Here is a 42,168-nt window from a genome sequence, read left to right as displayed (position 1 = left end):
AATACGAAACGGATTAAGGCAAAATTAAAAATGAGCCCGGTACAATACCGGACTCACTTTTATCAAGCTGCCTAATGAAATAACCGTGTCTAACTTTTAGGGGTCACTTCATTTATACCTTTAAAACGCTCTTTTTTATTATTTCCCTTCCGTTACATAAGCCCACTTAAAGCTATATTCTGGACTGATGTTATGTTTCACAATTCCTTTAACATTCGGTTTCATTACATACGCTCTACCTGTTTGATATAAAGGAATTAATCCTGCATCTTCTTCAAGGAACAATTTCTCTGCTTTTCCTAACGTTTCCCAACGCTTCTTCGGATCAGACAATAATTCATTACCTGCTTTCGCTACCATTTCATCGTATTTTGGATTCGAATAACTCATTTGGTTATACGGGCTCTTCGATTCAAACATATCAATAAACGTCATTGGATCCGAATAATCCGGGCTCCAACCTGCAAATGAAACTTCATAATCTTGCGCTGACTCTAATTTCAGTTTTTGTTTGAACGGCTGAATTTTCGTGTTAACCGTTACACCTTTTAAGTTTTTCTCAATTTGATCTTTAAAATAGTCAGCAATTTTTTTCGCAGTTCCATCATCATAGCTTAGTAGTTCAATTGTCACTTGATCTTTTCCAAGTTCTTTTTTCGCCGCTTCCCAAGCTGCTGCACCTTTTTTCGGATCATATTTTAGACCATTTTTAAATGTATCTTGGTAATCTTTACCGTCAGGCCCTGTCGCAAGCCCTTTTGGTACTAATTGATCTGTTGCTTTTGAACCGTTATTTAAAATAACGTTCGCTAAGCCTTTTTTATCAATTGATAACGCAATTGCTTCACGTAGTTTTTTGCTCTTTAACGGTGTATCTTGTCCGTTACGCTTTTGATTTAAACGTAAGAAGAATGTACTTGCTTCTGAATACTCACCGTACTCCTCTTTGTTCGATTTATATTTATCAACGAATTCTCCTGATAATAGTGTAAAATCAATTGATCCTGTATCATATAAGTTTACTTTCGTCGCAACTTCTTTTACTACACTATAGTTAATTTCTTCTAATTTCACAGTCTTTTTATCCCAATACTGATCATTTTTCTTTAACTGCCATCCTTGTTCATGTTTCCATGACGCCATAACGAACGGTCCATTATACAACGTTGTATCTGCTTCTAAACCGAACTTATCTCCTTTTTCTTTTACGAACTTTTCATTTAAAGGATAGTACGATGGGAATGCCATTAAATTCAAGAAATACGGTACTGGCTTTTCTAATTCTACTTCTAGTGTATAATCATCTACCGCTTTTGCTCCTAAATCTGTTAGAGGTTTTTCACCTTTATTAATTGCTTCTGCATTTTTAATATAGAAAGCGATAAACGCATATTCTGCCGCTGTATTTTTATCAAGTAAGCGCTGCCATCCGTATACGAAATCTTTCGCTGTTACAGGATCACCGTTAGACCATTTTGCATCTTTACGTAGTTTAAATGTATATTTTTTGCCATCCTCGCTTTTCGTACTAGATTCTGCCACAGCCGGGATTGGCTTATTATCTTTATCAAGACGATATAATCCTTCCATTGTGTTCCCTAAAATTTGAGAACCTAATGTATCAGTAGATTTTGAAACATCCATCGTCGGAATTTCTTGATTTTCTGTACGATTTAATACTTGTTTCGCTGCGTATTTAATTTCAGCTTTTTTCTCTTCCCCACCACCACTAGACGTCGTAGTTGATTTCTTCTCCCCACCAGATCCAGAACACGCTGTCAACGCCATACTCATTGCTAAAACTGGCGCTACAACCGCCGTGAACTTTTTCATCTTTTTCTTCATTTTTGTACCCTCCCCAATTATATGTACGAAACCATCTTTGATAGACTTTCTAATAACTAGTTATCAGAAAATTCTTATTAATTAATATTCTACTATTTTTTCAAGTTTTGTAAAGTTATTTTTAAAATATTCTAAAAATTTTTTTGTGATAGTAACAAGTATTCTTTTTACAATTATCACTATACAAATTCTTCATTATATCTATCGTTTTATTTGCATGTAATCTCATAATAAAAAGAGCATTCCAAAAGTAAATAGTCTACTTTTGGAATGCTCTATCATTTATCTTTCTATTGTGGCCAACGAGATTCTCACTACAAAATAAGCTAAGAAATTTGTATGCATCCACTTAAAGATAACATTACTGTTTAAAAATTATTTTCCATCTTTTTCAGTCATATATGCCCACTTGAAGCTATACTCTGGACTGATGTTATGGTGAACAATGCCTTTTGCATTTGGTTTTTGAACGTATGCATCACCACGTTGGTATAAAGGTACAAGCGCTACATCTTGCTCAAGAAGTAATTTCTCAGCTTTTCCTAGCTCTTCCCAACGTTTCTTCGCGTCACCCATTAATTCTCCGCCAGCTTTTTTGATCATATCATCATATTTTGAATCAGCGAAGCTCATTTGGTTATGAGAATGATTAGACTGGAACATATCTAAGAATGTCATTGGGTCAGCGTAGTCAGGTCCCCAACCAGCAAATGATATATCATAGTCTTGCTCTGTTTCTAATTTCAGCTTTTGTTTGAATGGCTGAAGTTTAATATTAACAGTTACACCTTTTAAGTTTTTCTCAATTTGATCTTTTACATATTCCCCAACTTTTTTCGCATTACCAGTGTCATAGTTTAATAGCTCAATTGTAACTTGGTCTTTCCCAAGCTCTTTTTTCGCTTCATTCCATGCAGCTGCTGCTTTTTTCGCATCTGGTTTAATACCATTTTTAAATGTTTCTTGGAAGTCTTTACCGTCTGGTCCAGTTGCTAATCCTTTCGGTACTAAGAAGTCCGCAGGCTTAGATCCATCATTTAAAATAACGTTTGATAAATTCTTTTTATCGATTGATAATGCGATTGCTTCACGTAATTTTTGGCTCTTTAACGGTGTATCTTGTCCGCCACGTTTTTGGTTCATACGTAAGAAGTAAGTACTTACTTGTGAGTATGAGCCAAACTCTTCTTTATTGTTTCTATACTTATCAACGAATTCACCTGTTAATAACGCGAAATCAATTGCATTTGTATCATATAAGTTTACTCTTGTAGCTACTTCTTTTACTACGCTATAGTTAATTTCATCTAGTTTTACAGTCTTTTTATCCCAATATTGATCGTTTTTCTTCAGTTTCCAGCCTTGCTCGTGCTTCCAATCAGTAAGAACGAACGGTCCGTTATATACTGTAGTATCAGACTCTAAACCGTATTTATCCCCTTTTTCTTTTACGAACTTCTCATTTAATGGATAGTACGATGGGAATGCTACTAAGTTTAAGAAGTATGGTACTGCTTGTTCTAATTCAACTTCAAAAGTAAGGTCGTCTACTGCCTTTACTCCTAGTTCTGTTACAGGTTTTTCCCCTTTATTAACGGCTTCTGCATTTTTAATTGGGAATGCAATGAATGCATACTCAGCAGCTGTTTTTGGGTCTAATAGACGTTGCCAAGCATATACGAAATCTTTCGCTGTTACAGGATCACCATTTGACCATTTTGCATCTTTACGTAATTTGAATGTATATTTTTTACCATCCTCACTCTTCGTGCTTGACTCTGCCGCAGCTGGGATTGGTTTGTTATCTTTATCTAATCGGTATAAACCTTCCATTGTGTTCCCTAAAATTTGAGAACCTAATGTATCAGTATTTTTAGAAGTATCCATTGTCGGAATCTCATTTGTTTCCGTACGATTTAGTACTTGTTTCGCTGCTAATTTTTCTTCTGATTTTCTATCTCCGCCAGAGCTAGAATTTGTGCTTGTCTTCTTATCTCCACCTGATGTAGAACATGCTGTTAATGCCATACTCATTGCTAAAACTGGTGCTACAACTGCTGTTAGTTTTTTTATTTTTTTCTTTTTCACTTTCTGTACCCTCCCTAATTCTTAACGCTCTCATTTAAGAATTTTCTGATAATTCTGTTTTTCTTTATATATTTATCAGAAGATTCTTATTAACTATTATTCTACTAATTTTTTGAGTTTTGTAAAGTGTTATTATTGAAAATTTTTAAAAAATTATTTTTTTACAGTAATATTCATAAAAATTCCATAGTCTTTCGAAACACTATATCTCATTGAATTCTATGTATTGATTTAATAGTCTTTATATCCTTTCACTATAAAACACTTGTAAATTATTGTTAATAAATAATGTATATCGTAACAAACCTCTTTTCTACAAAAATAAAAAAGCAGACATTTCGCCTGCTTCAATTCTCCTCAATTTGCTTTTCGCTTAATCCTAGATGTGTTCTAAGAGTATTACTCAAACTCTGTAGATCTTTTTTATTAGGATTATAATAATATACACGTTGTCCGTTTGGGCCATTAGGTAAATATAAATCATCACCAGCTAATTGTATTTTTTCAACTGAACCGTTTAAACCGTATTTATAAAAAGATAAAATATCATCCATTACTAAGTTTGTTTTAAAATCGCCGTTAACCGCCTCAACTATTTTTTCTAGCTTCGTAATCGATCCTACACTTTTTAATTTACTTAAAATCGATTCAATAACAAGTTGTTGCCGCTGACCTCTCATTGCATCACTATCAATATGACGCGTTCTTGCTAGTGCAAGTGCTTCTTCCCCATTTAATTTTTGTAATCCTTTTCTCAAATGGATCGCATCAGGTTCATCTTTACTATTTTGCTCCGTAAATTCAACTGGGACATCTACCTCAATACCATCTAACCCATCAACAATTTTAGTAAAGGAACCAAAATTAAATTTCACAAAATAATCAACAGGCACCTGTAACAATTTTTCTACCGCTTCCACTGAAGCTTGCGGTCCTCCATCTTTACCATTTTGAACGAAACCACTTCCATATGCATGGGTTATTTTATCCTTTTTCTTTTGAACTGGAACATATGTATATGTATCACGCGGTATGCTCGTTAATTTCACTGTTTTATCATCTTTATTAAAGGTGGCTAACAATAACGCATCTGTATGAAATGCACCATTATACTCCTTTTGTCGTTCTTGATTTTCATCAATTCCCATAATTAAAAGTGAAACATGATTTGCAATTGGCTTTACAGATTTCTCACGTAAATTGGATTTTTCACCTCGTGCTAAATTCAAATTAGATTTTTGTACGAGACTAGAAGTTTTCATATATACATAGGTTCCATAGCCAATTCCACCAAATAGTAATACCGCTAGTAGTAAACTTATTATCGTTTTCTTTTTATATTTTTGCTTATTTTTCTCTTCTCTTAAAGATGAATGATTCCTCATTTACTCTCCTCCTGTTTCTATTCATCCAATATGTTTTTCATTTTTTCATATTTAGCGCTATCCTTTTGAAACACACTTTCTTTCAATCCTTTATCTATTTGTATCCATTCAGTCGTAAGTGAATATTGAATCAAGCCTTCTTGAAAACTAAGAAATTTCAATATAATCCCTGTATTTTTCTCCACAACCATTTCGAATTTCCCTCTTAAATTTTCAGAGGTGCTAACAGGCATCTCTATGTTGATGACTCCTTCAATTTTGTAACAATCTAATCCAAGATATTTCGTTTCTTTATAATTCCAATCTTTATATCGAATTAACAAATCTGCGAATTCTGATTGAATACTATACTTAGCTAGTCCTACATATTCATCATCATATCGCCTTTTTTCACCTGATTTTTTCAATAACCTTTCCGTAGGATTTAATTTTAATAGTTCATTGTTTCTTTCTTTCGGGTTCCATTTTGTCTCTTTATAGGTATGCTTCTCATCATCAAACTCTTTTTTCTTGCCCTCGTTATATATAATTGTTCGTTTTTTCGCTAGTTTATCTTCTTTCGAAGAGATACCTCTTTGTTTTTCCGTATCAATCGCATACTTATATGTTGTAGCAACTCTTGATGAGCTAGAATATTCCTCAAATTGTCCTGAAATATTTTTAAAATAATCAATAGAATCTAGCATCTTTTGATGAATCTTTTCTTTATCTGGATAATGTACATTCGATTTTATTTCTTCTTCATTTTCATAATCAGAAAACGCTTTTTTCTTTACATATTCAAATACTCCACCGTTTTGCGCAAAACTTTGGATAGAAAACTCAGACATAGATACCACTGAAAGTATACAAACCGCTGCACTAATTATCATCATATGAATTTTGCAACTCTTCTTTTTTACCTGAAGATTATGTAGTGTGCCATTAATCTTTTCATTTAACTCTGGAGGTACTATAACATTTTCATCTTTTATTCTCTTTTTTAATTTCTCATCAAATAATTTTTCATTATCCACCCTTTACACCCCCTATTCCATCTTTAATCGTTTTTGTAGTTGTTCCCTTGCGCGTGACAATCTGGATTTCACTGTTCCTTTTGGTACTTCTAAAAGCTTTGCTATACTCTCTTGATTCATATCTTCATAATAATAAAGCACCGTAACAGCTCTTAATTCTTCATGTAACGATTGAATCGCATTACACAAATCTATATCTTCATACTGATCACACGCACTCATATTGTAATCATTCTCTTCTGTCACAATTACATTTTTATACGCTCTAATAATATTGTTACACTCATTTATTAGTATTCGAATTAACCAAGTTTGAAAAAATTCTTCTTTTTTTAATTTTTTTATATTTTCATAGGCCTTTAAAATTGTTGTCTGTATCGCATCCTCTATATTTGTCTCATCACGTAACATCGCCTTTGCTATTCGATACATCTTCACTTTTTCTGTATGTATAAGCGCTATAAAGGCTTCATGATCACCTTTTTTCGCTAAAGAAACATCCGTTTCTTCTTTTATAATCATTTTATATAAAGGGATTACTTTCACAATTGCTCCTCCTGTTTCATCCTCACTTCATCACTTCCAATTTAACTTTACATGTATTAGACGTATGAACCTAGAAAAAGGTTCATTTTTTTGAATATTTTTTTAATTAAAAAGATAAATATCCTTTATAAGTGTTATGTGATAAACATACTAGTTTAAATTTACAAATAAAAAAAGCCCACTTTCTAGTGGACTTTCTACTTTATAACGGTAAATCCCTCTTCCTAAATACTACAATCGCTACTAAGAAAATACAAAGCGCTCCAGCAGTTAACCCTATACTTACCGGCCATATATTATACGTTCCTTCAGCGATTTCTTTCGGGCGAAACAGCGTGAATAATGATAGACTTCTCATCCACTCTAACTTATCACTTAATTTACCTACCATATCCAATACGAAAAATAAGATAGTTAAACTCGCTGAATAACTTAGTGCTTTTCTTTCGTCATTACATATACAAGAAAAGAAAAATGAATACGCACTAACGACTAAAAATATGAGCCCTCCGACTACATTTATCTTCAAAAATAATTCTTTATTTAAGTTATTATCTTGTAAAAACCATTCTGCACCTACTAACCCAGCTACATACGTAACAGATACAATAATCAGAAGTCCTAATATGAGAACAGTAGCTTGTGTAATAGCAATTTGCACTCTAGATACAGGTGTTGCTAGCAAGTATGCCATTGCTCCTTTATCTACATGACGAGCAATTAAATGTGTCGCAACTGTTACGCAAAAAATTGTTAAAATGATAATAAACAATAGACTATAGTATTCACCAGCTAAAAAATCCATTACGTTTTGAATCGGACTTTCCATACCAACGATTTTTTTCACACTATCAGGCATGGCAGCTATTAATTCATTTAGCCCTTTCGCTGATACCATTGACGGGAATATCCAAATTAATAACCACAAATATAAAGCCGCACCAGACGCATAACTCAAAATACTTTTTTGTGTTTCTTTCAAACTAGCTAAAAACAATTGCTTATTCATGCGTTATCCCTTCTTTCTTATCGTAATAATGCATAAATAAATGTTCTAAATCCATCGCTCTCGTTTGAAGTGCCGTTACATTATAGTTTGAAAGTGTTTGTAAAACAGTTTGATAGTTTCCTTGTACAATGATAGATGCCTCTCTGCCTTTTACCGCTTCAAATTGCAAATTACACTTTGTAAGGGACTCAATCTCTTCTTGTGATGATACTGTTACATCTATCACCTGTCTTCTCATACTTTGTAAATCGTGAATATTTTCAACCGTTACGAGTCGACCATCTTTAATAATAGCTACTCTGTCACAAGTTCTCTCAATTTCAGTAAAAATATGTGATGACATCAGGATTGTTTTTCCTCTTTGCTTTTCCTCTAATATTAAATCTATAAACACTTGCTGCATAAGTGGATCAAGTCCAGATGTTGGTTCATCTAAAATTAACACCTCTGGATCGTGCATAAATGCAGCGACTATCCCTACTTTTTGCTTCATTCCTTTAGACATTTTGCGAATCGGTGTTTTCACATCAAATTGCAGACGCTCTATCAGTTCATCTCGTCTTTTCGTATCCTTTAATCCACGCATTCCTTGCATTAATTTTAAAAACTCTAATCCGTTCATTCCTTCAATAAAAGAAATTTCACCCGGTAAATAACCAACTTCTCTTTGAATTTTCGCTGCTTCATTCCAACAATCTAATCCAAAAATTGTCGCTTTACCAGCTGTCGGTTTTATAAATCCCATTAAATTACGAATCGTCGTTGATTTCCCGGCACCATTCGGTCCTAAATAACCAAATACTTCTCCCTTTTTTACATCAAATGTAATATGAAACAAACCTTTTCCATTCGAAAACTGTTTTGTGACATCTTGAACTGAAATCATAATTCCACCTCATTTTTTGAAATATTTAATATGTGATATTTCAAAATTATTGTACTCCTCATCTTTCATATTCGCAACAACTTTTTGAAATATTTATTAGTCCATATTTCAAAATTATTGTTTTCCATTATTTTTTCTTGTATATTTTAAGTGAGGTGATTGCATTGAACGGCTTTGAAAGAGTAAAAGAAAAGAAAAAGCGTGCCATTAAAGAAGCAGCATTCGTATTATTTTCAGAACGTGGATTTAATGAAGTGAAAATAGAACATATCGCAAAAGAAGCAAACGTTTCTCAAGTTACAATTTATAATCATTTCGGAAGTAAAGATGCTTTATTTAGGGAGCTTATACAAGAATTTATCATATCTGAATTTCAATATTATAAAGAGCTTGCAGAAGAAAAATTACCTTTTCATGATATGATGCAAAAAATGATTGTAAGAAAAATGAATACTGGCGGGTTATTTCAACCTGATATGTTATTACAAATGATGCAAAGGGACGAAGAACTCCGTAAGTTTATTTATAGTTATCAAAATGAAAAAATCCTGCCCTGGTATTTAGAAATATTAGAACGAGCTCAGCGCAAAAATGAAATTAATCCACACCTTACTAAAGAAATGATGTTACTTTACATTCAAATGTTTACAAAATTAGGTGATGAATTTGGAGCACAACTTCTTGAAGGAGATCGTGAAAAACATATACAAGATATCGTTACGATGTTCTTCTATGGTCTTTCTGTTCCACAAAAATAAAAAAGACACGAATTTCGTGTCTTTTTTATTTTATAGAAATGACTCTACCCTTTTCACTACTTTCAATCGCTAATTGAATCAGTTTAATAACATCTAAACCTTCTTGTGCTGTTACAGGCAGTTTCTCACCATTTAATATACTATCTCGTACACCTTTATAATAATTGTCATAACAACCGACTTCTGTTGGAATACGCTCTAAGCTTTCTTCTGTTTCTAAAGTAGCAAAATTCTCTTCATCGTCTACTCCATAACCGTTATCACCTGGCTTCATTCCATTTTTTAATTGCTCTTCCTGCGAATCCATACCGCACTTCACGATAGAACCTTTCTCTCCATGCACTATAAAATGCGGTCCAGCTTTTTTCACATAACTACTACTACGTAAAATGACACGTTTAACTCCGTAATGAAGTACTATGTGGAAATAATCATCCACCTCTGCACCTGGTCGTTGTTTTATTACATCTGCACTTATCGCATCTGGTTTCCCGAATATTGATAACGCTTGGTCAATTAAATGCGATCCTAAATCGTATAATATACCGGAACCTGGTAGATTTTTTTCTCTCCATCGATCACGCACATGTGGACGGAAACGATCAAAATTCGATTCATATGCGTATACATTCCCTACTCTGTTTTCTTCTAACAATTTCTTAATTGTTAAGAAATCATTATCAAAACGACGATTATGATATACGCTTAACATTACATTATGCTGCTCTGCTAATGAAATAAGCTCTTCTCCTTCTTCAATTGAAACAACAAATGGTTTTTCTACAACAACATGCTTACCGTTTAAAATTGCTTCTTTTACATATGGAAAATGAGTTGTATTAGGTGATGTAATAACAACTAAGTCAACATCAGCTCGCTTCACCAATTCATCAATTGTACTCACAACATTAGCGTTTGGTAATGTTTCTTTTACTACCTCTTCTTTTGAGGATAATACAGCACGAATATCATATTCTTCTATCGTTTGTAATAGTGGGATATGAAATGTCGTACTAGAAAAACCAAATCCTACAATCCCTACACCTATTTTTTTCATGTTGTCCCTCCATTTGTCCCGCTTTAACGGGCAGTAAAATTCCTAACTCAAAATTCAGCAAAAGCTAAGAAATTAGGTGAGGAATCAACTGCTTGTTAAAACCCGATTGGTTCAACTAATAATCAATGTGGATAAAGAAACTCCCCATTGATTAAAGTTCCACTTTATGAGAACGATTTCATTCAGTTATTATAACAAGATTATTATCATTTACATAATAAATTGCCTAGAAAAAAGCATCTTGCTACTATTCATAGCAAGATGCTTTTTTACTCCGGTCGTTTTTTCGTCCACGTTTCTACTACTTCACCAGTATCATTAACATCTAGCACTAGGCTACCATTACTATACCGGTCTTTATTTCGATACGCTTTCGGATCAATTTCTTCTACAATGTTTTTCTCTGTCTTCATGTAAACTAATTCATCGTCCCGAACAATTTCAATACCGACAATGCGGTACGGATTACGTTTTAACTCTTTGAAAATAACAAGACCTCGCTTTGCCCTCGTCGATTTCTCAATTTCTGATGCTTTTAGACGCTTTACAGCACCGCGCTGCGTTACGAGAATAAGTTGATCTTTGTCACCATTTAATGGTTTACCAGAAGCGACATAGTCATCTTCTTTTAAATTAATTGCTTTCACACCAGCAGCTCTTACACCGACTGGACTTACTTCATCTTCATGGAAAATAAGTGCATATGCACCATGTGTAGCAAGAACGATATCACTCGTTCCATCTGTCGCAAATATATCGACAACTTCATCACCTTTTTTCAAGTTTACAGCAACGAATGCCCTTGAATAACGCTGAACTTTATATTGATTTAATTCTGTTTTCTTTATCATACCATTTCGCGTTACAAATACGATAAATCGTTTTTCTTCCTCAAAGTTCGGTACAACCGTTGCCCAAATGATTGTTTCATCTCGGTCGAGTGAAACGATATTTGCAACGTGCTGACCTAAATCTTTCCAACGAATATCTGGCATTTCGTATACTGGAAGATATATATAGTTTCCTTTACTTGTGAATAAAAGAACTGTTTCAGTCGTATTCGTATCGAATCGTTCAAGTAAGATGTCACCCTCTTTCATACCGAAGTCTTTGCCGTTTGAGGCATTATGCGAGCGCCATCCAGTACGTTTCACATATCCTTCTTTCGTTACAGTAACGATGACATCTTCTTGTGGAATCATCACTTCTACGTCTATTTTAATTTCTTCAATTTGCTCTTCAATAATAGCACGGCGATCATCACTATATGTTTTCTTAACTCTCTTCAAATCAGTTTTAATGACTTGAAGTAATCTTTTTTCACTTTGTAAAATTGACTGTAGCTCTAGAATTTTCTTATTAAGCTCATCTGCTTCTTCTTGTAACGCCGTAATGTCTGTATTCGTTAAGCGATATAATTGCAAGGATACAATTGCTTCCGCTTGTGCTTCTGTAAAGCCAAATTTTGCACTTAAATTATCTTTCGCATTACGTTTATCTTTTGAAGCTCGAATTGTCTCGATTACTTGGTCTAAAATCGATAATGCTTTCTTTAAACCTTCTACAATATGTTGACGATTTTCTGCTTTTCTTAATTCATACTGTGAACGTCTCGTAATAACCTCTTTTTGATGTCCAATATAAGCATCCAAAATTTTCGGTAATGTCATAAGTGTAGGACGACGATTATTGATCGCTACCATATTAAAGTTATATGGAATTTGCAAATCTGTATTTTTATATAAATAATTTAAAATACCTTCGGCGTTTGCTTCTTTCTTTAATTCAACAACAATTCGTAAACCAGTACGATCTGTCTCATCACGTACTTCAGCAATACCATCTAACTTTTTATCTAGACGTAATTCATCCATTTTCTTTACAAGGTTCGCCTTATTCACTTCGTAAGGAATTTCAGTGATTACAATTTGTTGTTTCCCACCGCGTACTGTTTCAACTTCTGCTTTTCCGCGAATAATAATTTTACCTTTACCTGTTTCATACGCCTTTTTAATACCATCAATCCCTTGAATAATACCACCTGTTGGGAAATCTGGTCCTTTCATAACTGTTAATAAATCATCAACAGTACTATTTGGCTTATCAATACGCATCATTGTAGCGTCAATAACTTCTCCAAGATGATGCGGAGGAATTTCTGTTGCATAACCAGCGGAAATCCCTGTAGATCCGTTCACTAATAAATTCGGGAACGCTGCTGGTAATACAACTGGTTCTTCACTCGTATCATCAAAGTTTGACACGAATTCAACTGTTTCTTTATCAAGATCACGTAATAATTCAGATGCGATTGGTGATAAACGAGCTTCCGTATAACGCATTGCTGCCGCTGGATCCCCATCAACACTACCGTTATTACCATGCATTTCAACTAAAACATTACGTACTTTCCAAGTTTGGCTTAAGCGTACCATTGCTTCATATACAGAGGAATCTCCATGTGGATGATAATTACCAATAACATTACCTACTGTTTTAGCTGATTTACGAAACGCTTTATCATGTACATTACCTTCTACATACATAGAATATAAAATACGTCTTTGTACTGGCTTTAAGCCATCACGTGCATCTGGAAGTGCACGATCTTGAATAATATATTTACTATAACGTGCAAAGCGGTCACCTAACACGTCTTCAAGCGGGAGGTCATGAAACTTCTCTGCTTGCATGTTATTCCACCTCCGTCTCCATAATCATTTCATTTTCTAAAATATTTCCTTCTTCTTGCATACCAAACTGTACATTACGTTCAATCCATTTACGGCGTGGTTCTACTTTATCGCCCATTAATGTTGTAACGCGACGCTCTGCTCTTGCTGCATCATCAATTTTCACGCGAATTAATGTACGCGTTTCAGGATTCATTGTTGTTTCCCATAATTGATCTGCATTCATTTCACCAAGTCCTTTATAACGTTGTAACATATAGCCTTTGCCCACTTTTTTCGTTACACCGTCTAATTCCTCATCTGACCAAGCGTATTCAATTACCTCACTCTTACCTTTTCCTTTACTTACTTTGTATAAAGGAGGAAGTGCGATAAACACTTTACCGGCTTCGATAAGTGGCTTCATATATCTGTAGAAGAACGTTAATAACAATACTTGAATATGAGCTCCATCCGTATCGGCATCGGTCATAATTACAACTTTATCGTAGTTGATATCTTCAACAGCGAATTCATTTCCTACACCGCCGCCAATTGCATAAATAATTGTATTAATCTCTTCATTTTTAAAGATATCAGCAAGCTTTGCTTTCTCTGTATTAATTACTTTACCACGTAACGGTAATACGGCCTGGAAACGACGGTCTCGTCCTTGTTTCGCTGAACCACCGGCAGAGTCACCCTCTACTAAATACAATTCGTTTTTCTGAGGATTACGTGATTGTGCAGGTGTTAACTTCCCGCTTAACGTACCTTCTGATTTTTTCTTCTTCTTACCACTACGTGCTTCTTCTCTCGCTTTACGAGCAGCCTCACGTGCTTGCGCTGCTTTAACTGCCTTTCTCACAAGAAGTGTAGCTACATCCGGGTTTTCCTCTAAAAAGTAAGCTAAATGCTCTGATACAATGGCATCAATAGAAGAACGAGCTTCACTTGTACCAAGTTTCCCTTTCGTTTGTCCTTCAAACTGAAGTACTTCTTCTGGTACACGTACAGAAACGATAGCCGCTACACCTTCACGAATATCTGTACCTTCTAAATTTTTATCTTTTTCTTTTAATAATGAAACTTTACGAGCATACTCATTGAACACACGCGTCATTGCTGTTTTAAATCCAGCTTCGTGTGTTCCACCATCTTTTGTACGTACGTTATTTACAAACGAAAGAATATTTTCTGAGTAACCATCATTAAACTGGAATGCTAGTTCTGCTTCAATCCCGTTTTGTTCACCAGTGAAGTATACAACCGGGTGAATTGAATCTTTTTCTTCGTTTAAATATGAAACGAAAGCTTCAATTCCTGTTTCATAATGAAATACATCCTCTAAATCATTACGTTCGTCTTTTATCGAGATTTTCATTCCTTTTAATAAGAATGCAGATTCACGTAATCTCTCACATAATGTTTCATAATTATAATTTGTCGTGCTGAAAATCGTTGTATCTGGTTTGAAGTGCATTGTCGTACCAGACTCTTTTGTTTTCCCAATTTTCTCTAACGTCGTTGCAGGAACGCCACCATTTTCAAAGCGTTGTTCATAAATGTTACCATCACGTTTAATTGTTACTACTAACCATTCTGACAAGGCGTTTACAACTGATGCCCCAACACCGTGTAAACCACCACTCGTTTTATAGCCACCTTGACCAAACTTACCACCTGCATGAAGTACAGTTAAAATAACTTCAGGTGTAGGTTTCCCAAGTTTATGCATTCCCGTAGGCATTCCTCGCCCTTTATCTATAACGCTAATACTATTATCTTTATGTATTACGACTGAAATTTCGTCGCCAAATCCCGCTAACGCTTCGTCAACGGAGTTATCTACTATTTCATATACTAAATGATGCAATCCACGGCTATCCGTACTCCCGATATACATACCCGGGCGTTTTCGAACGGCTTCAAGTCCTTCTAACACTTGAATCGCATCTTCATTATATTGGAACTGATGCTTCGCCAAACTCCTTGCCCCTTTCCTAATCCAAAATCAGAACATATGTTTCTATTATAGAATAACGCCTCGACTATAGTTTTGGCAAGTTATCTTATCTCTTTTATATACCATCTTCAATAGAAAAATCCTTGTTTTCTCACAAGGATTCCTCTAGGCTACTATTTCAGAAAAATAATCGTTTGTCAACGAGAAATGGATATGTATTCCAAGATTACACATTCCAAACCTTTATTATGATCCAAATGATCAAGATCCAAAATGGGATTACAAATAACAATCCCCAAAAACAGCCTTTAAAAAATCTCATGATGAACACCTCGTTCATCGGCCCTCATTATAGATAAGTAGGGCTGAATCAATCTTTCTACCTTTAAATCTATACTATTTTGTCATCGCATGTTCTACTTTAATACAACGATCCATTATTACAGTATAGTCTTTTTCTTTTAAAAGTTTATATGTATCTTCATCTTGTACTCCTAATTGTGCCCAAAAAACATCTGCATCAATCTCTACAAATTCTTTTGCAACATCCATTAAAAACTCTGAGCGACGAAATACATTTACAATGTCAACGTGTTCCTTAATATCCTTTAGTGAAGAAACTGCCTTTTCTCCAAGCACCTCATCTACTGTTGGATTAACTGGAATAATGCGGTATCCAGCATCTTGCATTGCTTTTGAAACCATATACGATGTACGTTCTGGCTTATCTGATAATCCAACAACCGCAATTGTTTTGCTTTTCTTTAATACTTCACCAATTTCCGTACGAGTTGGGTTTTCAATTGTCATAATTAATCCCTCCTATTCCTTTAGTATAGCCGATAAAGAAAGTCTCTTTCAATATGAAAGAGACTTTCTTTTATTTCGATTATTGATTCTTTGTAGCTGAATTATCTGCTAAAGTAGCTGTTTTCGTCATTTTTTGACCGTTACGATAGAAAGTAACTTCTACTTTCTCGCCTACTTTTTTCTTCTCATATAAATATTTACGGAATTGAAGTGAGTTTTCTACTTTTTGATCATCTAATGCTACTACAATATCATATTGCTCTAAACCAGCTTTTTCTGCCGGTGATATTGGATAAATTTTACCTAATACAACACCATTAGTTACTTCTTTCGGTACTTTCAATTGATTGACTGCATAAGCTTGCACATCTTCTAACGAAACGACACCTACTCCAAGAGCTGGACGTTTTACTACTCCGTCTTTTTCAAGTGATTCAATAACTGGCTTTGCGATATTAATTGGAATAGCAAATCCAATTCCTTCAACTTCTTGTTGTGCAATTTTACTTGAATTAATCCCAATTATTTCACCGTTTTGGTTAAATAATGCACCACCACTATTACCAGGGTTAATCGCTGCATCAGTTTGAATAACTTGTGCTTGCCAATCTGGGCGTTTATCGCCATCAATATCAACTGGGATTTCGCGTTCTTTACTACTGATTATACCTTCCGTTACACTTCCGTCAAATCCAAGTGGGTTACCAATTGCAATTGCTTTTTCACCCGCGCGGATTTTACTTGAGTCACCTAAAGTTGCAACTTTATTCACATTAGATCCGTCAATTTCAACAACAGCTAAATCTAACCAAGGATCTTTCCCTACTAACTTTGCATCTACCTTTTTACCATCACTTAGTTTTACAGCAAGTTTATTTGCTCCATCTACTACGTGGTTGTTTGTTACAATATATGCTTTATTTCCTGCTTTTTTATAAATAACACCTGATCCTGAACCAGCTTGTTGTTCTTGACCTGTCGGTTGCATCGCAAATGGATCAACACTTTGTTGCATATTAATAACACCTACAACAACATCTTTCGCCCCTTCAATCATACCAGGTAAATCAGTTTCATTTTTCGCTTTATTTACAACTGGAACTACAGTACCTTCTACTTTTGAATCCGAACTAAATGATGATACTGGCGCTCCATTATTTTGAGCCCATGGCATATATGGTGCTGCAAAACTAATCGAAACCGCTCCGACTACAGCCCCCACTAAACCTGTGAAGAAATAGCCTTTTTTACTACCTGATTTTCTCACTTCTCTCGTTTCACTATGCTCTTCATTTAAATTTGGTCCGTCGTAATATCCCATGTTTTATTTCCCCTCTCTGGTGAATTCGTATTTTCAGTATAGTCACGTTTTGTGTCCTTCTTGTGAACTCATCGTGAAATCCAATTAAAAAAATACTCCTATCTAACATTGTAGACAAGAAAAGTATTTTTTGTACATTCTACCTTCAAAAGAGAGTATCAAATCGCCATTTTCCTAGGCTAAATTACACAAATCGTTCTAGATTATTCTTCAAATTTATAACCAACTCGAATAACAGTACCGATATGCGTCGCTTTATCTCCTAGCTTATTTCGAAGTTTTTTAATATGGGTATCAACCGTTCGGTCATCACCGTAATAGTCATATCCCCATAACTGGTCTAATAAATGTTGACGTGATAACACGATTCCTTTGTTCTCCATTAAATAAACGAGAAGTTCAAATTCTTTATGTGTCAATATAATTTCTTCTCCATCTACTAAAACAGTTCTAGATAGACGATTCACTTCTATTCCAGCTAAAGACATAGCATTTTCTTCCGCTACTCCTACCGCACCATCCGCACGTTTCAATAACGTCTTCGCGCGAGCTACTAACACTTTCGGGCTAAATGGTTTCGTTACATACTCGTCTGCACCTAATTCGAAACCTAACAATGTATCATCCTCATCCGAACGTGCTGTCAACATAATAATTGGTACTGCTGATTCTTTTCTAATTCGTCTACAAACAGACCATCCATCTATTTCCGGTAACATAATATCTAACATAATTAAATCAATTTCATGCTCTGCAAATAACTCTAACGCTTTTTTTCCATCTTCTGCTTCGATTACTTCAAAGCCTTCATTACGAAAATAATCACTAACAATTTCACGTAATCTTCTTTCATCTTCAACAAGCAATACTGTTTTATTCATATAATCTATCCCGCCTTTTTACTCTTTCAATCGAATAATACGTTGATTGGAGCTTCCGCGAAATGGAAGTGTTAAATCTTTTTTCTCAATTTCAAACCTTCCATCGACTAAAACATCCCCATAATGTAACAACTCTATCATATCATTATTTTGAGAACTCTGTATCTCTTCTAACGTATAACCTGTATACATCCATAGGTTTTTTTTCAAATCTTTCACGACCTTTGCTACCTTTTTTACTTCAGCAGCTTGAAAAAATGGATCTCCACCTGAAAATGTTACATCAGTTAATGGATTACTTGCAATCTCTTTCACAATTTCTTCTACTGTCATTTCCGTTCCGTTGCAAATATTCCACGATTTTGGATTATGGCAACCGACACAACGATGCGGACAGCCCGCAAAAAACACGACTGTCCGCAATCCTTCTCCATCTACTACACTATCATGAATAATATTCATCACTTTCATTTATGTTTCACCCGATCTATCTCTTCACTACGTTTCGCACTATTCCACTTCGACATATCTCCTACAAGATAGCCTGTTATGCGGCGAATTCTTTCTATATTAGCCTCATCTTCATTCCCGCAACTTGGACATTCATTTCCAATAACCCCGTGATAACTACAGCACTTACAACGGTCAACAGGATGATTAATTGAACCGTATCCAACGCCATATTCTGCCATGGCTTGTACAATTTGTTTTAATGCCTTTTTGTTATGCATTGCTGCTCCGTCTAGTTCAATATACGTAATGTGTCCTCCATTACATAGAGCATGGAACGGGCCTTCTAAACGGATTTTTTTTATCGCTTGAATGTTATAATAAACTGGAATATGGAATGAATTCGTATAGTAATTATGGTTCGTTATACCGCTAATTTCACCAAATTCTTCTCTATCTTTTTTCACAAACTTCCCTGACAATCCTTCCGCTGGAGTTGCAATTATCGAGAAATTCAGTTGATGTTCTTCTGTCGCTTTATCCATTCTATCTCTCATAAAGGAAATAATTTCATACCCAAGTTTCCATGATTCTTCATCTTCCCCATGATGCTTTCCTGTTAAAGCTACTAAACATTCCGCAAGACCGATAAAGCCAATACTTAACGTCCCTTGTTTTAAAATCGAAGCTACGGAGTCTTCAGGCTGCAATGTTTCTCCACCACGCCATACACCTTGTGAATATAAAAACTGAAAATCTCTTGCTCGCTTCGTACATTGATACGCAAATCTTTCTAATAGCTGCTTAATTCCTAAATCTAAATAGTAGTTTAGCGCTTCAAAAAATGCTTCTTTTGAACCACTAATTAACGCTAATTTCACTAAATTAATAGACGTAAATGATAAATTCCCTCTACCAATCGCTGTTTCTTCTCCATGTATATTAGACATAACACGGGTACGACATCCCATGTAACATACTTCACTTTCTGGTCTTCCATCATAATGTACTGCATTAAACGGAGCATCTAAAAATGAAAAGTTAGGGAATAATCGCTCTGCAGTTGTCTCTAATGCTAATTCAAATAAATCGTAGTTCGGATCACTTTCTTCAAAATTCACACCTTTTTTCATCTTGAAAATTTGAATCGGAAAAATCGGTGTCTCTCCTTTACCAAGCCCAGCTTGTGTCGCTTTTAAAAGTTGTTTAATTAACAGTCTTCCTTCTTTTGATGTGTCTGTTCCGTAATTAATAGAAATAAACGGTACTTGTCCTCCGCCCCTACTATGCATACTATTCGAATTATGAACGAAAGCCTCACACGCTTGATACGTATCATTTTCCGTTTCTTTCCACGCGAATTCTTCTATTTGTTCTTTCGTAAGCGGATATGATTGTAATCGTTTTTTATGTCTCTCAATTGTTTTTCGTACATAAGGTGCTAAATCAATATCAAAGAGTGCAAACGATTGACCACCATGCTGCATATTTTGATTCGCTTGAAAAATAATAGACGAAAGAGCCAATGCACTTTTAATGTCTTGCGGTTGTCTCATATGTCCATGTCCAGTATGAAAACCGTTAGCAAGCATTTGCGCTAACGGAATTTGCGAACAAGTCGTCGTTCCTGTCGTATAAAAATCTAAATCATGTGGATATAATATATTTTCATTTATCGCTTTTTTCACTTGATCTGACAATAAATTCTCAACAGCATAATATTTTGCACTCTCAGATGCGAACGTTCCCATTACGCCCATTGGAGAGCGGCCGTCTACATTTGCATTTTCTTGCATTAAATCTTGTTCATTGCCGTGGACTATCGTCTCAAACACTTTCATTAATTCTTCTCCACGTGTAATATTTCGTAACATTTATAACCCTCCACCAATATGTTGTTGTCTTGTGATTAAAATGTTACTACATATAGTCTTACTGTTTCTGTGAGAAATGTAACATTACTGTGAAATTTTTTTCACGAAATAATGAATTTTTCATTTACAAAAAAGAAATGTGCTCTTTACAAATGTATGGTACAATATACGGGAAAAACTCTTTTTACCCTTTATCAACACATTTGAATAAAGGAGACTGAACTTATGGTTACTACATATCTTTTATTTATCGTTGCCTACTTACTTGGCTCGATTCCATTTGCACTAGTTGTTGGAAAAATTGGCTACGGAATCGATATTCGTGAGCACGGGAGCGGTAATCTAGGCGGAACAAACACATTCCGCACATTAGGGAAAAAGGCAGGTTTTACCGTTACAATTGCTGACATTTTAAAAGGGACATTAGCAACAAGTCTACCAATGATTTTCGGATTAGATATTCACCCACTATGGTTCGGGTTAGCGGCTGTTCTTGGACATGTCTACCCGATTTTCGCGAAATTCCGCGGTGGTAAAGCAGTTGCAACTTCTGCTGGGGTGCTATTATGCTATTCACCAGTTGTTTTTGCAATATTAGCTGTTGTATTTTTCACCCTTTTATTTACAACAAGATACGTATCACTTTCTTCTATGGTAACAGCAGTTGTTGCTGTTATTGCATCCATTGTTAGCGGGGATAAAATCTTCATTATTGCGATGTGTTTATTAGCAGGTATGGTTATTTATAAACACCGTGCAAATATCGGACGAATTATAAATAAAACTGAACCAAAAGCAAACTTTTCAAAGAAGCAAAAATAAGATCGTAACCCACATAACGCAAAAAGAAAACGTGAAGCATATTAATAGCGTCTTTTTGCGTTATTTTTTATACTAAAGAAAAAGCAACATAACTTGGAGGAACTATACATGAATCTTTCCGTAACAAAAGAAGCAGCACAATGGTATAAAAATGAATTAAACTTACAATCAAATGAAACACTACGCTTTTTCGTACAATACGGTGGTTGCAGTACTGTGCAAAAAGGACTTTCTTTAGGTATTCGTAAAGATGATCCTGCACATCCTGCTGTTCAAATTCAAGAAGAAGGTATTAATTTCTTTATTGAAGGCGATGATGAATGGTTCTTCGATGGACATAATTTATCTGTTACACTTAACGAAGCTGACGACTTCCCACAATTTAATTATGAAAAATAAAAAAACGTGGCTTCTGCCACGCTTTTTTATTTTTTCTTAATTTCCTCATATTTCGCATACCACTCAGGATATAACTTTTTAAATGATACAGGGCGGAACCCTTCTTTTTTCGCACAAATATTCGTCGTACTTGCAGTAATACAAAGTTCACCATCACCATTATATATTTCATATCCATATACAACGCGAAGTGGGCTCACAGTATCTACCCATGTTTTTACGATTGCTTTTTCTCCGTAACGCATCGCTTTACGGTATGAAATTTGTAAATCTAACACAGGAGAAATAATTCCTTCTTTCTCCATTTCAACATATGAAAAACCTAAATCTTGTATAAGTTTCGTGCGACCTAACTCAAGCCACACTAAGTAGTTTGAATGGTAAACAACACCCATTTGATCTGTTTCCGCATAACGGATTTCAACTTCATGTTCTGCTACAAACATATGTATATTCGCCTTCTTTCACTTCTGCTACCTTGCATACATTTAATCATAATACAGTGACATCAAAAATAAAATAAAAATAGTGAATCTTTTCCCGAAAGGAGCCAGCATATGATTCAAATTGTAACTGTTCGTAGTGGTGATAGCGTATATAGCTTGGCATCAAAATATGGATCAACACCTGACGAAATAGTAAAAGACAATGGACTAAATCCAGCTGAAACGCTCGTTGTTGGTCAGGCACTTATCGTTAATACGAAAGGAAATAATTATTATGTACAGCCCGGTGACAGCCTATATCGAATTTCTCAAACATATAATGTCCCCCTCGCTAGTTTAGCTAAAGTTAATAATTTATCTTTAAAATCTATTCTCCATGTCGGACAACAATTATATGTACCAAAAGGCACAAAACGAGCTGTAGAATCCATCGCTTATTTACAACCTTCAACTATACCTATTAAAGAGAGTTTAGTTAATGCGACACGCGCCATCAATCCATTTTTAACATACTTAGCTTATTTTAGTTTTGAGGCAAAAAGAGATGGCACATTAAAAGAACCTACTGAAACAGCTAAAATCGCTAATATTGCAACGCAAGGTAAAACAATCCCTATGCTCGTTATTACAAATATTGAAAATGGTAATTTCAGTGCCGATCTAACATCGGTTATTTTACGCGACGCAACGATTCAAAACAAATTTATTACTAACATTTTGCAAACAGCTGAAAAATATGGCATGCGAGACATTCATTTCGATTTCGAAAGTGTAGCACCTGAAGACCGCGAGGCGTATAATCGCTTTTTACGAAATGTAAAAACACGCTTACCTAGTGGGTACACATTGAGCACAACTCTCGTACCGAAAACAAGTTCCAATCAAAAGGGCAAATTTTTCGAAGCTCATGATTATAAAGCGCAAGGGCAAATTGTTGATTTCGTCGTCATTATGACATATGACTGGGGATGGCAGGGCGGACCACCGATGGCGATTTCTCCTATCGGTCCAGTGAAAGAAGTACTTCAATATGCAAAATCTCAAATGCCTCCACAAAAAATTATGATGGGGCAAAATTTATACGGGTTTGATTGGAAGCTTCCATTTAAACAAGGAAATCCACCTGCAAAAGCAATTAGCTCCGTCGCAGCTGTTGCACTAGCTCGTAAATATAATGTTCCTATTCGTTATGATTTCACAGCCCAAGCTCCTCATTTTAATTATTTTGATGAAAACGGCGTGCAACACGAAGTTTGGTTTGAAGATTCACGGTCTGTTCAAAGTAAATTCAATCTAATGAAAGAACAAGGTATAGGCGGTATTAGTTACTGGAAAATCGGTTTACCATTCCCACAAAATTGGCGTTTACTCGTTGAAAATTTTACGATTACGAAAAAAGGCTGACAAAAGTCAGCCCTTTTTTTCATATTACTGCTAAAAACTCATCTTTCATTTCCTCACAAAAAAGAAGAATGATAACATTCTCCTTTTTAACCGTTATCAACAATCGGTTGTTTACCTGTTTGATCTTGCATTTGTTTCCCTTTATTTCCACCAGCTTTTTTCGATTGTGTTCCAATATGATTTGGTGCAAAGTCTTTTGAATTTTTTTTCGGATTACCCATTACTATCGCCTCCTTAACACTAGTATCGTACTAGTGTTAAGAATTATTCAGCTTGCTTAAAAAGTTTCATTTCATAACGTTTTTCGATGCGCTCTTCAATGCGATCAATTGCATCACGATCGCTTAATAATTGTTGTTTATTTTCATTTACAAGTTCTTCAAACGATTTACGGCGACTTCTTCTCATGTTGTTCACCCTCTCTCCTTCGCTTTCTTATTACATAGTATGAGCAAACGAAAAACTCTTTAATCAGATTTGTAAGAAAATTTTATGTTTTAATACTCCTAAAAAAACTCCGTGTACAATATATTGCAACACTTACGAAATCTAGACACATATCAAAACACCTAAAGCATCCGCTGCAATTCACTTAGTACTTTTTACATGTTTTAACAATCCGTTACCATTTCATCCATATCTTAATTCGAACAATATTTTGACTTCCGAGCAAATATCCCTCGATTACTATTGGCTTTAGTTGTAATATCCTTACCGTATGCAATCCATCCTTTTTCATATATTAATTTAGTTCGTGCATTACGTATTACTTCTTCAGTACGAGCTATACGTAAATTAATGTATGCTTTTTCTAATTTTTCCCTTCTAATTTTTTTAGACATATTTTTATAAAGTGTTCAAAATACAACAGATCGACTATTTCTGTTTATTGAACACATGAAATATACAAACTATAATAACAAATATAAATAACCAACACTATGTTGGTTAAAAAACAGGAGGTACAAAAATGAAAAACCAAGTATCAATAGTAGTTGAACATGAATTGAATAACGTAACACCAGAAATGATTGACTGGTGGTGGGATAATATCGATAACTCTGAACGATATAAACTATGGCACCCAGAAGAACATGTTGATTTTAAATGGTTAGTTGATCCTAAAGTGCATGGGCATGTAGGAGCCATATCAGCTTCAATTGAATCTGCTGGGGATGGACTAGAATTCCCGCTAAGAATTAGATGGGAAGACCCTAAAGATTGTCCTATAAATACACATTACAGTCATGTTTTAATGGGTTCATGTTTAGATGATCATGGCGATGTAATTTCACAAGTAATACATCAATATGAAAAATTCGAGAACGGTACAGTAATGACTTCTACATTCATTTTCCCGAAAGGGTTACCACCATTTATTAATCTAAGTGGTTTATATAAACACAATGTAGAAGAAATGAGTGAGTTCAGTAATTTTTTACCAGAACTATTCAAAGAAAATTTGTAAGGTAACTAAACAAATTTTCTTTGAATAAGTGACTAACTAGAAAACAAATTAGCCCCCATCATTTTAGATATGACTAAAATGATGGGGGCTTTCAATATCAAACCAACCACATTACTTACGCTCAGTAATGTACTCTGCTCTTTAAATGAAAAACATCTCCGTCAAATTTACATACTTAGTATGCGAATTCAGAAGATGTTTTTTCCTGTACCACGATTCGGGTTCACTTCAAAATAGCACACGGAGTTTTTATACCATAACGTTTAAATACTCTTTCAACTTTTCATCTGCATTCATTTCATTTTCTTTATAATCATGAAGCGCCTGTAATACAAAATCATACTGCTCTAAAATATAACTTTCTAATTTCGTAACATCCTCTAAGCTATTAAGCATAATTCTTGTATTACCAACTTCACTTTTTAACGCTGGTTCACATTTTAAGCTTGTACATATTTCTTTCACATCATCTTCTAATATCTCTGTTAATACATATTTCTTTCGCCCTTTTACCTTTACTCTCATAACTGGATAAAAAGCTTTTATATCTAAATAACTTCCTACATTCATACAACGTAGCCATTCTACATTACGTTTATTACGTGCAAGCATTTCTTTCACCGCTTCGTATACTACGATTTCATCAAGTGAGACCTTATTTACTTTTCTCTGTCCTTCTTCTTCAATAGCTGCACACTTTTGATAAACAGCAGCACACGTAATGCAATCATCAAATGCATTATGAGAACTTAAACGAATGCCAAGCATTCGCTTTAACGTTTCAAGTTTATGATTAGGCGCATGCTTCATGTATTTCTTCGCTAAAAATACAGTATCTATTACTTTATTTTTAGGTTCAGGTAGCCCTAGCATATTTACATTACTTTTCAAAAAGCGCATATCAAAAGAAGCATTATGGGCCACAATAACATTTGTATGTAAAAATGCTAAAAATAAAGGTAATACTTCTTCAATCGTCGGTGCATCTGAAACACGATAATTGGTAATACCGGTTAAACTCGTTATTCGGTCCGGAATTAGCCGCTCTGGATTCACGTATGAAACAAATTGATCTACCAGTTCATGATTACGATATTTCACCGCTGCAACTTGAATAATTTTATCATTATAAGGGTTAAATCCTGTTGTTTCAAAATCAATTACAACATAATCTAACGGTAAGGATACATTCCCCACTCCATACACTCCTTTATCTCTAAACGATTATATTTCTTACATCATATCATGAAGTTATTACTACTTGAAAAAGAAAAGGCAGAAATGGGAGCTCTCCACCTCTACCTTTTCACCATTATTTTAATTTAGCAACCCTTTTCTCCATCTCTTTTTGCGTCATCGGCCCAATAAACTTATCTTGAATGACACCTTTTGTATCTATAAAATACGAAGTTGGAATCGTAATTACTTTATACGCTGTTGTCACATCAATGTTCTTGTCCAATAAAATAGGAAAAGTAATTCCTTTTTCTTTAGCAAAATTGCTTACCTTTTCTTCCCCCCCACCTTTTTCTGAAGGCGTATAGTTGATTGCTAAAATTTCTACGTTTTCTTTATGTTCTTTATAGAAAGCCTCCATATCCGGCATTTCTTGTTGGCAAGGTCCACACCACGTTGCCCAAAAGTTTAAAATCACTTTCTTTCCTTTTAAATCTGATAGCTTTACATTCGTTCCATCTAACTTCGTTAATTCGAAGTCTGGCGCACTCTTCCCTATTTCAATACCATTACTTGCAATCATCTCTTTCATCGCAGCTTCACTTTGTTCTTGCTCCCCTTGTACCACCTGCTCTTTTTTACCAAACTGTTCATAAGCTGCATATCCCGCTAAACAAAGTAACACTACAATAATCGTAAGCTTCCGCCACATGTTATATCACCCTAACGTATTTATCTTCTTATAACTTAATTACTCAAATACTATATACCTTATTTTAGCTTATACGGACAAGCTTGGAAATATTCAGAGTCGAAATAATTAGAATATTCTCATTTAAAGTGTAATCTTTTCCTTTTTATCATATAATTAGAAAAACAGATGAGGTGTTGTTTATCTTCTAATGGGCCCATTCACCTTTTTACTTTCGTAGTTATATAAACTTCAACAAAAGGGGGATTTTTTATGAATTCATTCGAAAAAATAACATTATATATTCTTAGTTTTCTTTTATACCCAATCGGTATTATTACATGGATCATTTCACTCTTTAGTAACGATCTTGAAAAGAAGAAAGTAGGGCGTATTTGTCTTTACATCTCTCTAGTCTCATTCGTCCTTTTCTTAATCCTTGGAATTGCAACTTTCCTTATGACTGCTACTTTTAATGTAGATCTAAATCATTCAGAATCTATCCAATATCAAATAAATGATGTTGAATAAAGATAAGGGCACTGCTCTTACCTTTATTCACATCTCTTTCAAAATGAATGACTATTTATTAATTTTTCAGGACTTCCACATGCAATAATACTTCCTTCTCTCATTATGACAACACGATCCGCTAGTATCACTTTCTCTACATCATGTGTTGCCACAATTCTCGTTACATCTCTTCCTAGTCCTTCAATCATATTCCAAACAGTTTCTTGATTACTCGGATCTAACCCCGCAGTCGGTTCATCTAAAATAATAAGATTCGGATTTGAACCAATTGCTCGTAATAATGCAAGACGTTTTCTTTCTCCTCCCGAAAGCTCTTCTCCACTTTTATGTAGTACAGTTTGAATCCCCTTAGGTAAATCTCTAATTATCGGCTTCATATTTATAAGGTCAATATTTTTTTCTAATTCGTTTTCTAAATACTCCTCCCGGAAATACATATTCTCTTTTACTGTCGTCCGAAAGAAACGAGGTTCTTGCCACACTGTAGTCATTCGAGCCTTTTGACCATAATAAACAACACTACCGTTAGATGGTTTATACAAACCTGTCATTAATTTTAAAAGCGTTGTTTTTCCTGCACCACTTTCTCCGACAATGATAACGAATTCACCAGGATTAATTTGCAAATCAATATTATTAATTCTATGTTTCTCTTCTTCACTCTCCTGAAATGAAACATTTGTTATCCTCATCCCCATCGCTCTTTCTACATTACTATCTGCCATTCTTTTATCTAAAAAGGAAAAAACTCTATTTGCCGAAGCGACTGCAACTTGTGTCATCATTAATAAATCGCCCACGTAACGGACTGGGAAAAAGAGCATTTCAATTGTAGCTAACACTGCAACGAGTGAACCAACTTCCATTTCCCCTTTCATTATTTTTTGTGCGCCTACAATGAGAACAACGATATATGCTCCTGTTTCAATCACTGTTTCAACTACTCCAATGCAATGTTGCATCATCGTCTTCTTTACTTCCGATTTATAAGATTGTGCCGTTACTCCTTTAAATAAGCGAATGGCCCATTTTTCTTTTTGTAAACTACGTAAATCTTGTATACCCTTTACAAACTGTGACACCATCTCTACAACACTCGATTGATTTTTTTGAGCAATGCTTGCAATATCCCTTACCTTTTCTCCCATCAGTATTGGAACAATTGCACTTAAAAATAAAAACGGAGTTACCCACAATATAAACTGTATATCTATATGTTGTAGTGCTATGAAAGCTCCAATAAATTGGGCAATAGCGTGTATATACTCTATTAATATAGAACCATATAATCTGACCCAGTTCGGAATATCAGATACGACCAAAGTTTCTAACTCCCCTTGCTTAATATTCTCACTCTCTTCAAACGGTAATGAGAAATAGTGACGCAATAATTCTATACGTTTCGTTTGTAATATACGTTGACTCGCTTTTGAGCTTATATAATCAAATAAAAGATTGTTCGTCCACATTAAAAAGCGAATACCCGCAAATAAAGCTATATATAAATAAGCACCTTTTAGCTCCCTTTGAATAAGATTGTCTACAATTAATCCCATGAAAATTGGGCGTGATAAATTTAAAATGGCAGCAATTATCCCACTACATACAGCTGCCCTTACTAATATTTTCTCTTTTCGTAACGGCAACAATATTCTTTTATATTCTTTCATGACGTTCCCTCCACTTTTCGTAGTAAAAAGAAAGGGATGAAACCATATGGTTTCATCCCTTTCCATAAAATAAGGAAGCTAACTATTGTTAGCTTCCTTATTTTTCATTTCAATTATTTAGTTCGACACTTTTGACTCTTCAATTTTCTCACGAAGAACCATTTGCAGAATACCACCGTGACGGTAGTAATCAATTTCAACTTCACTATCGAAACGAGCTACTACTTCAAATTGTTTTTCGTTGCCATCTAAATCAGTTGCAACTACTTTTACAAGATCGCGTGGTCTAACTGTTTTGTCAATTTGGATTTCAAATGACTCGTTACCAACAAGACCTAACGTTTCAGCATTTTCGCCATCTTTAAATTGAAGTGGTAATACACCCATTAACACTAAGTTACTGCGGTGAATACGTTCGAAGCTTTCTGCGATTACTGCTTTAATACCTAATAAGTTAGTACCTTTCGCAGCCCAGTCACGAGAACTTCCCATACCGTAATCTTTACCAGCAACAACTAGAAGACCTGTTCCATCTTCTTTATATTTCATAGCAGCATCATAGATAGATGTTACTTCCCCAGTTGGCCAATATGTTGTATATCCGCCTTCTGTGCCTGGTGCGATTTGGTTTTTAATACGGATGTTTGCAAATGTACCACGCATCATAACTTCATGGTTACCACGACGAGAACCGTAAGAGTTAAAGTCAACTGGTTGTACGCCGTTTTCTAATAAGTAGCGTCCAGCTGGTGTGTGCTTACCAATTGAACCTGCTGGTGAAATGTGGTCTGTCGTTACAGAATCACCAAATTTACCAACTATGCGTAAACCTGATAACGTTTCAACTTCACCTGGCTCTTTAGATAAACCTTCAAAGAATGGTGGGTTTTGAATGTATGTTGAATCATTATCCCAAGTATATAAAGCTTCGTTTGAAGTTTGGATTTCATTCCAACGCTCATTGCTGTTAAATACTTGTGCATATTCTTTCTTGAACAGTTCAGATGTAACAACACTTTGAACTACATCTTCAATTTCTTTAGCTGATGGCCAAATATCATTGAAGTAAACAGCTTTGCCATTTGCATCTTTACCGATTTCATCATTTTTTAGGTCAATATCAACAGTACCTGCAAGTGCATATGCCACAACAAGTGGTGGTGATGCTAAGTAGTTTGCTTTTACAAGAGGATGAATACGACCTTCAAAGTTACGGTTACCAGATAAAACAGATGTTACTAGTAAGTCGTTTGCTGCGATTGATTCTTCTAATTCTGGCGCTAATGGACCAGAGTTACCGATACAAGTCGTACAGCCGTAACCAACTGTTTGGAAACCTAATTGGTCTAAATATGTTGTTAAACCTGATTTATCTAAGTACTCAGTAACAACTTTAGATCCTGGTGCTAATGATGTTTTTACGTACTCAGGTACTACAAGTCCTTTTTCAATTGCTTTCTTCGCAACTAGACCTGCCCCAATTAATACGTATGGGTTTGATGTATTTGTACAGCTTGTAATTGCAGCGATTGCAATTGCACCTGTTTTCATCGTTACTTCTTTATCTTCTAATGTAACCTTCACTTCTTTATCGAACTCTTGCTCATTAAATCCAAGCCCTTGTGTTCCAACTGGTGCTAATACAGCTTTGTGGAACGCATCTTTCATATCTGAAAGTGGGATTAAATCTTGTGGGCGTTTTGGTCCAGAAAGGTTAGATTCGATTGTATTTAAATCAATTTCAACAAGATCAGTGTAGATTGGATCTTTACTGTCTGCTGTATAGAATAAACCGTTCGCTTTACAGTATTCTTCAACAATACGAATTTGCTCTTCATCTCTACCTGTTAAACGTAAGTATTCTAATGAAATATCATCGATTGGGAAGAATCCACAAGTTGCGCCGTATTCTGGTGCCATATTTGAAATTGTTGCACGGTCAGCTAAAGGCATACTCTTTAGTCCATTACCGAAGAACTCAACAAATTTACCAACTACACCTTTTTGACGTAATACTTGTGTTACTTTTAATGCAACGTCTGTTGCCGTAGTACCACTTGGAAGTGTGCCAGTTAATTTCACACCGATTACTTCAGGTACTGGGAAGTATGAAGGCTGTCCAAGCATTCCTGCTTCTGCTTCAATACCACCAACGCCCCATCCAAGAACGCCGATACCGTTAATCATTGTTGTATGTGAGTCTGTTCCAACTAATGAATCTGGGTATGCAACTAAGTCACCTTCAGCATTTTTCACAGCATGAACAACTGGTGCTAAATATTCAAGGTTTACTTGGTGTACAATGCCTGTAGCTGGTGGAACTGCACGGTAGTTATCAAATGATTTTTGTGCCCAGCTTAAAAATTTATAACGTTCTTCATTACGTTTAAACTCTAAGTCCATGTTGAATGCAAGCGCGTCTGCCGTACCCGCTCTATCAACCTGTACAGAGTGGTCAATTACAAGGTCTACAGTAATTTCAGGATTAATTTTGTCAGGATCCCCACCCATGTCTGCCATTGCTTTACGAAGCGAAGCCAAATCAACAACAGCTGGAACACCAGTGAAATCTTGTAAAATTACACGAGATGGTTTAAATGGAACATCGATATCTTGCACATCTTTCGTTCCCCATTTCGCTAAATTTGTAACATGCTCTTCTGTGATTACACGTCCATCTACTTGACGAAGTACTGATTCAAGTAAAACTTTCACGGAATATGGTAATTGAGATACGTTGCCAACCCCTGCATTTTCAAGCGCTTTCAAATCATAATAATGATACGTTTTTCCATCTACTTCAAAAGTTGCACGTGATTGAAATGGATTATGTTTGACCATTATGTTTCCCCCCTGTTAAACGTGACTAAGTTGTCTGAATATAAAATGTAGACAAACTTTTCAATACCTTACGATAATATCTTATTACAACTTTCTAAATAAGTAAATAATAAGAAACTTATAGATTATCATAAGTTTTCTTTATGTTTCTAAATTTGAATAGCTTTCATGCTCCTTATGAATACTATTATCATAAAGTAAAGTGCTCTATTAGCGGTTTACTTACAGTTCATACATACTATGAACTGCTCATCATTCAACATACAAAAAATATTATAGAGGTGAAATAAAATGGGTAAAAGAAAAGCAAATCATACTATTTCAGGAATGAATACTGCATCTGCACAAGGACAAGGAACTGGTTACAATGAAGAATTTGCAAACGAGCCTTTAACTCCAGCAGAGCGACAAAATAATAAGAAACGTAAAAAGAACCAGTAAAGAAAAATCCCAAAAGGTCTATTTTCCTTTTGGGATTTTTTCTAATGTTTATAACGTAGTAATTCCGAAACCGTTACAAATCGATAGCCCTGCTTTTTCAGCTCAGGTAAAATTTTTGCTAACGCTGCTACCGTTTGACTACGATCATTTCCTCCATCATGTAACAATACAATATCGCCACTTTTAGCATTTTTCACTACATGATTTACAATGGATTCAACCCCTGGATTTGCCCAATCACGTGGGTCTTGATGCCACGACCATAGAACAATTTGATAGCCAGCCTCTTTCGCTGTTTTAAATACAGCATCGTTAATATATCCGCCAGGAGGACGGAATAGCAAAGGTTCTTTCACCCATTTTTCAAAAAATTTCTTTCCATCTAAAATATCATTTTCTAATTTTTCATCTGACGAATTACTTGCGTACAAATGATTCATCGTATGATTTCCAATTTCATGTCCCTCTTTTAACACTTGCTTCACTAAATATGGATTACGCTGAACTCGAAATCCAATCATAAAAAATGTCGCTTCCGCCTTATATTGACGTAATAAATCTAAAACTTGTGGTGTATACGTTGGATCTGGCCCATCATCAAATGTAATTGCAATGATTTTTTCATTATTAGGTACTTCCCATGTTACATAACCAGTTGGTTCTAACTCTTTTCTGAGCAACATTTTCGCTTCCACTTTTTCCACTTGAAATATATGTACTGCGCATAATAAAGAAAAAACTATTAAAAGAATTTTCTGTTTTAACATAACGTTCACTAAAGCAGCAAGGTTGTCGAATAGACAACAACCTTATTTACTTTTCTAATTGATCTACATTTCGCATTATATTTTGGAGATTATTTTCATATTGCTCAAGTTGTGGACGTTGTGTTTCTGAAGCTACCTCTAGTGCATTTTGAATTTGTTCATATGCTTCCTGAACCTCTTGGCGTAACTCTTTTAAATCATGACCGTAGTTAGGGTCATTTTTCACAATATTATTAAATGCATTTTCTGCTTGTGTAACTCCTTGCTGTGCCGCTTGAAAGGCTTGTTGCTTATCTTTATGATATGGCATTATATAATCCCCTTTCCATAATAGTTAGTCCCATTTATCTTTACCTTTTTTTCTAAAAACATTCCCGTATAAATTTACAAACTTCTCTCATTCTAAAGAGAAAGAGGAGGTGTCACATATAATGGGCAAAAACAATCGTGAAGCGAAAGAAAAAAAAGGACAACCTGAACCATTAAGCGGATCTCATAAAGTAAAAAACCGTAACCATTCACGTCAAAAGAATCATGCACATCATGATATGTAAAACAAAAGGTTCACACTAGCTACCTTTGCCACATACAATGTTTATATTTTTCCATTTATTCTTCACCCCTACTTCATTCATGCATAACATAGTATGAATTGAGATTTTACGGAGGGTGTCTTACATGGGCAAGAAAAAGAAGGATTGTCTTTTTCATGTTGATGGTTTCGAAGAATGGATGGATCAATTTTGTTCCGATTCTTGTAGTAACTTTAGTTTCCCAAATCAAATTCATATTGACCTTTGTGAAACTGAACAAGAGTATATTTTGGAAACAGATGTACCAAATGTATCCGAACAAAATGTAGTTATTAAAAAGATGGAGACAGGCCTAAATATTTGCATACTTCATAATAATAGTTCTTTGCAGCGGATCATTCCTTTACCCGCTACTATTATTTACAAGAAGATGCTGGCCTGCTTAGAGAATGGATATTTAGCCATTCATATTTCGAAAAATGAAGTTGCTAATAAACATGAAAAAAAAGTTCTTTTTCAAATTGAGAATTAAAATAAAGTGAAACTTTAATCAATAGGAGTTTTACTGCCCGCAAATACAAATAGCGGGATGAATACAAAAATAAGCCCCAGTCGTCTGCTGGGGCTTATTTTATTTCGCATGTAATTCTAAATTACAATTTCTATCATCTCTTTTTTTCAATAAACCCTTTGTAACTACAAGCACAGGAAATGCTACAGTTGAAAATATAGCTAGCGCTGAAAAGACAATAAATCCATTTTGGTACCCGTAGTAATCAAGAAGTACTCCCCCAAGCCATGGACCAATTACTGCTCCAATTCCTGAAAAACCCATTGCTCCAAAATACGTTCCTTTTAAATGTGAAACAGCTATACCATCTATAAATACATCCGTCATTGAAAACATGAGAACTTCTCCAATTGTAAAAATAATTGTGCAAATGGCAGCACCTAGCGTAGATTCTGCTATTCCAAATCCAAACAGTCCTCCGCTCACAAATAAAGTTCCAACCATAATGGATACTAACGGTGTATACTTTTTACACATTTGAATAACAGGGTATTGAATTACGACTACAACAATCGCATTTAAAGCTAACATATATGAAAATAATTTCACTCCATCCTGAAATATATGTGCATTTGCAAAATATTGAGATACTGTTGTCGTTAAGTGAGAAAAACCACAATTACTCAAAATAATACCGACTAAAGCAACTAAAAATACGACATCCTTTCGCAAAATGCGAATTGCATTTAACATTGTGACAGGTTTTTCTGTATTTACTTTCTTTTTTTCAATTGGATACTTCTTAAATTGGAATGCTAATATAGCTGTATATAGAATGTACACTCCAGCTGCTACTAAAAAAGGAATTGTAGATTTTGCGCTTCCAATCTGTAATCCGACAAGTGGGCCAATCGCTACGCCAACATTGATTGCACCGTAACGCAAATTATACACGAGTAAACGATACTCTGGTTTCGTTAAATCTGATAATAATGCTCTTGACGTCGGTTCAAAAAAAGACCTACATAATCCATTCAAAGCATTTAATAAAAAGAAACTTAAAACATGATTTGCAAGTGAAAAACCTATAAATACAAACACCCAAGCGATCATGGAGCATATTATAATCATATTTCGGCCAAATCGATCCGATAAATTCCCTCCAATAAAACTAGCGAACACCCCAACAAGTGCACTCGTTCCGATAATAGCACCCGTCATTCCTGCTGATACGCCTTTAACAGTCGTTAAATAAATTGCTAAAAAAGGAATACTCATTGACGTGGCAAACCTCGCAAATAAAGTCCCTATTATAATTGTCATTCCTAACGGATGAATATTTTGCAACTTCCCCTTCATCTTCAAACCTTCTCTCCCAATTCTTACATAAAAAAAAGAAAGCAAAGGATCTGCTTTCTTTTCCCTTTTTATACTTGAGCTGTTGATACCCTCGTTGTTCTCGTTATATCCATATCTATGCCATATGTAAACTGTAATTCTTTACAAACATCTTTAATTAATATTGCAACATTATACTTCTCATTAAATTGTAAAACGATGTTCTCTACTTCTTCATATGTATACTTATATTCGCCTGTAATGACACTTTTTAGATCAAAGCATTCATTTATACAAAGTTGCACAAGCAGATGATCATATTTCTCTATTACATCTTCTTTCTTCCACAGTACCTCTTTTACATATAACCGATCAAACTTCACACTTTCTCGATTACAATCCGTTAAAATCCGGGTCATTTCATTTAATTCTCGATACAATTCAGAAATATTTTTGCTTAAACTAAGCAGTTTATCTACGCCATTTTCATATAACATATTCATTCCACCCCCGCATTTTCTTCTTATTATAGCAAGAAAATTCTAAAAATAGTTTCTTTCTTCTGAAATATTAGGAAACTAATTTCAATTGCTTTACAATGAAACTAGTTAATGCGAGAGGAGAAAGAAAATTGGAGCACAAATTATATTACACTGACGCTTATAAGCAAGAATTTACTACTAAAATTATAAAGCAAGATTATGATAAAGACGGTAACTTATACGTTGTTTTAAACGAAACAGCATTTTATCCGACTGGTGGCGGACAACCACACGACACTGGAACTTTAAATGGTATTGCTGTATTTGATGTTGAAGAAATCGACGAAGAAATCCGCCACTTCATTGCAGAACAATTACACACAGAAGACGTAGAAGGTAAAATCAATTGGGAGCGCCGGTTTGATTATATGCAGCAACATGCAGCTCAGCACATTTTATCTGCTGCTTTTTGGGATCATTTTAACATACCTACGATTGGATTCCATCTTGGTAAAGAAACGGTAACAATTGATTTAGAAACAGAAAATCTTCATGCAGAAACGGTTGAAAAAGCAATACAAATTGCAAACAAAATTGTTTTTGAAAACCATCCAATCCGTACTCTGTGGATGGACTTAGAAGAAGTGAAAACGTTGCCTCTTCGTAAAGAACCGACTATGACAGAAAATATACGGGTTGTTATTATCGAAAACTTTGACTACAACGGCTGTGGTGGAACGCATCCGAAACGAACTGGTGAAGTTGGTCCTATTCAAATACTAGGATGGGAGCGCAATAAAGGTGGTATACGCTTAACGTTTATCGCTGGTTGGCGTACACTTAAATTAATGGGACAACAGCAACAAATTATGAAAGATATTTCTAAACAATTAAACAGTAGCGAAACTGATATTCCAGCAAAAGTGGCGCAACTGCTTACTTCTCAAAAAGAAAACGAAAAAGCAATACAAACAATGAATGAAAAATTATTATTTGCAGAGGCAAATGAACTACTTCAACACCCTACGGAAATACATGCCGGCATACTTATTTCTAAAGTATTTACAAATCGTTCTATGCAAGAAATCGCAAAGCTTTCCGCTATTATTACAGAACAACAAGAGCATGCAATTACATATTTCGTTATTGAAAACGAGGACAAATTACAATGTATTCTCGCTTGCGGAAAAACTGTAACGCTTGATATGAATGCTCTTTTAAAAGATGCTCTTCCTCCAATTGAAGGAAAAGGTGGCGGAAATAAAAAGAGTGCCCGTGGCGGCGGGAAAGCAATTATGAGCGGAGATAAATTTTTAAATCAGCTTGTTTCTTCTTTACAGTCAGCAGTTTAAAACATGTTATGAAGGATAGCGAACGGCTATCCTTCCCCTATATTTACAGACCTATATTTTGTTTCAAACCTTGATAACTCCCTGCATTTACAAAACCTTCACTTATAAGATTGATAAAAGTTTCCGAAAAACCATAATGACTTAAATCTTTAATCGGCACCATTTGCACATCATGAATTGGATTATGATCAAATTCATTAGAGGGTAACATAATTTCCCCTGTAAGCTTTTCAAGTAGAAATGTAATATGTAATAAAGATGGACTGGCATCCGGTTTATCACAAACATAGAGTAGCTTCTGAATGTTAACTTCTAACCCTGTCTCTTCTCTCATTTCTCGAATCATTGCTTCCTCTAACGTTTCGCCATTCTCTGCTCTTCCTCCAGGTAAAGACCAATTTCGATTAGCCACTTTTTGCTTTACTAGCAATACCTTTTCATCTTCAATTAAAATTCCTGTAACACGAACTTGCATTACATTTTCCATATGCAATCTCCTCTTCCCATTATATTTACAAATTAACCCTTCCATAAAAAGAACATACGTTTTATAATTGAAGAAAATTATGGAAGAAAGTAGTTGTTACATTCATGCATCCACCTTTAACAAAGTCTATATCACTTGAAGATTTCCAAAACTATTATTGGTTAAAAGCAGAACTCCAAACATTTTGTCGTGAACATGATTTTCCAGCTAGTGGCTCTAAGATCGAAATAACCGAGCGTATCTCACATTATTTAACTACTGGTAAAATATTAAAAAACAGCTCTGGTCCAAAAGCGAGTAAGACTTCCCTCTCTTATAAAGACCTTTCTCTTCAAACGATTATTACTAACAATCACCGCTGTAGCGAAGATGTTCGTGCTTTTTTCAAAGAAAAAATCGGAGCAAACTTCCGCTTTACAGTAGCTCTTCAAAAGTTTTTTAAAGAGAATGTTGGCAAAACATATGAAGACGCGATAACATTTTGGTATGAAGAGAACGAACGAAAAAAAGATCCTACATATAAAACAACTATCAGTGCACAATTTGAATACAATCGCTTTACTCGTGACTTTTTCGAAGATCCAAATAATAAAGGAAAAGCAAAAGCTGATGCGATTGCTGCTTGGAACGAAATAAAAGCGAAGCCTGGTAGCAATATTTATGTTCCTCAAAAAGTAGAATACTAGTTACCTCGCTAGTCTTCTACTTTCTCAAATAATAGCGCAATCCCTATCCCACCTCCAATTCCTAATGTAGCAACTCCATATTTCATAGACTCTCTTTGCGCCTGATAAAACAAACGTGTTACAAGCATAGATCCAGATGCACCGTACGGATGACCGAGCGCAATTGCACCACCATTTATATTTAATTTTTCGTAAGGAATTTGTAATTCATTTGCACAAGCTACAACTTTTGAAGCAAACGCTTCATTTATTTCAAAATAATCGATGTCCTCTACCTTTACATTCATTTCATTTAATAATTTATTCACCGCAAATATTGGACCCGTTCCCGGGAGATTAGGATCCACTCCAACCACAGCACTACGAACGAAACGAAGGACAGGTTTATAACCTAACTTTCGGGCTTGTCCCTCTTCCATTACAAGAACAGCACATGCCCCATCATTTACACCACATGAATTACCTGCCGTTACTGTACCATTTTTTAAAAATGCGGGCTTTGTTCTTTTAATGATTCGTTCATAATTCATTTCTAGCTTTATAGATTCATCTAATAATCCATTAAAAGACAATGTTTCATCATGTATATATCCTTTTTCTAACGCTTGCAGTGTCCGTTTATAACTAAGGCAAGCGTACTCGTCTTGCATTTCTCTCGTTATGTTATAACGCTCCGCAACATATTCAGCCGCTACTCCCATATTAGGATTTCCAATTGTTTCTGGTGAAAATCGCGCTCTATTTTGAAAAGGTGATGTACTTGTACTCTCTACTCCTCCTGCGATATAACAAGTACCTGCCCCGCCTTGAATGAAATGACATGCGGTGCGAATTGCTTCTAAACCAGCACCACATTGCCGATCAATCGTTACACCAGGAATATGATAGCCAAGTCCTGCCTCTAAAGCAGATAATCTTGCAACATTCCCTCCCGGCCCAACAACATTCCCTAATATAACATCGTCTATCTCTCTCTCAATTCCTTTACTTAAAAACGTAAGAAGCGGCGCTGCTAATTGCTGAACTTCATAATCTTTAAACATCCCATTCTTCTTACCAATGGGCGTCCTTTTCGCTTCTACAATAACCGCTCTATTCATATATCTTCTCCCGGTTTTTAATCATATTTTTTGCTGCAATACGAGCTATTTTCCCGCTATTTGTATAAGGTATTTCATCTACAAAATGCCATTCTTTCGGTATTTTAAACGAAGATAATCGTTGTAAGCAAAAACTCTTTAATTGTTGCTTTGTAGCACTTCCTTTTACGATCGCGACGGGCTTTTCACCCCAGTAACTATCTTTCACACCAATTACAACTATTTCATCAACAGCTGGGTGTTCATGTAATACACTTTCTATTTCTTCTGGGAAAATATTAATTCCTCCAAATAAAATCATATTCTTCTCTCTACCAACAATATATATAAAGCCTTCTTCATCTTCATAGCCTACATCTCGCACTGTCATCCAGCCTTCTGCATTCAACTCCCGTGTTAAAACCCCATCTATTATGTATCCCATAAAAAACTGATCACTTTTCACATAAACAGTTCCTATTTCACCTTTTTGTACTTCTTCGCCTGCTTCATTACATATTCGAATTTGCACATTATGACAAGGTTTTCCTACTGAATTTGGCCTTCTTTCGCTTTCTTCATCGACTAGTGCTGTTACAAAACTTAACTCTGATGCACCATAAAATTCATATCTTTTCGCATAAGGAAATATATTCTTTATTTTTTCTTTCGCTTCAGCTTCCCATTTCGCTCCTGACGAAATAATTTTCACTTTATTTTCTATTACTCTATTTTCTTTATATAAAGATTCAAGCATTGTCGGAACTGTATACATAACTGATATATTTTCAGTTTCTAACTTATCTAGTACTTGATTTGGAATGAACTTTCTCATAATGTACACCGTTTGTCCTACATATAATGCACTTATTGCCCCGTATAAGAAAAGAGAATGAACGAGCGTCCCAGCTATTAAAATCGAATCCTCTCTTTTCATATGAAAGTCATGTACATTACAATCAAAACTATGAACCCACGATTGTTGTACACGTAAAAATGCTTTTGCTGTTCCTGTTGATCCTGATGTAAATCCCATATAAAAAGGAGCATGTTGTACACTTTCTACAGTGGAATATGTAGGAAGATATTTCTCTATCATTCTTTTCCACCCATCAATTTCAATTACTCTTCCTTCTTCATCTAATAGATCATTTACCTTATATCGTTCTGTCACAATCATATCCGGATTACTGATTTCAATTCTTTCTCTGAGCTCATCTTGTTTCCACTTTATATCTAACGGAACACAAACCCACCCGGCCATAGCGGCACCAGAAAATAGTTGTAAAAACTCTATACGATTTTCTAATAGGATTGCTATTGTTTTATTCTTCGATTCTTTTTCATTTAACCAGTTTGCTACTTTACAAACTGACTCGAACCACTCTTTATATGTTAATACTCTATCATTTTCCTTTATCGCTATTTTATTTGGTTGTAAAGAAGCATGCTTTTTGTATTCTTTTGTAACACTCATATGAGACGTCCTTTCTTTACAAAAATAATAAAAAGAAACACGCAATTAACGTGTTTCTTCCCTTTATCATCCCGCATTTGTATATTTTCCATTCTTTAAAGCGGGCGTAATAATATGTTTCAATGAACGATGTAATTTTGTTACGAGAACTGCCGCAATAATTGCTTTTATACAATCCCCTGGTAAAAACACAGCACTCACTTTCATTGTCTCCCATACAGAAACATCCATTAAGAACGCTTGTACAGTAATACCAAATACATAAACTAGGAAAATACCACCAATTATATTAATACATAATACTTTTATAATAGAAACTTCACGTAAACGCTCAATTAAATAACCAATAACAAACGCCCCAATGATGTAACCAAGTAAATATCCTGCACTTGGTCCAACAAATACACTAAGGCCACCGCGTCCACCAGCAAGCAATGGTGCTCCAACTCCTACAATAAGTAAGAAAATAAGCTGACTTAACGCACCTAGACGTGATCCTAATAATCCACCCGCAAGCATAACACCGAGTGATTGCAATGTAATTGGAACTGGTGTAATAGAAAGAGCAATCGGAGGTATTAACCCTAACACTCCCATAATAGAACTAAATAAAGCGACGAAAACTAAGTTTTTTGTATTCATATTTGCTTCTCCTATTTGTAAACTTGAAATTCATTTTAGATAACATATCACAAAAATTATATTATCTTTCCACTCCTCTTTTGTCAACCGTTAATGTATTAGAGTTTACAAATAGAAGTTCACTTATTTCTCTCTATGCAAATGCTCCAGTTCTTTCCGAAGCGCCTGTTTTAAAAACTTCCCAACAGATGTTTTCGGTATTTCTTCCATAAAGACAATATCGTCTGGCAACCACCACTTCGCAAACTGTGGTTTTAAAAACTCATATATTTCTTCTTTTGTAACCGTACTATTTTTCTTTTGAACAACGCAGGCAATTGGTCGCTCTTGCCACTGAGGATGAGGAACTGCAACGACA

42 protein-coding genes (1 of these 42 cut by a window edge) are annotated in these 42,168 nt (G+C 35.0%); 11 read left to right on the top strand and 31 right to left on the bottom strand.

Features of this window, described 5'->3' with window-relative positions; all coding sequences use genetic code 11:
• Positions 1–138 precede the first annotated feature (138 nt).
• From MR170_RS05080 to MR170_RS05050, 7 genes are all read right to left on the bottom strand, one after another.
• Complete coding sequence (locus MR170_RS05080) at positions 139–1,845, bottom strand: peptide ABC transporter substrate-binding protein (protein ID WP_000728442.1); 1,707 nt, start codon at positions 1,843–1,845, stop codon at positions 139–141.
• 375 nt (positions 1,846–2,220) lie between these two features.
• On the bottom strand, positions 2,221–3,933 hold the full coding sequence (locus MR170_RS05075) for a peptide ABC transporter substrate-binding protein (protein WP_242307448.1): 1,713 nt from the start codon (positions 3,931–3,933) through the stop codon (positions 2,221–2,223).
• Positions 3,934–4,280: 347 nt separating this feature from the next.
• Positions 4,281–5,318: an LCP family protein gene (locus MR170_RS05070; protein WP_242307446.1), complete on the bottom strand. Its 1,038-nt coding sequence runs from the start codon at positions 5,316–5,318 to the stop codon at positions 4,281–4,283.
• 17 nt (positions 5,319–5,335) lie between these two features.
• Entirely contained in the window at positions 5,336–6,334 is a 999-nt protein-coding gene (locus MR170_RS05065) for an anti-sigma factor (protein WP_242307444.1), read from the bottom strand.
• A 12-nt stretch (positions 6,335–6,346) separates the two neighbouring features.
• Positions 6,347–6,880: an RNA polymerase sigma factor gene (locus MR170_RS05060; RefSeq protein ID WP_043936421.1), complete on the bottom strand. Its 534-nt coding sequence runs from the start codon at positions 6,878–6,880 to the stop codon at positions 6,347–6,349.
• Positions 6,881–7,082: 202 nt separating this feature from the next.
• Positions 7,083–7,889, bottom strand: a complete 807-nt coding sequence (locus MR170_RS05055) for an ABC transporter permease subunit (protein ID WP_016080684.1) — start codon at positions 7,887–7,889, stop codon at positions 7,083–7,085.
• Complete coding sequence (locus MR170_RS05050; protein WP_029443026.1) at positions 7,882–8,775, bottom strand: ABC transporter ATP-binding protein; 894 nt, start codon at positions 8,773–8,775, stop codon at positions 7,882–7,884. Before MR170_RS05050 ends, MR170_RS05055 begins: the two co-directional genes overlap by 8 nt.
• 155 nt (positions 8,776–8,930) lie before the next feature.
• Here MR170_RS05050 and MR170_RS05045 point away from each other — a divergent pair, with 155 nt between their 5' ends.
• Positions 8,931–9,533: a TetR/AcrR family transcriptional regulator gene (locus MR170_RS05045; protein ID WP_116777626.1), complete on the top strand. Its 603-nt coding sequence runs from the start codon at positions 8,931–8,933 to the stop codon at positions 9,531–9,533.
• Positions 9,534–9,558: 25 nt separating this feature from the next.
• Here MR170_RS05045 and MR170_RS05040 read toward each other — a convergent pair whose 3' ends face one another.
• From MR170_RS05040 to MR170_RS05005, 8 genes are all read right to left on the bottom strand, one after another.
• Positions 9,559–10,590: an oxidoreductase gene (locus MR170_RS05040; protein ID WP_016080680.1), complete on the bottom strand. Its 1,032-nt coding sequence runs from the start codon at positions 10,588–10,590 to the stop codon at positions 9,559–9,561.
• A 269-nt stretch (positions 10,591–10,859) separates the two neighbouring features.
• A complete protein-coding gene (parC, locus tag MR170_RS05035; RefSeq protein WP_016080679.1) occupies positions 10,860–13,283 on the bottom strand; it encodes a DNA topoisomerase IV subunit A in 2,424 nt (807 codons plus the stop codon).
• Between the two features lies 1 nt (position 13,284).
• Positions 13,285–15,249: a DNA topoisomerase IV subunit B gene (parE, locus tag MR170_RS05030; RefSeq protein ID WP_242307442.1), complete on the bottom strand. Its 1,965-nt coding sequence runs from the start codon at positions 15,247–15,249 to the stop codon at positions 13,285–13,287.
• Positions 15,250–15,624: 375 nt separating this feature from the next.
• Positions 15,625–16,038, bottom strand: a complete 414-nt coding sequence (locus tag MR170_RS05025) for a CoA-binding protein (RefSeq protein WP_000151390.1) — start codon at positions 16,036–16,038, stop codon at positions 15,625–15,627.
• Positions 16,039–16,117: 79 nt separating this feature from the next.
• Positions 16,118–17,359 carry a S1C family serine protease gene (locus tag MR170_RS05020; protein WP_016080677.1) on the bottom strand — a complete coding sequence of 414 codons (1,242 nt, stop codon included), beginning with the start codon at positions 17,357–17,359 and terminating at the stop codon, positions 16,118–16,120.
• Between the two features lie 203 nt (positions 17,360–17,562).
• Positions 17,563–18,240 (bottom strand): response regulator transcription factor, encoded by a 678-nt coding sequence (locus tag MR170_RS05015; RefSeq protein WP_029443029.1) that lies wholly within the window; start codon positions 18,238–18,240, stop codon positions 17,563–17,565.
• A gap of 18 nt (positions 18,241–18,258) precedes the next feature.
• On the bottom strand, positions 18,259–18,711 hold the full coding sequence (gene nrdG, locus MR170_RS05010) for an anaerobic ribonucleoside-triphosphate reductase activating protein (protein WP_242307433.1): 453 nt from the start codon (positions 18,709–18,711) through the stop codon (positions 18,259–18,261).
• Positions 18,708–20,564, bottom strand: a complete 1,857-nt coding sequence (locus MR170_RS05005) for an anaerobic ribonucleoside triphosphate reductase (protein WP_242307427.1) — start codon at positions 20,562–20,564, stop codon at positions 18,708–18,710. The genes nrdG and MR170_RS05005 overlap by 4 nt, the downstream gene beginning before the upstream one ends.
• 225 nt (positions 20,565–20,789) lie before the next feature.
• Between MR170_RS05005 and plsY the strand changes: the two genes are divergently transcribed.
• Positions 20,790–21,386: a glycerol-3-phosphate 1-O-acyltransferase PlsY gene (gene plsY, locus MR170_RS05000; RefSeq protein WP_000258974.1), complete on the top strand. Its 597-nt coding sequence runs from the start codon at positions 20,790–20,792 to the stop codon at positions 21,384–21,386.
• Between the two features lie 108 nt (positions 21,387–21,494).
• The gene (locus MR170_RS04995; RefSeq protein ID WP_242307426.1) at positions 21,495–21,785 is read left to right on the top strand and encodes a HesB/YadR/YfhF family protein; all 291 of its coding nucleotides are present in this window, start codon (positions 21,495–21,497) and stop codon (positions 21,783–21,785) included.
• A 26-nt stretch (positions 21,786–21,811) separates the two neighbouring features.
• On the opposite strand, the gene MR170_RS04990 is transcribed toward MR170_RS04995, so the two are convergent.
• Positions 21,812–22,231 carry an acyl-CoA thioesterase gene (locus tag MR170_RS04990; RefSeq protein ID WP_000495812.1) on the bottom strand — a complete coding sequence of 140 codons (420 nt, stop codon included), beginning with the start codon at positions 22,229–22,231 and terminating at the stop codon, positions 21,812–21,814.
• A 111-nt stretch (positions 22,232–22,342) separates the two neighbouring features.
• Between MR170_RS04990 and MR170_RS04985 the strand changes: the two genes are divergently transcribed.
• Complete coding sequence (locus tag MR170_RS04985) at positions 22,343–23,635, top strand: glycoside hydrolase family 18 protein (protein WP_000614855.1); 1,293 nt, start codon at positions 22,343–22,345, stop codon at positions 23,633–23,635.
• 86 nt (positions 23,636–23,721) lie between these two features.
• Here MR170_RS04985 and sspN read toward each other — a convergent pair whose 3' ends face one another.
• On the bottom strand, positions 23,722–23,856 hold the full coding sequence (sspN, locus tag MR170_RS04980; RefSeq protein ID WP_000527987.1) for an acid-soluble spore protein SspN: 135 nt from the start codon (positions 23,854–23,856) through the stop codon (positions 23,722–23,724).
• 43 nt (positions 23,857–23,899) lie between these two features.
• Positions 23,900–24,043, bottom strand: a complete 144-nt coding sequence (locus MR170_RS04975) for an FbpB family small basic protein (RefSeq protein WP_001254699.1) — start codon at positions 24,041–24,043, stop codon at positions 23,900–23,902.
• 562 nt (positions 24,044–24,605) lie between these two features.
• On the opposite strand from MR170_RS04975, the gene MR170_RS04970 reads away from it, so the two are divergent.
• Positions 24,606–25,103: a DAPG hydrolase family protein gene (locus MR170_RS04970; protein WP_242307425.1), complete on the top strand. Its 498-nt coding sequence runs from the start codon at positions 24,606–24,608 to the stop codon at positions 25,101–25,103.
• A 249-nt stretch (positions 25,104–25,352) separates the two neighbouring features.
• On the opposite strand, the gene MR170_RS04965 is transcribed toward MR170_RS04970, so the two are convergent.
• Both MR170_RS04965 and MR170_RS04960 read right to left on the bottom strand, forming a co-directional pair.
• The gene (locus MR170_RS04965) at positions 25,353–26,300 is read right to left on the bottom strand and encodes a 3'-5' exonuclease (RefSeq protein WP_242307424.1); all 948 of its coding nucleotides are present in this window, start codon (positions 26,298–26,300) and stop codon (positions 25,353–25,355) included.
• 115 nt (positions 26,301–26,415) lie between these two features.
• Positions 26,416–26,991: a TlpA family protein disulfide reductase gene (locus MR170_RS04960; RefSeq protein ID WP_000269065.1), complete on the bottom strand. Its 576-nt coding sequence runs from the start codon at positions 26,989–26,991 to the stop codon at positions 26,416–26,418.
• A 252-nt stretch (positions 26,992–27,243) separates the two neighbouring features.
• On the opposite strand from MR170_RS04960, the gene MR170_RS04955 reads away from it, so the two are divergent.
• Positions 27,244–27,501, top strand: coding sequence for a hypothetical protein (locus MR170_RS04955; RefSeq protein ID WP_001083876.1), 258 nt, complete (start codon positions 27,244–27,246; stop codon positions 27,499–27,501).
• A gap of 38 nt (positions 27,502–27,539) precedes the next feature.
• On the opposite strand, the gene MR170_RS04950 is transcribed toward MR170_RS04955, so the two are convergent.
• Together MR170_RS04950 and acnA are read right to left on the bottom strand one after the other, a co-directional pair.
• Complete coding sequence (locus MR170_RS04950) at positions 27,540–29,174, bottom strand: ABC transporter ATP-binding protein (protein WP_242307422.1); 1,635 nt, start codon at positions 29,172–29,174, stop codon at positions 27,540–27,542.
• Positions 29,175–29,291: 117 nt separating this feature from the next.
• Complete coding sequence (gene acnA / locus MR170_RS04945; protein ID WP_242307421.1) at positions 29,292–32,015, bottom strand: aconitate hydratase AcnA; 2,724 nt, start codon at positions 32,013–32,015, stop codon at positions 29,292–29,294.
• A 291-nt stretch (positions 32,016–32,306) separates the two neighbouring features.
• Here acnA and sspO point away from each other — a divergent pair, with 291 nt between their 5' ends.
• Positions 32,307–32,456 carry a small acid-soluble spore protein O gene (sspO, locus tag MR170_RS04940; RefSeq protein WP_016080671.1) on the top strand — a complete coding sequence of 50 codons (150 nt, stop codon included), beginning with the start codon at positions 32,307–32,309 and terminating at the stop codon, positions 32,454–32,456.
• A 41-nt stretch (positions 32,457–32,497) separates the two neighbouring features.
• Here the strand turns inward: sspO and pdaB are convergent, their stop codons facing one another.
• Positions 32,498–33,223, bottom strand: coding sequence for a polysaccharide deacetylase family sporulation protein PdaB (pdaB, locus tag MR170_RS04935; RefSeq protein WP_043936425.1), 726 nt, complete (start codon positions 33,221–33,223; stop codon positions 32,498–32,500).
• Positions 33,224–33,269: 46 nt separating this feature from the next.
• On the bottom strand, positions 33,270–33,533 hold the full coding sequence (locus tag MR170_RS04930) for a hypothetical protein (protein ID WP_001146295.1): 264 nt from the start codon (positions 33,531–33,533) through the stop codon (positions 33,270–33,272).
• 121 nt (positions 33,534–33,654) lie between these two features.
• Here MR170_RS04930 and MR170_RS04925 point away from each other — a divergent pair, with 121 nt between their 5' ends.
• Positions 33,655–33,777, top strand: coding sequence for a small acid-soluble spore protein P (locus MR170_RS04925; RefSeq protein WP_000517650.1), 123 nt, complete (start codon positions 33,655–33,657; stop codon positions 33,775–33,777).
• A 124-nt stretch (positions 33,778–33,901) separates the two neighbouring features.
• Positions 33,902–34,288 (top strand): Hsp20/alpha crystallin family protein, encoded by a 387-nt coding sequence (locus MR170_RS04920; protein WP_000516738.1) that lies wholly within the window; start codon positions 33,902–33,904, stop codon positions 34,286–34,288.
• A 99-nt stretch (positions 34,289–34,387) separates the two neighbouring features.
• Here MR170_RS04920 and MR170_RS04915 read toward each other — a convergent pair whose 3' ends face one another.
• Together MR170_RS04915 and MR170_RS04910 are read right to left on the bottom strand one after the other, a co-directional pair.
• Positions 34,388–35,626 (bottom strand): MDR family MFS transporter, encoded by a 1,239-nt coding sequence (locus MR170_RS04915; protein WP_043936426.1) that lies wholly within the window; start codon positions 35,624–35,626, stop codon positions 34,388–34,390.
• Between the two features lie 68 nt (positions 35,627–35,694).
• Positions 35,695–36,102, bottom strand: a complete 408-nt coding sequence (locus tag MR170_RS04910) for a hypothetical protein (protein WP_016080668.1) — start codon at positions 36,100–36,102, stop codon at positions 35,695–35,697.
• A 134-nt stretch (positions 36,103–36,236) separates the two neighbouring features.
• Between MR170_RS04910 and MR170_RS04905 the strand changes: the two genes are divergently transcribed.
• Positions 36,237–37,439 (top strand): alanyl-tRNA editing protein, encoded by a 1,203-nt coding sequence (locus tag MR170_RS04905; protein WP_242307420.1) that lies wholly within the window; start codon positions 36,237–36,239, stop codon positions 37,437–37,439.
• Between the two features lie 43 nt (positions 37,440–37,482).
• Here MR170_RS04905 and MR170_RS04900 read toward each other — a convergent pair whose 3' ends face one another.
• The gene (locus tag MR170_RS04900) at positions 37,483–37,926 is read right to left on the bottom strand and encodes an NUDIX hydrolase (protein WP_242307418.1); all 444 of its coding nucleotides are present in this window, start codon (positions 37,924–37,926) and stop codon (positions 37,483–37,485) included.
• A 104-nt stretch (positions 37,927–38,030) separates the two neighbouring features.
• On the opposite strand from MR170_RS04900, the gene MR170_RS04895 reads away from it, so the two are divergent.
• Entirely contained in the window at positions 38,031–38,612 is a 582-nt protein-coding gene (locus MR170_RS04895; RefSeq protein WP_242307417.1) for a DUF6434 domain-containing protein, read from the top strand.
• An 8-nt stretch (positions 38,613–38,620) separates the two neighbouring features.
• Here the strand turns inward: MR170_RS04895 and MR170_RS04890 are convergent, their stop codons facing one another.
• The 4 genes from MR170_RS04890 to MR170_RS04875 form a co-directional block, all read right to left on the bottom strand.
• Positions 38,621–39,712: an acetyl-CoA C-acyltransferase gene (locus tag MR170_RS04890; protein ID WP_242307415.1), complete on the bottom strand. Its 1,092-nt coding sequence runs from the start codon at positions 39,710–39,712 to the stop codon at positions 38,621–38,623.
• Positions 39,705–41,168: an acyl-CoA synthetase gene (locus MR170_RS04885; protein ID WP_242307414.1), complete on the bottom strand. Its 1,464-nt coding sequence runs from the start codon at positions 41,166–41,168 to the stop codon at positions 39,705–39,707. The genes MR170_RS04890 and MR170_RS04885 overlap by 8 nt, the downstream gene beginning before the upstream one ends.
• A gap of 66 nt (positions 41,169–41,234) precedes the next feature.
• A complete protein-coding gene (locus tag MR170_RS04880) occupies positions 41,235–41,810 on the bottom strand; it encodes a biotin transporter BioY (RefSeq protein ID WP_242307411.1) in 576 nt (191 codons plus the stop codon).
• Between the two features lie 123 nt (positions 41,811–41,933).
• Positions 41,934–42,168 carry the 3' end of a long-chain fatty acid--CoA ligase gene (locus tag MR170_RS04875; protein WP_242307410.1) on the bottom strand. The gene runs 1,379 nt beyond the window's last position, so only the last 235 of its 1,614 coding nucleotides appear in the window; its start codon lies beyond the right edge, outside the window; it ends in the stop codon at positions 41,934–41,936.

This window comes from Bacillus cereus group sp. BfR-BA-01524 (assembly GCF_022662595.1).
GTDB classification, from domain to species: Bacteria; Bacillota; Bacilli; order Bacillales; family Bacillaceae_G; genus Bacillus_A; species Bacillus_A thuringiensis_S.
This window is presented reverse-complemented; position numbering and strand designations above follow the sequence as displayed.

Excerpts from the sequence above, each read along its gene's own strand:
- MR170_RS04895 (WP_242307417.1), top strand. The coding sequence starts at position 38,031 with ATGCATCCACCTTTAACAAAGTCTATATCACTTGAAGATTTCCAAAAC.
- MR170_RS05040 (WP_016080680.1), bottom strand. The coding sequence starts at position 10,590 with ATGAAAAAAATAGGTGTAGGGATTGTAGGATTTGGTTTTTCTAGTACG.
- MR170_RS04970 (WP_242307425.1), top strand. The coding sequence starts at position 24,606 with ATGAAAAACCAAGTATCAATAGTAGTTGAACATGAATTGAATAACGTA.
- MR170_RS04930 (WP_001146295.1), bottom strand. The coding sequence starts at position 33,533 with ATGCCATATCATAAAGATAAGCAACAAGCCTTTCAAGCGGCACAGCAA.
- MR170_RS05005 (WP_242307427.1), bottom strand. The coding sequence starts at position 20,564 with ATGTTACGAAATATTACACGTGGAGAAGAATTAATGAAAGTGTTTGAG.
- MR170_RS04975 (WP_001254699.1), bottom strand. The coding sequence starts at position 24,043 with ATGAGAAGAAGTCGCCGTAAATCGTTTGAAGAACTTGTAAATGAAAAT.
- plsY (WP_000258974.1), top strand. The coding sequence starts at position 20,790 with ATGGTTACTACATATCTTTTATTTATCGTTGCCTACTTACTTGGCTCG.
- MR170_RS04890 (WP_242307415.1), bottom strand. The coding sequence starts at position 39,712 with ATGAATAGAGCGGTTATTGTAGAAGCGAAAAGGACGCCCATTGGTAAG.
- MR170_RS04960 (WP_000269065.1), bottom strand. The coding sequence starts at position 26,991 with ATGTGGCGGAAGCTTACGATTATTGTAGTGTTACTTTGTTTAGCGGGA.
- MR170_RS04925 (WP_000517650.1), top strand. The coding sequence starts at position 33,655 with ATGGGCAAAAACAATCGTGAAGCGAAAGAAAAAAAAGGACAACCTGAA.
- MR170_RS04900 (WP_242307418.1), bottom strand. The coding sequence starts at position 37,926 with ATGGAAAATGTAATGCAAGTTCGTGTTACAGGAATTTTAATTGAAGAT.
- MR170_RS05080 (WP_000728442.1), bottom strand. The coding sequence starts at position 1,845 with ATGAAGAAAAAGATGAAAAAGTTCACGGCGGTTGTAGCGCCAGTTTTA.
- parC (WP_016080679.1), bottom strand. The coding sequence starts at position 13,283 with ATGCAAGCAGAGAAGTTTCATGACCTCCCGCTTGAAGACGTGTTAGGT.
- MR170_RS05025 (WP_000151390.1), bottom strand. The coding sequence starts at position 16,038 with ATGACAATTGAAAACCCAACTCGTACGGAAATTGGTGAAGTATTAAAG.
- MR170_RS04910 (WP_016080668.1), bottom strand. The coding sequence starts at position 36,102 with ATGTTATATGAAAATGGCGTAGATAAACTGCTTAGTTTAAGCAAAAAT.
- MR170_RS05015 (WP_029443029.1), bottom strand. The coding sequence starts at position 18,240 with ATGAATAAAACAGTATTGCTTGTTGAAGATGAAAGAAGATTACGTGAA.
- acnA (WP_242307421.1), bottom strand. The coding sequence starts at position 32,015 with ATGGTCAAACATAATCCATTTCAATCACGTGCAACTTTTGAAGTAGAT.
- MR170_RS04955 (WP_001083876.1), top strand. The coding sequence starts at position 27,244 with ATGAATTCATTCGAAAAAATAACATTATATATTCTTAGTTTTCTTTTA.
- MR170_RS04995 (WP_242307426.1), top strand. The coding sequence starts at position 21,495 with ATGAATCTTTCCGTAACAAAAGAAGCAGCACAATGGTATAAAAATGAA.
- MR170_RS04885 (WP_242307414.1), bottom strand. The coding sequence starts at position 41,168 with ATGAGTGTTACAAAAGAATACAAAAAGCATGCTTCTTTACAACCAAAT.
- MR170_RS05020 (WP_016080677.1), bottom strand. The coding sequence starts at position 17,359 with ATGGGATATTACGACGGACCAAATTTAAATGAAGAGCATAGTGAAACG.
- MR170_RS04950 (WP_242307422.1), bottom strand. The coding sequence starts at position 29,174 with ATGAAAGAATATAAAAGAATATTGTTGCCGTTACGAAAAGAGAAAATA.
- MR170_RS04920 (WP_000516738.1), top strand. The coding sequence starts at position 33,902 with ATGGGCAAGAAAAAGAAGGATTGTCTTTTTCATGTTGATGGTTTCGAA.
- MR170_RS04880 (WP_242307411.1), bottom strand. The coding sequence starts at position 41,810 with ATGAATACAAAAAACTTAGTTTTCGTCGCTTTATTTAGTTCTATTATG.
- MR170_RS05070 (WP_242307446.1), bottom strand. The coding sequence starts at position 5,318 with ATGAGGAATCATTCATCTTTAAGAGAAGAGAAAAATAAGCAAAAATAT.
- MR170_RS04985 (WP_000614855.1), top strand. The coding sequence starts at position 22,343 with ATGATTCAAATTGTAACTGTTCGTAGTGGTGATAGCGTATATAGCTTG.
- MR170_RS04990 (WP_000495812.1), bottom strand. The coding sequence starts at position 22,231 with ATGTTTGTAGCAGAACATGAAGTTGAAATCCGTTATGCGGAAACAGAT.
- sspO (WP_016080671.1), top strand. The coding sequence starts at position 32,307 with ATGGGTAAAAGAAAAGCAAATCATACTATTTCAGGAATGAATACTGCA.
- MR170_RS04915 (WP_043936426.1), bottom strand. The coding sequence starts at position 35,626 with ATGAAGGGGAAGTTGCAAAATATTCATCCGTTAGGAATGACAATTATA.
- pdaB (WP_043936425.1), bottom strand. The coding sequence starts at position 33,223 with ATGTTAAAACAGAAAATTCTTTTAATAGTTTTTTCTTTATTATGCGCA.
- sspN (WP_000527987.1), bottom strand. The coding sequence starts at position 23,856 with ATGGGTAATCCGAAAAAAAATTCAAAAGACTTTGCACCAAATCATATT.
- MR170_RS05055 (WP_016080684.1), bottom strand. The coding sequence starts at position 7,889 with ATGAATAAGCAATTGTTTTTAGCTAGTTTGAAAGAAACACAAAAAAGT.
- nrdG (WP_242307433.1), bottom strand. The coding sequence starts at position 18,711 with ATGAAAGTGATGAATATTATTCATGATAGTGTAGTAGATGGAGAAGGA.
- MR170_RS05050 (WP_029443026.1), bottom strand. The coding sequence starts at position 8,775 with ATGATTTCAGTTCAAGATGTCACAAAACAGTTTTCGAATGGAAAAGGT.